Annotated in this window: 53 protein-coding genes and 1 tRNA gene (1 of these 54 running past the window's edge); 39 read left to right on the top strand and 15 right to left on the bottom strand. The window is 32.7% G+C overall.

Annotated features, from left to right (window positions below):
- The 12 genes from ABD935_RS15270 to ABD935_RS15215 form a co-directional block, all read left to right on the top strand.
- Positions 1-302, top strand: the 3' end of a protein-coding gene (locus ABD935_RS15270) for a phosphotransferase enzyme family protein (protein WP_345193513.1). Its footprint begins 781 nt before the window's first position; 302 of the gene's 1,083 nt are visible here — the last part of the coding sequence; the start codon falls outside the window, past its left edge; it ends in the stop codon at positions 300-302.
- Positions 299-1,225, top strand: coding sequence for an NAD-dependent epimerase/dehydratase family protein (locus ABD935_RS15265; protein WP_345193511.1), 927 nt, complete (start codon positions 299-301; stop codon positions 1,223-1,225). Before ABD935_RS15270 ends, ABD935_RS15265 begins: the two co-directional genes overlap by 4 nt.
- A gap of 20 nt (positions 1,226-1,245) precedes the next feature.
- Entirely contained in the window at positions 1,246-2,559 is a 1,314-nt protein-coding gene (locus ABD935_RS15260; RefSeq protein WP_345193508.1) for a sugar MFS transporter, read from the top strand.
- A 29-nt stretch (positions 2,560-2,588) separates the two neighbouring features.
- Positions 2,589-4,517: a glucosamine-6-phosphate deaminase gene (gene nagB / locus ABD935_RS15255; protein WP_345193506.1), complete on the top strand. Its 1,929-nt coding sequence runs from the start codon at positions 2,589-2,591 to the stop codon at positions 4,515-4,517.
- A 17-nt stretch (positions 4,518-4,534) separates the two neighbouring features.
- Positions 4,535-4,975 (top strand): hypothetical protein, encoded by a 441-nt coding sequence (locus ABD935_RS15250; RefSeq protein ID WP_345193504.1) that lies wholly within the window; start codon positions 4,535-4,537, stop codon positions 4,973-4,975.
- Complete coding sequence (gene glmM / locus ABD935_RS15245; RefSeq protein WP_345193502.1) at positions 4,917-6,308, top strand: phosphoglucosamine mutase; 1,392 nt, start codon at positions 4,917-4,919, stop codon at positions 6,306-6,308. The genes ABD935_RS15250 and glmM overlap by 59 nt, the downstream gene beginning before the upstream one ends.
- A 136-nt stretch (positions 6,309-6,444) precedes the next feature.
- Entirely contained in the window at positions 6,445-10,503 is a 4,059-nt protein-coding gene (locus ABD935_RS15240; RefSeq protein ID WP_345193500.1) for a two-component regulator propeller domain-containing protein, read from the top strand.
- Between the two features lie 163 nt (positions 10,504-10,666).
- A complete protein-coding gene (locus ABD935_RS15235) occupies positions 10,667-12,226 on the top strand; it encodes a GEVED domain-containing protein (protein ID WP_345193498.1) in 1,560 nt (519 codons plus the stop codon).
- A gap of 28 nt (positions 12,227-12,254) precedes the next feature.
- Positions 12,255-15,254: a SusC/RagA family TonB-linked outer membrane protein gene (locus ABD935_RS15230; RefSeq protein WP_345193496.1), complete on the top strand. Its 3,000-nt coding sequence runs from the start codon at positions 12,255-12,257 to the stop codon at positions 15,252-15,254.
- Positions 15,255-15,269: 15 nt separating this feature from the next.
- On the top strand, positions 15,270-16,718 hold the full coding sequence (locus ABD935_RS15225; protein ID WP_345193494.1) for a RagB/SusD family nutrient uptake outer membrane protein: 1,449 nt from the start codon (positions 15,270-15,272) through the stop codon (positions 16,716-16,718).
- A gap of 337 nt (positions 16,719-17,055) precedes the next feature.
- Positions 17,056-18,963 (top strand): acetate--CoA ligase, encoded by a 1,908-nt coding sequence (gene acs, locus ABD935_RS15220; RefSeq protein WP_345193492.1) that lies wholly within the window; start codon positions 17,056-17,058, stop codon positions 18,961-18,963.
- Positions 18,964-18,979: 16 nt separating this feature from the next.
- Entirely contained in the window at positions 18,980-19,408 is a 429-nt protein-coding gene (locus ABD935_RS15215) for a GNAT family N-acetyltransferase (protein WP_345193490.1), read from the top strand.
- 61 nt (positions 19,409-19,469) lie between these two features.
- Here the strand turns inward: ABD935_RS15215 and ABD935_RS15210 are convergent, their stop codons facing one another.
- A complete protein-coding gene (locus ABD935_RS15210) occupies positions 19,470-20,459 on the bottom strand; it encodes a 1-aminocyclopropane-1-carboxylate deaminase/D-cysteine desulfhydrase (protein ID WP_345193908.1) in 990 nt (329 codons plus the stop codon).
- Between the two features lie 625 nt (positions 20,460-21,084).
- Here ABD935_RS15210 and ABD935_RS15205 point away from each other — a divergent pair.
- The 7 genes from ABD935_RS15205 (at position 21,085) to ABD935_RS15175 (ending at position 26,084) form a co-directional block, all read left to right on the top strand.
- Entirely contained in the window at positions 21,085-21,447 is a 363-nt protein-coding gene (locus ABD935_RS15205) for a response regulator transcription factor (protein WP_345193488.1), read from the top strand.
- A 156-nt stretch (positions 21,448-21,603) separates the two neighbouring features.
- Positions 21,604-22,431: an RteC domain-containing protein gene (locus ABD935_RS15200; RefSeq protein WP_345193485.1), complete on the top strand. Its 828-nt coding sequence runs from the start codon at positions 21,604-21,606 to the stop codon at positions 22,429-22,431.
- A 297-nt stretch (positions 22,432-22,728) separates the two neighbouring features.
- Entirely contained in the window at positions 22,729-23,007 is a 279-nt protein-coding gene (locus tag ABD935_RS15195; protein WP_345193483.1) for a helix-turn-helix domain-containing protein, read from the top strand.
- A gap of 168 nt (positions 23,008-23,175) precedes the next feature.
- Entirely contained in the window at positions 23,176-23,553 is a 378-nt protein-coding gene (locus ABD935_RS15190; RefSeq protein ID WP_345193482.1) for a hypothetical protein, read from the top strand.
- Entirely contained in the window at positions 23,550-24,212 is a 663-nt protein-coding gene (locus ABD935_RS15185; protein ID WP_345193480.1) for an ATPase, read from the top strand. Before ABD935_RS15190 ends, ABD935_RS15185 begins: the two co-directional genes overlap by 4 nt.
- 54 nt (positions 24,213-24,266) lie before the next feature.
- Entirely contained in the window at positions 24,267-25,016 is a 750-nt protein-coding gene (locus tag ABD935_RS15180; protein WP_345193478.1) for a DUF6577 family protein, read from the top strand.
- Positions 25,017-25,037: 21 nt separating this feature from the next.
- The gene (locus ABD935_RS15175) at positions 25,038-26,084 is read left to right on the top strand and encodes a nucleotidyl transferase AbiEii/AbiGii toxin family protein (protein WP_345193476.1); all 1,047 of its coding nucleotides are present in this window, start codon (positions 25,038-25,040) and stop codon (positions 26,082-26,084) included.
- A 41-nt stretch (positions 26,085-26,125) separates the two neighbouring features.
- Here the strand turns inward: ABD935_RS15175 and ABD935_RS15170 are convergent, their stop codons facing one another.
- From ABD935_RS15170 to ABD935_RS15160, 3 genes are read right to left on the bottom strand one after another with little or no spacing between them, the layout of a single operon-like run.
- Complete coding sequence (locus tag ABD935_RS15170) at positions 26,126-26,914, bottom strand: ImmA/IrrE family metallo-endopeptidase (RefSeq protein ID WP_345193473.1); 789 nt, start codon at positions 26,912-26,914, stop codon at positions 26,126-26,128.
- Entirely contained in the window at positions 26,901-27,245 is a 345-nt protein-coding gene (locus ABD935_RS15165) for a hypothetical protein (protein WP_345193472.1), read from the bottom strand. Before ABD935_RS15165 ends, ABD935_RS15170 begins: the two co-directional genes overlap by 14 nt.
- Complete coding sequence (locus ABD935_RS15160; RefSeq protein WP_345193470.1) at positions 27,232-27,918, bottom strand: RNA polymerase sigma factor; 687 nt, start codon at positions 27,916-27,918, stop codon at positions 27,232-27,234. Before ABD935_RS15160 ends, ABD935_RS15165 begins: the two co-directional genes overlap by 14 nt.
- Before the next feature lie 144 nt (positions 27,919-28,062).
- On the opposite strand from ABD935_RS15160, the gene ABD935_RS15155 reads away from it, so the two are divergent.
- The 4 genes from ABD935_RS15155 to ABD935_RS15140 all read left to right on the top strand — a co-directional run bounded on the left by ABD935_RS15155 (position 28,063) and on the right by ABD935_RS15140 (position 32,565).
- Entirely contained in the window at positions 28,063-28,188 is a 126-nt protein-coding gene (locus ABD935_RS15155) for a hypothetical protein (RefSeq protein ID WP_345193468.1), read from the top strand.
- Between the two features lie 343 nt (positions 28,189-28,531).
- On the top strand, positions 28,532-29,671 hold the full coding sequence (gene mblB, locus ABD935_RS15150; protein WP_345193466.1) for an anti-phage 6A-MBL system MBL-fold protein: 1,140 nt from the start codon (positions 28,532-28,534) through the stop codon (positions 29,669-29,671).
- Positions 29,672-29,673: 2 nt separating this feature from the next.
- Positions 29,674-31,851 (top strand): anti-phage 6A-MBL system cap2_3 protein, encoded by a 2,178-nt coding sequence (gene cap2-3 / locus ABD935_RS15145; protein ID WP_345193464.1) that lies wholly within the window; start codon positions 29,674-29,676, stop codon positions 31,849-31,851.
- Between the two features lie 18 nt (positions 31,852-31,869).
- Entirely contained in the window at positions 31,870-32,565 is a 696-nt protein-coding gene (locus ABD935_RS15140) for a hypothetical protein (RefSeq protein ID WP_345193462.1), read from the top strand.
- Between the two features lie 110 nt (positions 32,566-32,675).
- Here ABD935_RS15140 and ABD935_RS15135 read toward each other — a convergent pair whose 3' ends face one another.
- On the bottom strand, positions 32,676-33,317 hold the full coding sequence (locus ABD935_RS15135; RefSeq protein WP_345193460.1) for an N-acetylmuramoyl-L-alanine amidase family protein: 642 nt from the start codon (positions 33,315-33,317) through the stop codon (positions 32,676-32,678).
- Positions 33,318-33,499: 182 nt separating this feature from the next.
- On the opposite strand from ABD935_RS15135, the gene ABD935_RS15130 reads away from it, so the two are divergent.
- The 7 genes from ABD935_RS15130 (at position 33,500) to ABD935_RS15100 (ending at position 40,347) form a co-directional block, all read left to right on the top strand.
- Positions 33,500-33,787, top strand: coding sequence for a hypothetical protein (locus ABD935_RS15130; protein ID WP_345193458.1), 288 nt, complete (start codon positions 33,500-33,502; stop codon positions 33,785-33,787).
- Between the two features lie 347 nt (positions 33,788-34,134).
- Positions 34,135-36,534: a TraG family conjugative transposon ATPase gene (locus ABD935_RS15125; protein WP_345193456.1), complete on the top strand. Its 2,400-nt coding sequence runs from the start codon at positions 34,135-34,137 to the stop codon at positions 36,532-36,534.
- 10 nt (positions 36,535-36,544) lie between these two features.
- On the top strand, positions 36,545-37,126 hold the full coding sequence (locus tag ABD935_RS15120; protein WP_345193454.1) for a TrbJ/VirB5 family protein: 582 nt from the start codon (positions 36,545-36,547) through the stop codon (positions 37,124-37,126).
- On the top strand, positions 37,126-37,968 hold the full coding sequence (locus ABD935_RS15115; protein WP_345193453.1) for a hypothetical protein: 843 nt from the start codon (positions 37,126-37,128) through the stop codon (positions 37,966-37,968). Before ABD935_RS15120 ends, ABD935_RS15115 begins: the two co-directional genes overlap by 1 nt.
- Before the next feature lie 21 nt (positions 37,969-37,989).
- On the top strand, positions 37,990-38,613 hold the full coding sequence (locus tag ABD935_RS15110; protein WP_345193451.1) for a conjugal transfer protein TraK: 624 nt from the start codon (positions 37,990-37,992) through the stop codon (positions 38,611-38,613).
- The gene (gene traM, locus ABD935_RS15105; RefSeq protein ID WP_345193449.1) at positions 38,594-39,529 is read left to right on the top strand and encodes a conjugative transposon protein TraM; all 936 of its coding nucleotides are present in this window, start codon (positions 38,594-38,596) and stop codon (positions 39,527-39,529) included. The genes ABD935_RS15110 and traM overlap by 20 nt, the downstream gene beginning before the upstream one ends.
- A gap of 17 nt (positions 39,530-39,546) precedes the next feature.
- Positions 39,547-40,347, top strand: coding sequence for a DUF4138 domain-containing protein (locus tag ABD935_RS15100; protein WP_345193447.1), 801 nt, complete (start codon positions 39,547-39,549; stop codon positions 40,345-40,347).
- A gap of 64 nt (positions 40,348-40,411) precedes the next feature.
- On the opposite strand, the gene ABD935_RS15095 is transcribed toward ABD935_RS15100, so the two are convergent.
- On the bottom strand, positions 40,412-41,635 hold the full coding sequence (locus ABD935_RS15095; protein WP_345193445.1) for a site-specific integrase: 1,224 nt from the start codon (positions 41,633-41,635) through the stop codon (positions 40,412-40,414).
- Between the two features lie 243 nt (positions 41,636-41,878).
- Positions 41,879-41,951: transfer RNA gene (locus ABD935_RS15090), tRNA-Lys, on the bottom strand.
- 150 nt (positions 41,952-42,101) lie between these two features.
- Here ABD935_RS15090 and ABD935_RS15085 point away from each other — a divergent pair.
- Positions 42,102-42,623, top strand: coding sequence for a shikimate kinase (locus ABD935_RS15085; RefSeq protein ID WP_345193443.1), 522 nt, complete (start codon positions 42,102-42,104; stop codon positions 42,621-42,623).
- Here ABD935_RS15085 and ABD935_RS15080 read toward each other — a convergent pair.
- Together ABD935_RS15080 and ABD935_RS15075 are read right to left on the bottom strand one after the other, a co-directional pair.
- A complete protein-coding gene (locus tag ABD935_RS15080; protein ID WP_345193906.1) occupies positions 42,615-43,118 on the bottom strand; it encodes a phosphoribosyltransferase domain-containing protein in 504 nt (167 codons plus the stop codon). The genes ABD935_RS15085 and ABD935_RS15080 overlap by 9 nt on opposite strands.
- A 29-nt stretch (positions 43,119-43,147) precedes the next feature.
- Positions 43,148-43,519 carry an RNA-binding S4 domain-containing protein gene (locus tag ABD935_RS15075; protein WP_345193441.1) on the bottom strand — a complete coding sequence of 124 codons (372 nt, stop codon included), beginning with the start codon at positions 43,517-43,519 and terminating at the stop codon, positions 43,148-43,150.
- 82 nt (positions 43,520-43,601) lie between these two features.
- Between ABD935_RS15075 and ABD935_RS15070 the strand changes: the two genes are divergently transcribed.
- A complete protein-coding gene (locus ABD935_RS15070; protein ID WP_345193438.1) occupies positions 43,602-44,582 on the top strand; it encodes an FKBP-type peptidyl-prolyl cis-trans isomerase in 981 nt (326 codons plus the stop codon).
- Between the two features lie 44 nt (positions 44,583-44,626).
- Here the strand turns inward: ABD935_RS15070 and ABD935_RS15065 are convergent, their stop codons facing one another.
- Positions 44,627-45,211, bottom strand: coding sequence for an outer membrane beta-barrel protein (locus tag ABD935_RS15065; RefSeq protein ID WP_345193436.1), 585 nt, complete (start codon positions 45,209-45,211; stop codon positions 44,627-44,629).
- Between the two features lie 124 nt (positions 45,212-45,335).
- Here ABD935_RS15065 and tgt point away from each other — a divergent pair, with 124 nt between their 5' ends.
- The 7 genes from tgt (at position 45,336) to ABD935_RS15030 (ending at position 53,240) form a co-directional block, all read left to right on the top strand.
- Positions 45,336-46,466: a tRNA guanosine(34) transglycosylase Tgt gene (gene tgt, locus ABD935_RS15060; RefSeq protein ID WP_345193434.1), complete on the top strand. Its 1,131-nt coding sequence runs from the start codon at positions 45,336-45,338 to the stop codon at positions 46,464-46,466.
- 6 nt (positions 46,467-46,472) lie between these two features.
- A complete protein-coding gene (locus tag ABD935_RS15055; protein WP_345193431.1) occupies positions 46,473-47,549 on the top strand; it encodes an LptF/LptG family permease in 1,077 nt (358 codons plus the stop codon).
- Positions 47,536-48,444: a DMT family transporter gene (locus ABD935_RS15050; protein ID WP_345193429.1), complete on the top strand. Its 909-nt coding sequence runs from the start codon at positions 47,536-47,538 to the stop codon at positions 48,442-48,444. Before ABD935_RS15055 ends, ABD935_RS15050 begins: the two co-directional genes overlap by 14 nt.
- 70 nt (positions 48,445-48,514) lie before the next feature.
- The gene (locus ABD935_RS15045) at positions 48,515-49,468 is read left to right on the top strand and encodes an acetyl-CoA carboxylase carboxyltransferase subunit alpha (protein ID WP_345193427.1); all 954 of its coding nucleotides are present in this window, start codon (positions 48,515-48,517) and stop codon (positions 49,466-49,468) included.
- 168 nt (positions 49,469-49,636) lie between these two features.
- Positions 49,637-51,175, top strand: a complete 1,539-nt coding sequence (gene dnaB / locus ABD935_RS15040; RefSeq protein WP_345193426.1) for a replicative DNA helicase — start codon at positions 49,637-49,639, stop codon at positions 51,173-51,175.
- Positions 51,176-51,602: 427 nt separating this feature from the next.
- On the top strand, positions 51,603-52,787 hold the full coding sequence (locus tag ABD935_RS15035) for an asparagine synthetase B (protein WP_345193904.1): 1,185 nt from the start codon (positions 51,603-51,605) through the stop codon (positions 52,785-52,787).
- Between the two features lie 30 nt (positions 52,788-52,817).
- Positions 52,818-53,240, top strand: a complete 423-nt coding sequence (locus ABD935_RS15030) for a secondary thiamine-phosphate synthase enzyme YjbQ (protein WP_345193424.1) — start codon at positions 52,818-52,820, stop codon at positions 53,238-53,240.
- A gap of 1 nt (position 53,241) precedes the next feature.
- On the opposite strand, the gene ABD935_RS15025 is transcribed toward ABD935_RS15030, so the two are convergent.
- From ABD935_RS15025 to thrS, 5 genes are all read right to left on the bottom strand, one after another.
- Positions 53,242-54,051 (bottom strand): HAD family hydrolase, encoded by an 810-nt coding sequence (locus ABD935_RS15025; protein ID WP_345193422.1) that lies wholly within the window; start codon positions 54,049-54,051, stop codon positions 53,242-53,244.
- A 148-nt stretch (positions 54,052-54,199) separates the two neighbouring features.
- Positions 54,200-54,544 (bottom strand): 50S ribosomal protein L20, encoded by a 345-nt coding sequence (gene rplT, locus ABD935_RS15020; protein WP_345193420.1) that lies wholly within the window; start codon positions 54,542-54,544, stop codon positions 54,200-54,202.
- Between the two features lie 141 nt (positions 54,545-54,685).
- Complete coding sequence (gene rpmI / locus ABD935_RS15015; RefSeq protein ID WP_215925145.1) at positions 54,686-54,883, bottom strand: 50S ribosomal protein L35; 198 nt, start codon at positions 54,881-54,883, stop codon at positions 54,686-54,688.
- A 139-nt stretch (positions 54,884-55,022) separates the two neighbouring features.
- Positions 55,023-55,568: a translation initiation factor IF-3 gene (gene infC / locus ABD935_RS15010; protein WP_345193902.1), complete on the bottom strand. Its 546-nt coding sequence runs from the start codon at positions 55,566-55,568 to the stop codon at positions 55,023-55,025.
- 33 nt (positions 55,569-55,601) lie between these two features.
- Positions 55,602-57,536 carry a threonine--tRNA ligase gene (thrS, locus tag ABD935_RS15005; RefSeq protein ID WP_345193418.1) on the bottom strand — a complete coding sequence of 645 codons (1,935 nt, stop codon included), beginning with the start codon at positions 57,534-57,536 and terminating at the stop codon, positions 55,602-55,604.
- Between the last annotated feature and the right edge of the window lie 135 nt (positions 57,537-57,671).

The raw sequence follows: 57,671 nt of genomic DNA, 5'->3' as shown, positions 1-57,671 counted from the left end.
CCGAAGATGAAACAAACTTAGAGTTGGTTGAGTTTAATACAACATATTTTAAGGCATATACGAAAGGTTTTCTGAAACACATGAAATCATCGATAACACCTTTGGAATTAAAGTATCTGCCACTAGGTGCCAAAACAATGATATTCATTATGGCCTTACGATTTCTAACAGATTATTTAAACGGAGACATTTATTACAAAATAAAATATCCTGAACATAATTTAGATAGAGCAAAGAATCAATTTAAACTGTTGGAGAGTTTATCACAACAACTATCAAAAATCGAAAATTACAAGGGATGAAAAAGTACATAGTTACAGGGGGAGCAGGATTTATAGGAAGTCATATTTCAGAATACCTTCTGCAAGCGGGGCATCAGGTCACGGTAATTGATAGCCTAAGAACAGGTTTTGAGAAAAATCTAAAAGGTATGAATGTAAGGTTCTTTGAAGAGGATATTAGAAACAAAAAACTCGTTGATAAAATAATTACGGATACAGATTGTGTTTTCCATTTGGCTGCCTTAGTTAGTGTCCCAGAGTCACTTTTAAAAATTAAAGAATGTATTGAAATAAATACAATAGGTACTATCAATATTTTGGAAGCCGCTAGAAAAAACTCAAATTGTAAAGTTGTGTTGTCTACTTCTGCGGCAAATTATGGTAATAACCCAATATTACCTAAGGTTGAAACCATGTTTCCAGAACCTATGACGCCCTACGCCATTACAAAGCTAGATGGTGAGTATTATTTGAAAATGTATTTTAATCATTATAATTTACAAACGGCTTCATTGAGATACTTTAATGTTTTTGGTCCTCGACAAAACCCAAAGTCGGCATATGCTGCTGCAGTACCAATTTTCATAAACAAAGCTTTAAAAAATGAATCCATTACTATTTATGGAGATGGTTTACAGACTAGAGATTTTATTTATGTGAAAGATGTGGTAAGAGCAAATATTTTGGCTTCAGAAAAAGGTAATGAAACCTATAACGTGGCTTTAGGCCATAGTACTTCTATATTGGAACTCGCTCAAAAAATAATTGAAATAACTAATTCTAAATCCGAAATTCAATTTTTGGAAGAAAGAGCAGGAGATATTAAACATTCCCAAGCAAACCCAAGTAAGTTTAACCTATTAGGGTTTAAACCTCAGTATACAATTGATCAAGCTTTGATTGAAACCATAGCGTTTTATGAAAATGAATTATTAGTGAATTAGTATTAAAACATTAAAACAATATGCAAAAGTCAAGTAAAACCAATCTAGTCCCCATAGCTATAATAGCAGGTGTGTTTTTTATATTCGGGTTTGTAACCTGGATTAATGGGGCGTTGATACCCTTTATGAAAACCATAAACGAGTTAACAGATGCACAGTCTTATTTAGTAGCTTCGGCATCCTACATTTCATTTGTTTTAATGGCGTTGCCAGCTTCTTATATATTAAATAAAATTGGCTATAGAAAAGGGATGTCTTTAGGGCTTATGATTATGGCAATAGGTGCCTTGGTTTTTATCCCAGCAGCAGAAGCCAGAACCTATTGGGTTTTTTTATCTGGAATATTTATTCAAGGTATTGGGATGACGCTTTTACAAACAGCTGCCAATCCGTATATCACCATTTTAGGCCCTATAGAGAGTGGAGCTAAGCGAATAGCTATCATGGGAATTGCAAATAAAACTGCGGGAGCACTAGGGTCATTAATTTTTGGTGCGTTATTATTGTCTGGAATTGATCAAGTTAAAGAAAAACTGGGAAATGCTACATTAGAAGAAAAAAATGTGCTTTTAGATACTATGGCTGATAGTGTTTTTGTGCCATATGTAGTTATGGCTATTGTTCTTTTCGTCTTAGGAGTCTTAATTAGAAAAGCACCTCTTCCACATGTTGAAGCAGCAGCAGAAGACGAAACAGAAGCAGGTAAAAGCACAAAAACAAACATTTTTCAGTTTCCACATCTATGGCTAGGTGTATTGACGTTGTTTGTATATGTTGGAGCAGAAGTTATTGCCGGAGATACTATTATAGCTTATGGCATATCATTGGGATTTACTGGAGAAGAAGCAAAATTCTTTACTACCTATACCTTATTAGCCATGGTAGCCACCTATGCTTTAGGCGTGTTTTTAATTCCTAAGTATGTTACACAAACCACAGCTTTAAAAGTTAGTGCCGTTTTAGGAATTATATTTAGTTTATGTATTTTGAATACCTCAGGATTTACTTCGGTATTATTTGTAGCCGCATTAGGTATAGCAAACGCCTTGGTGTGGCCTGCTATTTGGCCATTAACACTACAAGGCTTAGGGGAATTTACAAAAACAGCATCAGCCTTATTGATTATGGCTATTTCAGGAGGGGCTATTATCCCACCTTTATATGGCAGGATAGTAGATGCCAATAAGCATGAATTATTGAATAAAGGGCTGCAAGAAGCAGATGCTATGGCAACAGCTGCAACAAGTAGTTATTGGATTTTAATTCCTTGCTATGCTATGATTCTCTTTTTTGCTGTTTGGGGACACAAATTCAAAAGTTGGACCAAAAATTAAAATAATCTCATAATAATAAATAATACATTATGTTAAAGAGTAGTATAGACAAAGCAACTGGATTCGAAAAACGATTTGAAAACATAGGCACGTTAGTTTATGAAAACGCAACAACAGCATCTAAGGCAGTTGCTAAAGAAATATCAGCATTAATCAGGGTGAAACAATCACAAAAGCAACCTTGTATATTGGGATTGGCAACAGGGTCTTCCCCTAAAGGTTTGTATGCAGAATTAGTACGCTTACATAAAGAAGAAGGCTTAAGTTTTAAAAACGTAGTGTCATTCAATTTGGATGAATATTATCCTATGGAACCAGATTCTGTAAATAGCTATGTGCGATTTATGAAAGAACAGTTGTTTAATCATGTGGATATATTACCTGAAAACTATTACGTTCCTGATGGACTTTTAACTAAAGAAGCTATAGCCGATTATTGTGATGCCTATGAAACCAAAATAGAAGCTTTGGGTGGAATAGATTTACAAATCTTAGGAATTGGAGGGAATGGACATATCGGGTTTAATGAATCAGGATCATTACAAAATTCAAAAACTAGATTAGTAGCGCTAGACCATATAACCAGAGTTGCCGCAAGTGGTGACTTTGGTGGTTTAGATAATACACCAAGAACCGCCATTACCTTAGGTGTCAAAAAAATAATGGAAGCAAAAAGAGTCATACTTATGGCTTGGGGAGAAGGGAAGTCTAATATTATAAAAACGTCCACAGAAGGGGGAGTGACGAGTCTTGTTCCAGCATCTTATTTACAGGAGCACAATAACGCCACTTTTATTTTAGATAAAGCAGCAGCTTCAAAATTAACAAGAATAAACACACCTTGGTTAGTTGAAAAAATTGTTTGGACAGATAAGTTAATAAGAAAGGCCGTATTAAGTTTAGCACTTCATTTAAAGAAACCTATCTTAATGTTAACCGATGCCGATTATATTGAAAACGGAATGAGTGATTTACTGGCAGATTCTGGACCTGCTTATAATATTAATATTAAAATATTTAATAAACTACAAAACACCATTACAGGTTGGCCAGGAGGAAAACCAAATGCTGATGATAGTAAACGACCAGAACGTTCAGAACCTGCTAAAAAGAGAGTAGTAATATTTAGTCCACATCCAGATGATGACATTATTAGTATGGGTGGTACTTTTAAAAGGTTACAGGAACAAGGGCATGAGGTACATGTGGCTTACCAAACTTCAGGGAACATTGCAGTTGCAGATGATGAAGCTTTAAGGTTTGCTAGTTTTGTTTGCGATTACAATGACAAATTTGGAATAGAAAGTAAGGATGCTAATACTATTTACGAAAAAGCATCTACCTTTCTTAAGGCCAAAAAATCTAGTGAGATAGATACTGCGGAAGTGAGGTATATAAAAGGGTTGATAAGAAAAGGAGAAGCACGGGCTACAAGTCATTTTATAGGCTTACCAGATAGTCAAATTCATTTCATGAATCTTCCTTTTTATGAAACTGGAACTATTGAAAAAAATCCAATTGGAGAAGAAGACATCCAATTAACTATGGATTTGATAGAAAAAATCAAACCGCATCAAATCTATGCTGCTGGTGATTTAGCAGATCCACACGGAACTCATAAAGTGTGTTTAGACGCTATTTTTGCAGCCGTAAAAAAATTGAAACCTAAAAAGTTCATGAAAGATTGTTGGGTTTGGTTGTACAGAGGGGCATGGCAAGAATGGGGTATTGATGAAATCGAGATGGCGGTGCCTATGGGGCCAGATCAAGTCTTAGAAAAAAGAAAGGGTATTTTTAAACATCAATCACAAAAGGATGGTGTTGTATTTCAAGGGGCAGATAGTAGAGAGTTTTGGCAACGTGCGGAAGATAGAAATAAAGAAACTGCAGATTTATATGATGAATTAGGTTTATCGCATTACGCCGCTATGGAAGCGTTTGTGAGATGGCATTATTAATAAACTGGACGTAGTTAATGGATTCATTGAAAAATAAATTAGAAAAGAATATAAAGGTTTTTAATGCTAAACCAGATTATTTCAATCTTAAAAAAGAGGAAATCATTAAAACGAATGGTGTTTATGAAAGGTTTGTTAATTGGGTTACTGGCGAATTTGATTTAAACCTTAAGCACGAATCAGAAATATTAAAAGTTTATTTTCCAAATGGATGGTTTAGTATCGTAAGTCATAAGAATGAAAATGAACAGGAGGTTATTAAAATTAACGTTAAAGGGAAATCCAAAATAGCTTGTGTGAAGATTATGAGTCAATTGGAGCATATTTATAATCATGTTGTTTATTTTCAACAAGTAAAAATAATTACTGCATTAAATAAATTAAAGAATAAAAAATTAAATGACATTAATAAAATCAATTTCAGGAATAAGAGGGACTATAGGCGGAACGGTAAATGATAATTTAACACCAATAGATGCTGTTAAATTTGGAGCAGCCTATGGGATGTGGTTAAAGCAGCAAAGCTCAAAAAAGGACTTAACAGTTGTTATGGGAAGAGATGCCAGAATTTCTGGAGATATGATAAGCTGCTTAGTTAGTAAAACACTTATAGGTTTAGGAATTGATGTTAAAGATATTGGTTTATCTACAACTCCTACGGTAGAAATTGCTGTTCCGTTGGAATCTGCTGATGGTGGTATTATTATTACTGCCAGTCATAACCCGAAGCAATGGAATGCTTTAAAATTACTGAATGGAAAAGGTGAGTTTTTAAATGGCGAAGAAGGAGAGAAAATTCTAGAAATAGCAGAAAACGATGAGTTTAGTTTTGCTGAAGTTGATGATTTAGGATCTTATAGTGAAGTTGAAGGCTATATAGATAGGCATATAGAAGAAGTTTTGAAATTAGAACTAGTGGATGTTATTGCTATAAAAGAAGCTGGTTTTAAAGTTGTAGTTGATGCTGTAAACTCCACAGGAGGAATAGCTATTCCTGCATTATTGAAAAAATTGAATGTAGAGTGTGTTGAGCTATACTGTGATCCTAACGGACATTTTCCTCATAATCCAGAACCGTTAAAAGAACATTTAACAGATATATCAGAATTGGTAGTAAAAGAAAAAGCAGATTTTGGAATTGTAGTAGATCCAGATGTTGATAGATTAGCTATTGTTTGTGAAGATGGTTCGATGTTTGGAGAGGAATACACTCTTGTAGCTTGTGCAGATTATGTACTAGGGCAATTAAAGGGAGGTGATACAGTTTCTAATTTATCATCGTCAAGGGCTTTAAAAGACATTACAAATAAACACAACGGAAACTACACAGCTAGCGCTGTGGGAGAAGTAAACGTGGTTATTGAAATGAAAAACTCAAAAGCGGTTATAGGAGGAGAAGGAAATGGAGGGATTATTTATCCCAATTCTCATTACGGCAGAGATTCTTTGGTTGGTGTTGTCTTATTCTTATCACATTTAGCTAATTCTGAAACAACTTGCAAAGAGCTACGAGAATCTTATCCTAGTTATTTTATGAGTAAAAATAAAATAGAACTTACTCCTAAAACCAATGTTGATTCAATTTTAAATACAATTGCTGTAAATTATAAAAACGAAGAAATTAATACAATTGATGGTGTGAAAATTGATTTTGACTCCGAATGGGTTCATTTGAGAAAATCCAATACAGAACCTATCATTAGGGTTTATACAGAAAGTGTATCTCAAGAAAAAGCAGATGGTTTAGCAGATAGAATTATTCGAGAAATTAATGAAATTGCGGTAATATAAAATGTTAGCGAAGTTTTGCATAGGTAATCAGGAGTTTATCGTATTTATAAAATATATTTAACCCATTGTTTTTAAACAAATCTTCTTAGTATCTTTAGAATATGGTTAAAAAAACTATCTGAGTTAATTCTAAAAGATGAACATAAGAAGAACATATTTATTTATTAGTTTGGTTTTGATTTTCTGTTTCCTAAATATTAATGGGCAGAATCAAGATATCCTTAAACAAATATCAACCGAACACGGATTGTCGAATAATAGAATTACTTCTATGATTCAAGATGGACTAGGGTTTATATGGGTAGGAACAAAGAATGGACTTAATAAGTATGATGGAGTCAATTTTAAAAAGTACAATCAAAAAAATAGTGGCATTAGCTCAAATGATATCTCTTCACTTCTAATTGATAAAAAAGGTAGAATTTGGATTGGAACAATAGGAGGTGGTGTAAATATTTATAACCCTTCAAAAGATAAATTCCAAGTTTATAAGAATTCTAATGTAAATCAAGATATTATATCATCCAATGATATACATGCTATTATTGAGGATAACCATGGAAACATTTGGTTAGGAAGTGAAATGGGCATTGATCTTTATGTAGAAAAATCAAAAGATTTTAAAACATTTAGGCATCAGGCAGAAAATAAAGGCTCATTAAATTTTATAAGTGTTTGGACTATAATAGAAACTGTTGATAGAAACCTTTTTTTAGGAACATATGGAGACGGTTTGTACACATTTGATATAATATCGGAAAAATTCACTCCAATAGTTCCCAGTTTTGAGAAGGAAGATAATTTGTCTTTAGAATTTATCAATACTTTATTATACGGTAAAGAGGATGAATTGTTAATAGGGACAAATGGTAGTGGTTTGTTGAGTTTAGATTTAAAAACCAATAATTTAACAGGCTTTTTTTCTAGTAATAATAAAGTTGACGCTCCTATTATTAGAACACTTTACAAGGATAGAAATCAAAATATTTGGATTGGAACCGATGGAGATGGAATCATAAGATTAAGCAAAGACAATATTTCAAATCTTAGTATAAAGCAATATGTATATGACAATAGATTAAGAACATCATTATCAAATAATACGGTAAATAATATTTTTGAAGACAATCAATCAAATATTTGGATTGGAACCGCGTGGAAAGGTTTGAATGTCATTAAAAAAAGAGTAAATAATAGTTCGTTTTATTTTAGTGACGGTATGGGTTATAATGCCTCGCCAGTATTATCCGTTTTCAAAGAAGAAAGTATATTATGGATGGGTACTGATGGAAATGGACTTAATAAATATGATTTAGAAACAAAAGAAGTCACAAACTACCACACTTCAATAAAAGCACCGTTAGGAGGAGATTATATTCAACTGGTTAAAAAGAAATCCAATGGGCAATATTGGATTGGGACATTTGCTAATGGATTAATATTATTTGATTCTCAAAAAGGAAAAATAAAGCAGTTTAAACGAGATAATTTAAATGAAACATCACTTCCTTATAATGATGTTAGGGATATTATAGAACTGCCTACTGGAGATTTATGGGTAGGAACTTGGGGAGGAGGTCTAAGCTTTTTAGATTTTAAAACGGAGGTTTTTAAGAATTTTAGGTTTTCAAAAAACAATAAAAACTCGTTAAGTAACGACAATGTTATTTCACTATTGCTAGACAAAGAAGGAGGTTTGTGGATAGGGACACATGGTGGAGGTTTAAATCGATTTGATACTAAAACAAATCAATTTTCAAGTTATAAGGTGTCAGAGCAGGGAGAAAAATCTATAGGGAGCAATTATATTTTTGATTTATTGCTAGATAAAGCTGGTATTTTATGGCTAGCAACCAAGGAAGGCTTAAATAGATTTGATACAAGAACACAGGTTTTTAAGAAATTTGCAGTTGGAAACTCGGCCATTACAAATACTGTCGTGTCACTAATAGATGATTCTTATGGAAATATTTGGATGGGAACTAAAGAAGGCCTTTTTAAATATAATATTAAAACAAATACTATTGAGGAATTTGAGACTGATTTTAATGAGTTTCACGTTAATTCTGTTTGCAAAGATTCTCAAGGTGTATTATATTTTGGAGGAGTTGATGGTGTAATATCGTTCAATCCTAATACCATATTCGCTAACACCGTTAATCCTAAGGTACTTTTTACAGACTTAAAATTATTTGATAAAAGCGTACCAGTTGGAGATCATGAAATTTTGAAAAGAAATATATCAATTGCTGATGAAGTTACTATTAACTATAATCAATCTGTAATTACTTTTGAGTTTTCAGCATTAGAATACCCTTTTAGTGATGCAAACTATCTTGTGAAAATGGAAGGGTTTGAGGATAACTGGAGGGCAATAGGAAACCAACAAACTGCTACTTATACAAATTTGTCGTCAGGAGATTATGTGTTTAAAGTAAAAACACAAAAGAAGAATAATAGCTTGGACGAAGTTGGTTTTTCGGAATTGAAAATAAAAGTACTACCTCCGTTTTGGAAAACCTGGTGGGCATATTTAACTTATTTAGTATTATTCATAATCCTTTTATGGGTTATTAAACATTATACTCTAGCCTGGATAGAAGTTAAAAATAATTTGAGACTTGAAAAACTACAACGAGAACAAGAAGATAAATTACACGAATTAAAGCAACGATTTTTTACTAATATTTCTCATGAAATCAGAACGCCATTAACGCTTATCATTGGTACAATAAATAGTTTAATGAGAAGCAATGTGGATGCTAAGGAGCAAAAACAATTAACTAATTTAAGAAGAAGTACCGGGCGACTGATGAATTTAGTTAGCGAATTGTTAAATATTAGAAAACTGGAAACAGGTAATATTAACTTACACGTAAGTGAAAATGATATGGTGTTTTTTATTCACGAAATTTTCTTAGCCTTTTCACAGCATGCCATTGCTAATAATATTGATTACAAATTTGATAAGCCTGAAAATAAAATATATGTTTGGTTTGATAAGATTCAATTAGAAAAAACCATTTATAATCTTTTAACAAATGCGTTTAAGTTTACATCTAGTGGAGATAAAATATTACTTAGTGTCTTTGAAGATCGAGGGGCTGTTAAAATAGTAGTTAATGATACTGGACAAGGAATACCTAAAGATAAGTTGCCACAAATTTTTGAGAGGTTTTATCAAAATGAGGACGCAATATCTGAAAACTTAGGTTTTGGAATCGGCCTTTCTATAGCTAAGGATATAGTAGAACTTCATTCGGGTCAAATAAAAGTGGAAAGTGTATTAGAAAAGGGTAGTCGTTTTATTATAACATTACCATTGGGAAAAGCACATTTTAACCAAGAACAAATAGCTTCAGAAATAAATGAAGAAGACATTATCTCTAATTATAGTAAAACCACAGCTAATAACTTTGGAGTAAACGAATTTGAAAAGTCCTTGGTTTTAATAGTTGAAGACAATCCTCACTTGTTAGATTATTTAGCAGGGTTAATGTCTCAAAATTTTCAAGTAATTGTCGCTGAAAATGGTAAAATAGGATTGGAGCTGGCAAAAGAAAAAAGTCCAGATATCATTGTTAGTGATGTTATGATGCCAGTTATGGATGGTATTACGCTATGTTCTGAAGTAAAAACAAATATTTTAACAAGCCATATTCCTGTGATTCTCTTAACAGCAAGAACTATGGTGGAGAATATTATGGAGGGATTCGAGATGGGTGCAGACGATTATTTAGTAAAACCTTTTAATGAAGACGTATTAAAAGTTAGAATTAAAAATTTGTTGGCAAGTAGAAAACATTTAAGAGAAAAATATATAAATGAGATTTTACTTAGCCCAAAGGAGATGGCTTTTACGTCTCCAGATCAAGAGTTTTTAACAAAACTTAATGGTATTATTGAAGCTCAGATTGATAATTCAGAATTTAGTATAGAAGAGTTGGCAGCTGAAATGGCTATGAGCCATTCTAATTTGTATAAAAAAATAAAGGCCTTAACAGCTATGACAACGGTTGCATTTGTTAGAGATTTCCGTTTAAAAAGAGCAGCACAACTTTTAAAGCAAGGCAATATGTCTGTAATTGATGTTTGTTTTAAAGTAGGTTATACTGATAGACGCCACTTTAGTCAAGAATTTAAAAAGAAATTTAGCATTACACCCTCTGCGTATGCTAAAGAAAATTTAATCTAAAATAGATATCCAATAGTCATTAAATAACTAATTCCTCTGTAATAGTCTATATTCATTGCGTTTTACGAAAATACCACCCTTTTTTGGAGAGTTCTCAACGTTTATTATTATGATGTTAGATATAAGTTTGTAGTTAAACACCTGAAACATAAACTAATTAATTATGAAGAAAAACAAACTTAAATTAATAATATCAATGCTTGCCTTAAGCATGTTATTGTTTTCTTCTTGTGAAGATGATAGCATTACTGAAGTAGCTTTGAGTGATATAACACTGAGTCAGTCAGAAATGCAATTAAGTATAGAGGAAGTTCAAGCTATTATAGTTGAGGCTGCTCCTGGGAATACTACTGAAAAGGTAACATGGACTTCAAGTGACGAATCGGTGGCTGAAATACAATTTAATGAAGCTGGTTTAGTCGCAGGGATAAGGGGTGTTTCATTAGGGACTGCTATACTAACAGCAACATCTCAAGATGGAAGTATTTCCAAAACTATAGAGGTGGAAGTTATTATTAAAGTAGAGTCTATTGAACTTGAAGAAGAAGCCATTGAAAACAATCCCGCCCAAACTAAGTATAAAGTTATTTTCACTCCTGAGGATGCAACCTATCAAACTGTTATATGGAGTTCTAGTGATTCTGGAGTTGCATCTGTAATAGACGGTGTGATTACAGCTGTAAGTGAAGGTGTGAGCATTATTACAGCAACAACTACCCAAGGAGAGAAAACAGCTTCTGTTGAAATAGTTACTAGTGGAGATCCTCCTATTTTAGGATTACAATATTGTAGTGTGTCTGGTACTGGGAGTTATAACGCAGATACTATTGTGACAATAGGTGCTGATGCCGATATAAATCATTCAGAAGGACAACCAGCAAATAATTATGGATATTATGAAAATGAAATATTAATTGTGCAACCTGGTAATTCGTTTGATTTATCTTTAGTACATTCTAATACTTGGTCTATGTCTTTAGTTTATGTTGATTGGAATGGAGATAAGGATTTTTTAGATGAAGGGGAAATAGTTCAACAATTTGGATTACCCTCACAATTAAATGATGGCCCTTTTGATGCAACTATTAATGTTCCATTAGATGCTGCAATTGGTAAAATTAGAATGAGAATCCTTACAGGAGATGCATGGACTACAGACTCAACAGGAGAACCATGTGGTGAATATGCCAATAGTACAACTAAAGATTTCGATATTGAAATTGGAGGAGTTGCCTATTGTTCGGCAATTGGATCAAAGTCTTATAATGCAGATGAAGTTATAACTACTGGAGGGAATACAAATATTAATCATTCGGGAGGACAGCCAGCTAATAATTACGGTATTTACCCAGAGGAAGTGTTAAGTATCTCCGGAGGAGGAACCTTCAATTTATCAGTAACAAATTCTAATGGGTGGTCACGGTCAATAGTGTGGATTGATTGGAATGCAGATGGAGATTTTGAGGATGTTGGAGAACAATTAACTCCACTTAGTGAACAAAAATTATATTCAGGAGATGATGCCATTGCATATGCTATGGATGTCACTGTTCCAAATAATGCGACTCTTGGAATTACAAGAATGCGAATATTAACTGGAGATGCTTGGGTTTATAATGATGATATAAGCGGATTGGATCCAGATGGTCCAGGGATTCCAATGGCTCCGTGTGGGGAGTTAAATAACAGCACAATCAAAGATTTTATTGTTAAAATATTATAAAAAACAATTAACTAAATAAACAAAGTATATGATGAATCATAAATTAATAACTTTAATACTGTCTTTGTGTATATCATTCTTTGCATTTGCACAAGAAACAATAACGGGCACTATTAAAGCTACAGATAGCCAACCCTTGCCAGGAGTTAATATTTTGCTTAAAGGAACAGGAACTGGAGCAAGTACAGACTTCGATGGGAATTTTTCTATTAATGCACCAGCTAATGGCACTTTAGTTGTCAGCTTTATAGGTTTTAAAACTCAAGAAATAGCTATTAATAGCCAAACAGTTATTGATGTTGTATTAGAAGAAGATTTTGCTCAATTAGATCAAGTCGTTGTAGTAGGATATGGTACACAGAAAAAGAGTGATGTTACGGGTGCTGTTTCTTCTGTAAAGATGTCAGAGTTGCAAAATATTCCTTCTGCAAGGGCAGATCAGGCACTGCAAGGGCAAGTAGCAGGAGTTAATATTGTTAATAATGATGCCTCTCCAGATGCCAATGTATCAATAAGAGTTAGAGGTGTTACTTCTATTAGTGGAGGAAGTAATCCGTTAATAATTATTGATGGTGTACAAGGAGCCAGTTTAAAGGATATACACCCAAATGATATTGCCTCAATGGAAGTGCTAAAAGACGCATCTGCTACGGCTATTTATGGTTCTAGAGGTGCAGCTGGAGTGATATTGATAACGTCTAAAAAGGGTAAGAATAAAAAACCACAGATTACCTTTAACTCTTATACTACAATGCATCAGGTACGTGATGAATTAGATTTAATGGATGCCTATCAATATGCGGTTTATAATAATGATAATAGAGCTGCCAGAGGATTACCATTGCCTTTTACCAATCAAGAAATTGAAGGTTTCAAAGTTAATGGAGGAACCGATTGGCAAAAGGAGATATTTAGAATGGGTATTTCTCATAACCAACACTTAAATGTTAGTGGGGGTAATGATGATATTGTTTATAGTATTTCTGGAGATTTTTTGCAAAATGACGGGATTATCATAAATTCATCCTATAAAAAATATTCAGTTCGTCCAAACATAGGTTTTAATTTCCTTGACAAGAAATTGAAATTTAATTTAAATAGTTTTATATCATTATCTAAAAATAATCCAGTACCCTTAAACACGAGAGACCGTGAAGGAAGCCCAGTGTATTCTGCTACGTTCTTTCCTCCTACAAAACCTGTATATCTTGGTGATGGTACATATTCGCAACCTGGAGGAGGTGTAGGTTCTAATACTGAATATAATCCTGTAGCCTTAGCCTTGGAACCTGCAAGAGATAACTATTCTAATCGTATTAATTTTAATCCAAGTATAGAGTACTCCATAATTGAAGGGTTAAAACTTTATGTTTCCGGAGCATACTTGGTTGTTGATGATGAAAATAATTTTTATTATAATGAAAAAGTTGTTAATGGAGTAAATGCAGATAGAAAAGCATCTATTACTGATAGTAAGTTTACAAGCTTCCAAAACACAAACCTTTTAACTTACGAAAAGGATCTTAACGACAAACACAGTATTAAGCTTACAGGGCTTTTTGAGCAACAAAAACTTAAAACAAGCATCAATTCAGCCAGTGCTAGTGACTTTTTATCAAATTCAACAACTTATAATAATTTAAGTTTAGGAGCTGTTCCCGGTATTCCTTGGTCAAATCTTACTGAACGTTCTTTACAGTCGTTTATGGGTAGAGTCAATTATTCATATGATGGTAAATATGCTATTAATCTAACAGGAAGGCAAGATGCATCATCGGTTTTTGCGGAAAATAATAAAACAGCATTTTTCCCTTCAGTAGGAATAGCTTGGAATGTTTCAAAAGAAAATTTCCTAATTGATTCTAAGCTTATTAATAATTTAAAATTACGTGGGAGTTATGGGGAAGTTGGAAATCAAGGAATAAGTCCATATGAATCGCTTGCGCAACTTACAACTGGAGCCTTTTTTACTTTCAATGGAAATGATTTAGCACCCGGTGTAGCATTATCAACTAGTGCACCAAATCCTGATTTACGCTGGGAAACAACAGTACAGTTAAATGTTGGTTTAGACGTAAGTATGTTTAATGGGCGTTTATCATTATCAGCAGACTACTACAAAAAGAATACTACAGACTTACTGCAAACCAGAGCATTATTCCAAGCATCAGGGTTTGCAACACAGTTAATAAATGCAGGCGAAGTAGAAAATAAAGGGGTTGAATTTGTGTTGTCAGGAAAACCTATAGTTTCAGATAAATTTAAATGGGATACAACCGTTACGTTTTCTATGAATGAAAATAAAGTAATCGCTTTAGATGAAGGTGTTAATGAAATTAGATTAGGGAATGCTGGTTTACCTGGTTTTGATGATGCTGTTTGGCTACAGGTTGGAGAACCTATAGGCCTAATAAGAGGAATAGAATATAATGGCGTATGGAAAAGTGATGAGGCCGTTTTAGCCGCAGTTTATAATCAAACACCAGGATCTCCAAAATATGTAGATCAAAATAATGATGGGATAATTAATGGAGACGACTGGACAAATATTGCCAATACGCTTCCAGATTTCACATATAGTTGGATTAACAATTTTAGTTATAACAACTTTAGCTTAAATCTATTGATAATTGGGTCTCAAGGTAACGATATATACAATTTAGGTAGTTCTAGGATAAATAGTGTGAATAATTTGAATGTATGGACACCAACGAATGAAAACACTAATATTCCTGCTCATAATCAACTTGGTAGTATTGCTAACTCAAGTCGTTGGGTAGAAGACGGATCTTATTTGCGTTTAAAAAATATTACTTTGGGTTATAATCTTCCTGAGAAAACAATTCAATCTTTAGGTATTGGTTCGTTACGCTTTTATTTAACAGGAACTAATTTAATTACTTTAACGGATTATACAGGTTATGATCCAGAATCAAATTCAAGTAGCAGTGATACCTTTAGAGGTATAGATCACTCATCATATCCATCACAGAAACAATTTACTTTAGGGTTAGATATAACATTTTAATAAAAAATTAGAACAATGAAAAAAGCATATTATTTTTTAGTCGTTATAACTGCATTTATATTTGGATGCGCTAATGTAGAATTGGATGAAAACCCACCATCCTTATTAAGTCCTGATACTTTTTATACTACCGAAAGTGAGTTTCAGGCAGCTTTAGTTGGGTCTTTTAAAGCCTTGTATTCTGATTGGGTTGGATTCGATTATGGAGATCCTTTAATATTAACATCTGGAGCCGAAGATGTAAGATCTGATGCTGGAATATTCATAAATTTTGACAGATTAAGCCCTAATGGGAATGACCGTGGTGTTAAAATAGTTTGGGAGCAATTATATAAATGTATAGCAAATACCAATGCTTTAATTGGTAATTTGGATAACGCTAAAGATATAACAGATCAGAGATTAGGAGAAATTGAGGGTCAGGCCAAGTTTTTAAGAGCTTTTTCCTTTTTTCACCTGGTAAGATGGTGGGGGGAAGTGCAATTAACTACTTTCGAGAATCAAACGGATATTAAAAATTTAAAACAAGCTTCAGTAGCTGAGATTTATGAGTCAATTATACAAGATTTAAAGCGTGCCGAACAAACATTACCTACTTCTTTTTCTGGGGAACCAGGTAGGCCTACCCAAGGAGCAGCTAAAGCTCTTTTAGCAAAGGTGTATTTAACAATGGCAGGTTGGCCTATAGAGGATGCGGCAAATTACGCTCTAGCCAGAGATAAGGCAAAAGAAGTAATGGGGATGTATAGTTTAGAACCCAATTTTGCAGACTTATGGAAGAATGAAAACAAATTTAATAACGAATTTATTTTCACATTTTATGCTTCGATTGATAATGGTGGTGGTTTTACTGGAAGCCACATGCATACTGCTTCAAGACATTGGGGCAATGGAGAAGACGGTTGGGGTGATTTTTATAGTGAAGATCGTTTTTTTGAAGCTTTTCCAGAGAGTCCAAGAAAAGAGGCCACATTTACATCAACCTATGCTGATGGTACTTATTGGGAAGATGCCGGAACACAACCACACATGGCAAAATATAGAGATGCAGGCAACACCGTTGGGAATAATGGAGAAGGATTTGTTGTAATGTTGCGCTATGCGGATGTATTATTAACCTTTGCAGAAGCTTCTAATATGGCTGAAGGAAGTCCGTCTACAGAAGCTTTAGAGGCAGTTAATCAAATTCGAAGAAGAGCAATGGGATTAGATATAAATACTCCTGATGGAGGCGTAGATCTGCCTTCTGGAATGTCGCAAACAGATTTTGATAGTGCCGTATTGGACGAAAGAAATTGGGAGTTGGCTTTTGAATTTAATCGCTGGTTTGATTTAGTAAGGAAGAAAATGGTGGTAGAAGTTAATAAGGATTTACATCCTAATGTAACTGAAAATAACAGGTTATTACCAAAACCAAATGCACAATTAATTCCTGGTTTTTTAGAACAAAATGAAGGGTATTAATTGACTTTAATTTCTTAATATTAGATTAATAGTAAAAAAGGGTTGCTGGGATATCGGTGGCCCTTTTTTTAGACATTTAGATTATTTTTTGCTAAGACAAATAAAGTGGTTTAAATTATAGAATCATGAGAAGTTTTAAAAATATTTTTTGAATTAAGAGAGGTTTTAAATACTAATAAATTGGCTTAAAACAGAGTTTATCCTATATCGAATAGAGATATGAATGGGATTAATAGTTTGTTTTTATAATTATTATTTTAATGGAATTTCTAAATTCAAAACCCGAAAGTCATGAAGAAAATAGTAACGAGTAAATTGAATTTTAGATTCCTTAAGTATGAGTAATTATCACATAAAGCATTTAGAAGAGTATTATCAAGTTTACAGAAAATCAGTAAGAGAACCAGAAAACTTTTGGGAGGAAATAGCTGAAGAGCATTTTATGTGGCAAAAAAAATGGGACAAAGTGCTAAGTTGGGATTTTTCAAAACCCGAAGTAAAATGGTTTGAAGGCGCACAATTAAATATTACTGAAAACTGTATAGACCGGCATTTATCTACTCGTGGTGATAAAACAGCCATTCTTTTTGAGCCCAATAACCCTGAAGAAGGGGCTCAACATATTACATATAAGCAATTGCACGAACGGGTTAATCAATTTGCGAATGTTTTAAAAAGCCAAGGTGTAAAAAAAGGGGACAGAATATGTGTCTATTTACCTATGATTCCAGAATTAGCCATTTCAATTTTGGCTTGTGCTAGAATTGGCGTTATTCACTCAGTGGTATTTGCAGGGTTTTCTTCCACAGCATTATCAACACGAATTAACGACTCCGATTGTAAAATGGTTTTAACTAGTGATGGGTCTTATCGTGGTGGAAAAACTATCGATTTAAAAGGTATTGTGGATGAGGCCTTAGAAAGTTGTCCAGGTGTTAAATCCGTATTAGTTGCAAAACGAATCCATACCGATATTAATATGAAAGATGGACGAGACCAATGGTTACAACCCTTGTTAGATGGTGCTTCAACGGTATGTGAGGCAGAAGTTATGAATGCTGAAGATCCACTATTTATATTATATACTTCTGGTTCTACAGGAAAACCAAAAGGTATGGTGCATTCTACCGCAGGTTTTATGGTTTATACTGCCTATACGTTTAAAAATGTATTTCAATACAGAGAAAATGATGTCTATTGGTGTACTGCAGATATTGGATGGATAACTGGTCATAGCTATATTGTTTACGGACCATTAGCAAATGGTGCAACTAGTGTTATGTTTGAAGGTGTGCCTAGTTACCCAGATTTTGGTCGCTTTTGGGAAATAATAGAAAAGCATAAAGTGAACCAGTTCTATACCGCACCAACAGCCATTAGAGCATTAGCAAAACAGGGAACAGAACTGGTTGAAAGATATGATTTATCCTCTTTAAAAGTACTTGGCTCAGTAGGTGAACCTATAAATGAAGAAGCATGGCATTGGTATAATGATAATGTTGGGAAGAAGAATAGCCCTATTGTAGATACTTGGTGGCAAACCGAAACAGGAGGTATCATGATAAGTCCAATTCCTTTTGTAACTCCAACAAAACCAACATATGCCACCTTGCCATTTATAGGCATTCAACCAGCGCTGATGGATGAAAAAGGTAATGAACTAAAAGGAAATCAAGTAGATGGTCGTTTATGTGTAAAATTCCCATGGCCAAGTATGGCAAGAACCATTTGGGGAACCCATCAGCGTTACAAAGACACCTATTTTTCAGCCTATGAAAATAAATATTTCACTGGCGATGGTGCTTTACGAGATGAGGTAGGGTATTATAGAATAACGGGTAGAGTGGATGATGTGATAATAGTATCTGGTCATAATTTAGGAACAGCCCCTATTGAAGATGCTATAAATGAGCATCCAGCCGTGGCCGAATCAGCTATTGTAGGCTATCCACATGAAGTAAAAGGAAATGCATTATACGGTTATGTTACTTTAAAAGATACAGGTGAAAGCAGAGACCAAAATAATTTACGTAAAGAAATCAATCAAATTATAGCTGAACACATTGGACCCATTGCAAAATTGGACAAAATACAGTTTACAAGAGGACTGCCAAAAACACGTTCAGGAAAAATAATGAGACGTATCCTTAGAAAAATATCATGTAAGGATATATCAAACTTGGGAGACACTTCTACTTTGCTTAACCCAGAAGTAGTCAAAGAAATTATTGATAATAGTCTGTAAAAGTTAATTTTGCTTAATGAATATTTATAAATTAGAAATAGTTACAGAAACTATAATAAGTGCATTACAGAGATTGATTACTCAACTTTCGAATGAATGCAATCCACCATCTAAAGAAGATATTATAAGTATAATCAATTCTGATAATATAACACTTTTTCTGGCTGAGGTAAACGATGAGATTATTGGAACATTATCGCTTGTGTTTAATAAAATTCCATCAGGCGATAAGGTTTGGATTGAAGATGTGGTTATAGATAAGTCGGTTAGGGGCAAGGGTCTTGGGAAAAGATTAATTCTATTTGCTATTGATTATATCAAAAGTAAAAATATAGATAAAATCAATTTAACATCCAGTCCAGAAAGAGTGGCAGCTAATAATCTATACCAAAACCTAGGCTTTGGTAAAAGGGATACCAACGTTTATCGATTGACAATAAAATAAATAAGTAAAATTACATAGAGGATTAAACGGTATAATAAAACAATTTAGAAAACGTAGTTTATTAAACTGGATAGAGGTCTTTAGAATAATAGAAATTTGCAGGCAAACCACCAGTATGCCAAAACAAAATGGTTGAACCTTTAGGGATTTTGTTTTTTTCGATGTGGTCAATCATGCCGTAAAAAGCTCTTCCAGAATAAACTGGATCTAGTAAAATACCTTCATGGTGGGCAAGCATTTTAATGGCTTTTTTTTCATTTTCTGAAATTATACCATATCCTAATTTGTCGTAGCCTTTAATTAATTTAGCATCATCAATTGAATACCTAGTATTCAATTTGAGCGTGTTTTTTCCTGCCAATAATAATTCTAATACTGCTTTGTCAAGTGAGATTCCATTACTCCCTTCCTTATCAATACTGATGGGCATCAGTTTAGTATTCATTTCAAATAAATCCACACCAAGAATAAGTCCAGACTGAGTCCCGCCAGAACTTGAAGCAAAAAAAATATAATCCATCTGAAGTTTCATTTCTTCAAGCTGAGTCTTTAGTTCCTTCACGGCATTTACAAATCCAAGTGCCCCAATAAAATTAGAACCGCCATAAGGAATTTTATATAACTTTTTTCCGTTTGACTCTAAAATTTTTACCACATTTTCAATATCTTCTCCTTTTCTGTTATCTCCAGTAAAGTGGATTGTCGCGCCCAACAAGTTGGATAGAAGTAGGTTGCCGTTAAACTCTTTCGGTTCATCACCGCCTAAAAGTAAATGACATTCCAATCCAAGTTGCGCACAAGCGGCTGCGGTTTGCCTACAATGGTTAGACTGTTGTGCCCCTGCAGTAATTATCGTATCACAACCTTTTCGTACAGCGTCATACATCAAATATTCAAGTTTTCTTACCTTATTCCCACCAGATGCCAGCCCAGAATTATCATCTCTTTTGATGTATAGATTATAGCTTGAATAATAGTTAGACAAGTTGCGTAATTCATGTAGCGGAGTAGGGAAAAAACCAAGGTCTATTTTTAGATTTAAAATACTCATAATCAATGAAAAAAATGTTATCTTTAAGTATATCAAATCTAATCTAATATTTTCAATATCAGATATTTAAATTCCAATAATTTTGCAGGATTATCATTATGTGCCGGAATTTGTATATACCTCTTCCATGCATTGGATTGTTTTATTCATATGCATTGTAATAAGTATCGTTATTATATATCAATCATTCAATATTGCCTTAAGCAAACAGAAAGGCAAAAGTTCCAAATTCAGGTATTTGCTTCTAGCTATATTGTTTTTGCTTTACAATGTATTTAATGGGTTTTTGCCAGACGAAAACTTTCCAACTTCAGAAATAGTTCAATACATCATAACCTATTCAATTTCAATAATTACCTGTATTTATCTCATCTGGTATCTTTATAAGGAATTCGACATAAAAACACCTAATACATTCTTTAAGATTAAAAGTCTGATTATCATTCTTTCCACTTGCTTTATTTTTCTCTTCGTTTTGCCATACTACATATCCAGTTCATTGGATTTTGCAAGAAGTTTGTTCTTAGTATTCCCGACGATTTTGTCAATTTTCTTTATCATCTATTTTTTTAGGATTATTAATGAGAAAACAAATCGTCAGCGCTATTTTAAAATTCAAACATATTTGGGACTTTATGCGATTTTCTCAATTATCCTATTACCCATTTTGACTTACTTTGGAGATTTTCAACCAATTACACAAAGTATAGTTTCATCTTCGTTCTTCTCGGTTACTGTAATGGAAATTAATAGTTATTTATACAAGTTAAAGAATACATATAGGTTAAGATCGAATATTGTTGATATGTATAATCTGACTAATCGTGAAAATGAAATTGCTTTGCAAATTATAAAAGGACACAGCTATAAAGAAATAGCAGAAAACATGTTTATCGCCTATGGTACCGTAAGGAAACATGCGTCAAATATCTATGTAAAATCTAATTCTTCTAATAGAGTAGAATTCATAAACAATATATCTCGATAAATACTTTTGCGTATAAAAGTACGCACTATAAATACACATAATTTACACATCAAATTAGTTGTTTTTTCAATAAATAAGAACATATTTGTTTATACCCAACCAAATTTCAGTATACAATATTACTATTTAAAATTCTCTCCTGAAAGAGGTTTAAAAATGTGTACCGATATTATGGATTTAGATAAATTAAATAACACCTATAACATTGAACTCAAGAAGATTGAAAATGCTAATACTAACACACTCAAAAGGTGCCAGGATGCAATAGCATTGTGTAGACATCAATTGAGCTTACTAAAAGATGCGGTTAAAGCTAAAGTTTTTCAATCACGGGACGATGAAATTCACTTTTTCAAAAAGATCAAACAGATACCGTTTAATTGCCTTATCTATTATCTAGAAGTATATGCCTTTGAGAGTCAATGTTCCAAAATTAATGAAGACCATCGTCAAAAATTTACTGATAGAGTAAAAAATAAAACGTATCAATTTCTGATGGATCATTTGGATTTTGTGAACTATATGGAACAAGGGCAAACGCATTTGGATATGTGCTTTTTTACCAGAAGCAATGCTGTTCAAATTATGATGATGCATAAAGACGATTACTTCTATGACTTGGATTTTAACACCTCGCATGATTTATTACTAGCTAAAGTTACCGCCTACAGAAAGTTTATTGACTATCTAGAATCCCGATCCCACCATGGTTTCAATCTGATCCAACATTCAAAATTAAAATGGACTTCAAGTAAGGTAGCATTAACTGAATTAATATATGCTTTATATCATAGCCGAGTCATTAATAACGGTAAGTTAGAAATAAAGGAAATTGCTGTAGAACTTCAGAAATTATTCAATATTGAACTTGGAGATTTCTATAAAATATACTCTGAAATAAGATTGCGTAAACATAGTAGAACCAAGTTTTTGGATGAGATGTCTTATAGTTTGATTAATGAAATTGAGAAAAATGATTCATAATGATAGATTCTGAAATGTTAAAAATTAACAGTACTCGGTTCTCCTCCTGTATTCTGATATTTTTAGAAATAATCATTTGTTTTAGCTAAAATTGAACACTAAAACTTCCTTTGAAACAATCATGTACTCCTAAAATCAATCAAAATTCAAAATGTTAAATTTTACCAGAGTACGGTCAACTGATGAATAAAACTAAATATATCACTTCAACTTTGTCAAACGAAAGTCAAATCAAAGCAAAGTCGCCTTCAAAAAAATGAAACTATGGCGGCTTTGTTTATAAAAACAAATTAACGTATGGCAGCAACAATTATTACTACTGAAGATCTTAGGGAATTCAAAATGGAATTACTCGATGATATCAAACAATTATTAAACAATCAATCGGGACAGATAAATAAAAAATGGTTAAAATCTCCTGAAGTTCGAGAGCTTTTAGGAATCTCTCCTGGGACATTACAAAACCTAAGAATCAATGGTACATTACCATATACAAAAGTAGGCGGGGTGCTGTACTATGATTATCAGGAAATTATGCAAGTTCTTGAAAAGAATAGAATTCATAACAAGTATTAATCTGTTTTGAACGATATAAATTATATCAAGCACCTAAACGGTGTTTTTCTCCAATTTTCTATAGATACGCGCCTAAATCCAACTCATATAAGTCTTTATGTGGCCTTGTTTCAATTTTGGAATGCTAATTTTTTTAAGGATGAGTTTTATATCAATCGAGACGAAGTCATGTCATATTCCAAGATTGGTTCTAAAACAACTTACCATCGCAGTATTAAGGAATTAAGTCATTGGAGTTATATTCTGTACACGCCCTCACATAACCCATTTAAAGGGAGTCGCGTTAAGATGTTCGATTTTGGGACAAGTAGTGGACAAGCTCTGTACCTAAGTCGTACCAATATCGAGACAAGCAATGGACAAGCGCTGGTATCTATAAACAAACATATACAAACTATAAAAAACAAAAAAAACATTAATAAACAGAAAAATTTAGAAAATTTAAATTCTAAGAATTTTGAAACTGATAACAAACAGAATTCAACTGTGCCATATAGGGACAACTTGAAGACGAGTTCAGATAAAAATTATAATGAACCTTTATGAGTAAGCCCCAACCACATATTATCCAAGAGGGAAGTAAGCAGTATAGTTTAGGCGAATTAAAAGGAAGTGAACTCATTTACGATTTTGATAAGATGCTTGTTTATCTCAATGCTAAGGGGAAGCTACTCTTTGGCGAAACATTTAAAACATTTGAAGAAGACCGAGATATTCTGTTTAAGCTATGTAATTACTTTATTGGAGATGAAGCAAACTGTAAAAAGTTTGGTATTGATGTAAAGAAGGGCATTTTGCTTTCTGGTCCTGTAGGATGTGGTAAAACCAGTTTAATGAAATTATTGAGACACATAGTGCCACACCAAAAACCTTATAAAATTATTCCAGCAAGAAACATCGTTTTTGGTTTTAACCATGTAGGTTATAAAACTTTAGAGGACTATGGTAATGGGCACTACTTTTGTTTTGATGATTTAGGAGTAGAGCCCATAGGAAGGCATTATGGTAAAGACTGTAATGTTATGGGAGAAATTATACTTTCAAGGCATGATTTGTTTTTAGAGTACCATATTAAAACACATGCTACAACTAACCTTAATGCTCAAGAATTAGAAAAACGCTATGGTAATCGCGTGCGGTCTCGGATGCGTGAGCTGTTTAATTTGATTGCTTTTGATAAGGGGAGTGGGGATAAAAGAAAATAATTATCATAAAAGCGATTAAACTTCGGCAAATATTATGTAATTTGCCAAAGTTTAATGAAACAGACCCATACCTTGTTTAGCGCTTTAGAGAGTAAAATACAATCATATTTTAATGAACAATCAACCATTTCAAAAGATAAGTTGGTTAAATGTATTGTATTAGATTTTCCCGAACTAAAACTAAGTACTATTAACGTTTATTTATCACGATTAAAAAAGGAAGGAGTTATTAAAAATCCGGCAAGAGGTATATATGCGCTAAAAGAGAAAAAATCATATACTCCAATTATAGATGGCAATTTAAAGCGTTTATTCAATAAAGTTAAAAAAGATTACCCATTTGCAGATTTTTGTATTTGGGATACAAAATGGTTAAACGAATTTATGAGGCATCAACCATTTAAATTCTATACGATTTTAGAATTAGATAAAGATGTTACAGAATCTGTATTTCATGCTTTAAAGGAACAAGGAAAGCAGGTCTATATAGAGCCAGATGCAGAAACATTCAATTTGTATATTAGCAATAGTGAAGATGTCATTATTTTAAAGCATTTAATATCTGAGGCACCACTTCAAGAAATTGACAAAATAACTGTGCCTACCCTGGAGAAATTATTGGTCGATATGACTATTGATACTAAAGTATACGCAGCACAACAAGGAGAAATTAAGTCTATTTATCTCAATATGTTTGAGAAGTATGAAGTAAATAAAAATAAAATGAAGCGTTATGCATATAGGCGAAATAGAGAAAAAGAAGTAGAAGATTTAACAAATTTAACTTTGGCAAAAATTAAATAATTTGCCAAAACTTAATTAATAATGATAGAACCAATAACATATCATCCAGATTGGATTTATGAAGTCAAAAGAAATTTAGGAAAAAAGAAATTTGATCCTAAATTGATAGAAAAAGTCATATATGCATTGGCCTTTCTAGAGCAATTAAAGTTGAACGGATTAGAGTTTATTTTTAAAGGAGGCACAGCATTATTATTAGCAACCAAAGAACCAAAACGGTTTTCAATTGATATAGATATTATCACAGAACAAACACAAAGTGAGATAGAAACTATTCTAGAAAAAATAAATAAAAATTCTGTGTTTACGCATTGGGAAGATGACAACAATAGAAAGCACACATCAGATGCACCAATAGGGCATTTTAAGAAGTACTATACAAGTAATGTAGATGGAAGTATTGAACCAATACTATTAGATATATTATACACGCCAAATCCATATCCAGAACTAATGGAAATTCCAATAGCACATGATTGGATTCAAACAACAGGAGAAATTACCACGGTACAGATGCCAACATTTGATGCTATTTTAGGGGACAAATTAACAGCTTTTGCACCAAAAACAACAGGAATACTATATAGCAAAAACAGACCTGTAGAAATAATAAAGCAATTGTTTGATGTGTCTTTTTTAATGGATAATATCGCAGATTTAAGAGTCGTACAAAATAGTTACTACAAAGTCGTTCAAGAAGAAATTAAGTTTAGAAAGTTAGAGGTGTCCGCTACCGAGGTATTGGAAGATACTCAAGAAGCTTGCTATGTATTATCAACTAGAGATGTCAAATCAGATGAATTTAAGCATTTGCAATTAGGTATTAGCAATTTTGTGAATTTTACTATTTCAAAATTTAATATAGAAGAGGCTATTATGGCGGCAGCTAAGGTAGCTTATTTAGCAGAGGTTTTAAAAAATGAAGCACTTACCAAGTTAGATACCTTTAAAAATCCTTTACAAGTTAAAGATTGGTTGATTGAGAACCCTCAATTCAATAGGCTAAATAAATTGAAAAAGAGTAATCCGGAAGCTTTCTTTTATTGGTATAAGACAATTAATTTTTAATATTGTTGCATTCGTTAAATCGGTGACTGTGACATAGGCAACTATTCTTCCCAAATAATGCTCAGAGCTTTATCCCTATATGTAATGCAATGTTCAAAAAACTTTCTAGGGGTATCATCTTCCTTGACATAGTTAAAAATATCAACGGCCCAAATCTCTTCTTTTTTAAATAGGTCATCTGTAACATTTTTAAAATACTCGCCCATAACTGTATTTGGTGCTACCTTATTTTCATATAACAAATATTTATAAGGAAAATGCTCACTACAATACTTCCAACCAACTTTTCCGCTTACGCCATAGACAATCATAATATCATGATTTCCTATATCAGCAAACCTGAATGCGCACGCAGTTCTGCTAACACCGTATTCATCTTTTAAAAAATCTATTAACTCAATACTGAAGGTTTTACGATAAAAGTCTTTTGAGAATCTTTCCTCTGGCATCAGCAAGCAGGACGCAAAAAAATCAGCCTCTCTTTCAATTTGGTTGAACTGCTTCTGGTTAGTTCTAGATGGGTGTGGCTCTAAAAGCCCTTTTTTCAATCCAATTCTATGAGAATCTATATAGTAATGTCCGAGCTCGTGAGCCAAAGTAAATCGTCCTCTTGCAGAATCAGGTCTGTTCCCTAAGTCAGTATTTATATGAATGTAAAACTTCCCCTTATCATACAGAGTCATTCCATCAAAAGAGTTCTTGCCATAGCTGTCGTAGTACACCGACAAACCTTCATCATCTAATATTTTGTCAAGAGGTGTTATTTTTTCTTGATATTCTAAAGCGATACTTTCTGCTAATTGCTTTATGCTCTGTTTATTCCGAATCACTAGAATCTTGATTGTGTTTTCTCAGCATTTTATCTATAATATGTTGAGGCAAATCTTTTTTGCCTTTTCTTGCGACCATTCTTAGGCTTTCAATTTCCTCAACTACATTTTCTTCAAACATTGTAATTACTTTTGGCTCTCTATGAAATGTATTATTGATTATAGCAATTGGGTCGATTGGTTTATCATCCAATTTATAGTCATAATCTTCATATAGCTTATTGAACCTATCTAATTCAAGTTCATTGCTAGGAAAGAGAAAACCTGTTGAACCCAACCAACTGTCCAACTGAGCTACTTCAATTAGTTCTATTTTTTTAGGCTTGGCCATTCATAATGTCTAAATAGTTAGTAACGTGTCTATGTGCATCTCCGTAATAGGTGTTCACAGATTTTTGAGTTAGAGAAAGTTTTTCCCTGAGCAATTTCGTAATCGTTCTCGGTACTTTTTTTCCTTCCTTTTGATAGGCTCTGTAGGTAAAATATATAATTCGATGTTTTTCTGATAATTGCGTAAGTGCTCGTTCAATGGTTTTAAGTTTCGCAACAACTACCCTTTTTGCCTCAGCATCGTCTGGCACATCAAACTTAGACAACAATTCATCTGAATTTGTGACCAGACTTAAATCTTCTTCTTCAGTAGGCTCTGCACAAGTGTTTTTTTCGCCATATTTAATTATCTGGGTGTATAAAATTCGATACATCCAAATAAGTATGCCTTTGTCAAAATCTTTAGCCTTGGACTTATCTTTATCAAAAGTGGGATATTTCCATACCCTTGCAAAAGTACAATGTGTTATTTCTAAAGCTACCACTTCGTTATATCCATACTTATTGCAATAAATTTCGGACTTACGTTTCAAATCTTTCTCAAATCTATAACAGAACTGCACAAAAGCGGCTTCTGCCTCTTTAGGAAATTCATCCTTAAAAGAAATGTAGTCCAGCAGGTCAACGCTAGGTAGTTTTTCAAAATCTATGTCTTGATTAGTGTTTGTATTCATTTATATACCAAAACGGATATATCTATAATGGTATATGAGTGGACGACACCCACAAAACCTCTGTTTAAACAATAAAATGCTAGTAAATAATTAATAGGGAGGGTCAAATATAATGAAAAGTAAATTCAACATAAAAATAAAATTATGGCAAAAGATTCATCTGGTAAAAAATTCAACAGAATTCCAGAACACAAAAAGAGAGTAAATGGAAAAACTATTACTGTTAAAGAACATATTAGAAGTAATAGAAAGGATAGTAAAGGAAAGTAACGAGCGGAACTCCACAGCTCTAAATGGAGAATGTAAAACCTTAAAATTCATTATATGAATAGTATTAATTTCTCTAAAGGGAAACTTAGTCTATGCCACAAGAATAATTGTGTAAATGTTAAAGGTGATGTAGCTAAAGCTATTGTCTTTGGTATTGCAACTCTTGTTATTATAAGTGGCATTGCTTCTATGTTAGAGCAATCTAATTAGAGGCTTAATTATGGTAGTCTTTTTAAGAAAAGACTACCATAATTAAAATTGAAAAAACAGCCAATTTGTCATAATTGATATTTATACCAGATTGGCGCAAAATTTGTAAATAAAATGTTAAAAAAATAAAAATATGGGAAAGAACAAAGTAAAATATTATCCTGTTGGTAACGGTGACACCTCACTTTTCAAGACAAGCAATGCAAACATTATAACAGATTGCAATATACGAGAGGTTAAAGATGGCATTTATGATGTAAAAAAGAACCTTATAGAAGAACTGGACACAAGAGATGACAAGCCTTACACGGATTTATTCATCTTGACACACCACGACAACGACCATTGCTTAAATTTCAAAAACCACTTTCATACTGGAAAAATCAGTTCCTATGATGATAACGATGATAAAATAATCATTGACGAATTGTGGGTCAACGAGTATATACTTGGCGACAACAATATATCTGATGATTCAGATGCTGGTGTAATAAGAAAAGAGGTAAGGCGAAGAAGAAATCTATACAAAAGTAATGACAGCTCTAAAGATGAGCGTGGAAACAGGTTAGTCCTAATTGGGTATGACGACAATAACGAGTTTACCAATGTTCCACAACATATACCAGGCAGCACAGTAACACAAATTAACGATACTAGTCTAAAGAATTTTGAGTTTTTTATACACGCACCATTCAAAGCAGACGTAATTGACTGCAATGCAAAAGAGGACAGAAATATGTCCAGTATTGTTTATCAAGCACGGTTCTACAAAAGCAACGGAAGTGATTTTTCGTGTAGAATATTACACGGTGGTGATGCAGACCACTATCGCTGGGCAACGATTAAAGAAAAATCAGAAAAAAATGACAACAAAGATGCTTTGGAATGGGATATTTTCCAAACACCACATCATTGCTCTTGGACATTTTTCAACGATACACCTTATAAGGACGATGACAAGGGTATTGACAATTCTGAACCAAAACAAACCTCGATTGACATTTTAAACTATAGTCTCACAGGGGCTAAGGTTGTGGCTACTTCAAAGAAAGTTGTAAATGACAAAGACAATCCGCCTCACTACCCTGCAAAAACAGAATACACCAATGTTGTAGGTATTAGCAATTTTAAAAACACACAAAAATTCTATGATGATTTTAAAAAACCTATTGTTTTTGAAATAGATGATTATGGCGCAACACTAATTAAAGCTTCAGCAGCTGCAATAAGTTCTGGTCTAAGTAAACCATCAAGGGCAGGAAGAGCAGGATAAGTATGAAGCAAGATTACACAAACCCATCAACCGAAAAAGTAAAGATTGAAGAGCTTAAAAATGAGAAATCAAAACAAATAACATCTTCAATCGATGCTTTTGGCGGGACTGTAAAACTTTTTGAGGTGTTACAGGGCAGCGATAATGATGAGTTTTTATTTTTGAATTTTCTACCTGATATTCCTAATAACCCAATAAATGATATTAGGCAGGAAGAAGCAATAGTTATAATAACTACTGAGAACATTCAGGAATTACCCAAGGTTTTTGCATTAAGGGATAATTTTCCAATTGGATTACCTCACACAAACATAACTAAAGACAAAAGACCTGTAAGTCTTTGCATATTTGAAGATAATTTTGAAGAGCTAAAACACCATTGGTCTGGCTCTTATTTTCTACAATCCATTAAAAACTGGTTAGAACTTACTGCAAGAGATGAGCTACACCAAGAAGACCAACCTTTAGAACCTTTTGTCATTGGTAGTAATGGAATTATAGTTGACCCAAACAATAATTACATCAAGCAATTGCCAAGTGGTTTTTACAAAACCACAAACAGTTCTCTTGGTACGCCAATCCATAGGTTGTTTATTGCTACACCGCCTTTGGATAATGGTGTTGTACACCAAAGAGTCGATAACCTATATACCTTGAGCGAATTGTTTAAATCAAAAGATATTGACTTACTTAATCTTTTAAAACCAAAAATCAATGAATTGATCAATAGTGGGTTATCGCATAAAATCAATGGGGATTTTTGGAAAGGAATAGTTTTTTTAATTGTGGAAATTCCCGTTTTAAGGGATACCAAGAATTCTGAGCCAACTTTAGCCGGATTTAAAATTAATGCTACGATCAGTGAGTTGTCAACCATTTTTGGTAGAACAGTTGTTAATCTTAATAATGTATTCGAAATAGAACAAAACCTAAGTGAAAGCAAACTTTCATCAATTAGTATTGAAATATTAAGCCCACACTTGTGCTTAAACAAAACATTGGCTAAAAATTATAGCGGAATCGATAAAAAGTGGTCAGAATCCAAGTTCTCGCTGATTGGCCTTGGTGCTTTAGGCTCTCAGTTTTTTATGAACCTTGCTCGAAGTGGTTTTGGTCAATGGAACCTCATAGATAAAGACATTTTACTTCCACACAATTTTATAAGACACGCTTCCACAGATATTGAAAACCAAATTACAGTAAACAAGGCAGAAGCCATTTCAAAACAAGCGAACAGCCTTTTAAATGACTGTAATTTTTCTAAGCCTCTTCTACAAAATATTTATGATGTCGAGAAATCAACACTTCTTAAATCAGATGTTATCCTCGATATGTCAACATCTATCGGTGTAGAAAGATACTTGGCAAACGAAATAAAGACGGTAAGAAAGTTTTCTTCGTTCCTAAATCCTATGGGCAACGATTTAGTTATGCTTACAGAAGATAGCGAAAGTTATTATCCTTTAGATTTGTTGGAAATCCAGTATTATAAAGAGTTACTAGCAGATACCAGCTTGTCCCAACACTTGGCCTTTGAGCAAGATAAAAAAATTAGATATGCACGTGGTTGTAGAGATATTACCTCAAAAATCCCTCAAGAGAACCTTGCTATTTTTTCAGGTATCGCATCCAAAGCATTCAAGAAAAACTTAAATAATGATAATGCCTCAATTGATATTTGGAAAATGGACAAGTCCAGTTCTATTAATCACTATACTTTTTTGATAGATGATTGGTTTGAAGACAAAATTAACGGCTGGACGATATTTTTCAACGAGAGCACTCTAAACAAAATATCAAAATTCAGAATTGACAAGTTGCCTAATGAAACGGGTGGTATTTTAATAGGTGCTATTGATAACTTCTACAAGAAGGTCTATGTGACCAATACAATTCTAGCACCAGAAGATAGCATCAAAAAACCAACGTTATTTATACGAGGCATAAAAGGTGTAAGTGAAAAGCTTGAAATTATAGGTAATACAACCAATGAAAACCTCAAATATTTAGGCGAATGGCACAGTCATCCTAAAAACTGTGGATTGTCAATGAGCGGTGACGATAAGGTCCAATTTAGTGAACTTATGAATGAAGCCAAGCTTAATGGACAACCAGCAATAATGTCTATTTTCGGTGATAATAAAAAACACAAGACATACTTTGGTAATTATGAAATATAAAATTAACGCACATTAAAGATGATAAAACCAACAGAATATTATATTAAAGCAAGACTATTTCCTACGATAATTTGTGCAGTTCCATTATTGATATTATACTATTTTGGCTTCAGCGAAAAAATTATTGATTTCATAGAATTTCTCAAAGGGTATAAATGGGTTAGTGATATAACAATATCTATTGCCATAATTTACTTTATGACCCAAATCAACAGGTTCATCGCTAAAGAGATTTTTCAAAATATTTTCTTTAAAGAAGAAAAGAATATGCCAACAACCAATTTCCTGCTTCATTCAAGCACATTCTTTGCTCAGAGTACAAAAAAACGTATCCGTGAAAAAATCAAAGAAAGATTTGGAATAGAGCTTCTTAATGCGTCTCAAGAAAATGAAGATGAATTAGAAGCAAGAAAAACAATTGTTGATTCAGTAGCACAAGTTAGAAATGTGACAAGGGACAATCGCCTTTTGTTACAACACAATATTGAATATGGCTTTACTAGAAATCTTATCGGTGGTTGTGTTATTGCAGTTTTAGTTACTGTGTTTAATCTTTATTTCTTTAAGACTATAACCACAAATGCACAGGCTGTAAACATCAGTATTATAGTTGGTGTTCTATATCTAATACCGATACTTCTAAGTAAATATTTAGTAAATCGATATGGAAAAAACTATGCGAAAGTTTTGTTTGAGCAATTTTTAAAAACTTAAGTATAAAAAAGCATTTAATTATTTTTTTATTTTGACCCATAAAATGACTTCTTGAATGATCGTTGCTAAAAGCTTTTCTATATTTTGGATAACTTTATTGAAAAAGACTGTCATAGTTCAGTATTTAAATAATTAGTGATTCCCATGAAAATGGACAATGTCATTCCCTTAATATTTTTAGTTTTTAAAAAGTAATCGGCTTCATCAGGATTAGTAATAAACCCCATTTCAATAAGTAAAGCAGGAAAAAAAGCAGTTGTTTCTCGTAACACTTGAAAATCAGCAAACTTAACACCACGTTTTTTAAAACCCAGTTTTTGAGTACTCTCATTCAATACAGATAATCCAAGTGCAATAGATGCTTTAGTATTTTGATTATGCGAATGATATACATAAACCTCCATGCCTTTTGAATGAGTTTGAGAAGCATTACAATGCAAGGACACAAAAACATCTGCATTCAAACTATTAGCCAAACGACTTCTATCTGATAAAGAAATTAAAGTGTCCTTATATCTGGTTAAATATATATCAAATTCATTACTGAAGAGACTTTTATTTAACTTCAAAATCTCTTTAGAGATATTCAAAACCACATCCTTTTCTAGAATACCATTTATACCAACAGCGCCAGAATCTTTTCCGCCATGTCCAGGATCAATTACAATGATTGTTTTCTGACTAAAAACAAAACACATTTTCAGTATCAAAATCATAAAACTGACGTTTTTGAGCGTTTTTTTCCAATTCATTTTTAGCGTTGCGTTAATTTTTTACTTCAAAATGCATAAGATTTATAGTCTTTTAATTTCAATTAAAATCAAATTAAAACAAATAAAATTATTTTATAAATTACTAATAATCAATTAATTATATTCAAATATAATGTATTTTTCATATATCAAAAATGAAGTAAAACTTAAACCATTTTAGTATGAAAAAATCACTTTATCTAACCGCTTTATTATTCACTATTTCAAATACCATTTTTGCACAAATTGGAGGTATTGAAGATTCTGTAAATGATGTTTCCGATACCATCAGAAGCATTTTTCCAATTATTCTAGGAGTTATCTTCCTTATTGGTTTCCTATTTAATGCAGGTCATTTCTTTGGAGAAAATGCCGATTTGAAAAAAGGAATCACACGTGTATTGGTATTCGTCCTTATTGCTGGTGCAGTTGTAGGCATCTTTACGTATCTCATAAGCATCGTAGTCTAGGCCGTTAAACGGCATTTGGTAATTAAATGATAGATACCAATGAAGAAGTTTGAGGTTTATAAAAACATAAGAAAGCGAGCAGTAATTATGGGTTTACCCATATCATTGTTCGCACTTATGATGACATGTGTTATTGGTTCGTTATTATTCATCATTTTTTCTTTTAGTTTATCGGTTATTATAAGTGTATTTGTAATAAATGCTTCACTATACATAGGTTTAACAAACTTCACTAAAAACCCCGGGCTATTGCATTTTAAAAAGGTATTTCCACAAACTATCAGTAATAAAAAAGAAACTCAGTTAAATTATGAAGGCCCATAATGGGCATTTAATTAATAATAAAAATGAACAAAATAAACCTATCTGCGTACCATCCCATTTTAGATATTCAAGACCATATTGTATTTGCCAATAATGGCAATGTAGTACTATGTTTTAAAGTAGATTTCCCTGAAATCTACAGCTTATCGGAAAAGGATTTTGAGGACATGCATGGATCGTGGTTTCAGGCTTTTAAATCATTACCTGTAAGCACCATTATCCACAAGCAAGATGTTTATAAAAAAGCATCTTATGATGCTAAAAATATTCCTAATTCAAGTTTTTTAGAAAAGGCAACGAATGATTATTTCAAAGGAAGGGAATATATAAAACATGCGTCTTATTTGTTCTTTGTTTTACCAATTAATAATGCTTTGAATGCTTCAAAGTTTACGAATCCATTTCGTAAGGTTGAAAAAAGCATTCATAAGAAATTAGACCATAATGTAAAGGAGTTCATTACTTCGGTTAACGATACGGTTTCATTTGTGAATAATAGTCAAAAGGTGTCATTGAAGGAATTAAATCAGAATGAAATCATAATGCTTACCAATAAATATTTCAATGGTTTCAATGAAGGTTTTGATACAGATATACAACTCAAAAAATCAAATATAGAAATAGGAGAAAACCATTTTGATGTGTTGGCTGTAAATAGCGAACTCTGTTTTGGAGATGTGGTACAGAGTAGTAAAACTAATGATAAATTCACTTCAGATGATTTTGTATTCCATCAGGGTTTTATTGATGGATTAGGCTTGAATCTCAATGAAAACCATATTGTCAATCAAATTATCTATTTAGATGATAAGCATAAATGGCGAAAATTATTAGATAAGAAAATTGAAGAACTCAATAAGAGTTCCAATTTCGGAACCCAAAATAAAGTCATCTTAAAAAAGATTGAGGACATTGTTGCTAAGATTAATCAGGACGATTCGTCCCGGATTATTCGTGGTCATTTAAATATTGTTTTTTGGTCTAAAGAAGAAAAGGAATTAGGTAGGATAGCATCTAAAATTAAAACTGAATTTAAAGAGCTGGATATTGTGCCTTATTACCCAAAAGGTGAAGAGCGAAAGCATTATTTCTTGAATTCATATTGTTGTTTTACATCCAATTTCTCAAATGAAGATTTGTACGTTACCGATTTAAAACATGCATTGTGTTTGTATATCAATAACACAAATTACAAATCGGATGCAACTGGGATTATTTTTAATGACAGGGAACATAACATCCCTGTACTAAAAGATGTTTGGGATGAACGCAAAAAACGAATCAAAGCTAGAAACTTTGCCATTTTTGCTCCAACAGGCGAAGGGAAATCCTTTTTGGCCAACAATATACTCCGTCAGTATTTTGAACAGCAAGTAAGGCTGGTTATTATTGATTTGGGAGGTTCATATTCTAAGTTTGCTAAGCTCTATCCTGACGATCATATTATTTTGCGTTATGAGCAAGGAAAGAATCTTGGTATTAATCCATTCTATATTTCTTCTTTAAAGGATTTAACTCCAGATCACTTAGAAAGTTTAGGTGTATTTATTATGGAACTCATGGCTTCAGGAAAACAAGCAACAAAAGCCGAAGAAGTAGCTGTTAAGAAAGTGCTCCATTACTATTATAATTCCATAGCATCAAATCATTCCTTGGCATCTTTATATCAGTTTGTAGATGATAAGAAAGAAACGCTCATCCAAGAACTCAAAATTCAAGAAGCGTATTTCAGTATATATAACTTTTTGCATATTCTTTCTGAATATGTTGATGATGGATTGTACAGTTTTCTTTTTAATGTGAGTGAAGATCAAACCTACAAGATTGAAGACAAGAGATTAATTGTTTTTGAACTTGATGAAGTCAAGGATAACAAGGAAATCCTTTCCGTTATGCTGAAGCTTATTAAATCTGCAATTCAACGAACCATCTGGAAAAACAAAGCCGAAAAAGGCATCATTCTTTTTGATGAGTTTGCCAAACAACTCAAATTCGAGAATGTATTGGAAAGTGTGGAGTTCTATTACCAAGCCATTAGAAAACAAAATGGCGCCATTGGTATTATTTTACAATCCATTAATCAACTGCCTAATAATTCAACATCTGCAAGTATTCTAGAAAACACTCAGATCATTTACAGCTTAAATAACGAGAAAGGTTACGAAGAACTTAAAAAGCGATTGAATCTGTCTAGCCATGATTTAAATCAACTAAAATCCATTCGAAACAATCTTACTGGAGAAAGAAAATATACAGAGATGTTTATTAAAATCGGTAAGGAAAGTAACATTTTTAGATTGGAAGTTCCTAAAGAAGTATTTGCTGCGTATCTCACAGATGGTAAAGAGAGCGAAGATATCATGCAACTCTTTGAAGATCACCAAAACATGGAAAAAGCTATTAAAATATTTATTAATTCTTAAAACAACAATTATGAAAACCACAATTAAAACAGTAATCATCGCACTTACATTTACCATTTTATTGCCTGCACGTGCTACGTGCCAGGGTATGCCAGTTTATGACAATACCAATTTTATAAGCTTCACAAAATCCTTAATAGAATCGGCAAAACAGACGTCACAATTATTAAAAACGGTTCAATTCTTAAAAACCCAAAAAGATAATATAGAGAAGGTTAATAACGCTATAAAACAGCTTAAGGCAGTAAGGGAATTGGCCAAAAACAATAAACGTCTTTTTGATTTAGTACAGGATGATTTAAGAGAGATTTTGAATTCGCCTTACATAAAGCCCCATGAAGTGAATCGCATATCTGATTCTTTCAATGAAATTGTTGAAAATTCATTGGAGGGATTGGAATTTATAGATAAGATACTTTCTAGTAATAATCTAAAAATGACAGATGCAGAACGAGCAGAAGTTCTGAAGGCAAAAGAAAGAGAGTCTAAAGAGATGGTTGCAGAAATTGAAGCCAAGACAAAGCGTTACCGAGAGATTATTGCTTTTAGAGAAATACAAGATAAAATCAATAACAGAGAAACGAATTATTAATGGCAGGCTTCTTTTTGAGCATAGGATTGGAATATGTTGATGCCGTTTTTACGACTATCAAGAATAGCAATTTTTCACAGTACACCATTACTGGAATGAAAACGCTTGCCATCCTATTTTTCCTTATCAACATTCTAAAAAAATATAATGAAGGTGTTGCTAATAATGAGGGTTATACTTGGGGGTTAACACCTTCTGAATTAGCTAAAAACTTTGCAGTAGTCATTTTGGTAATTTTTTCAACTCAGGTTTTGAGTGTTTTTGATACGCTATTAGTAGCTATTGAAACTCAATATAGAGATACGGCTCCAGCGCTCCTCCCGTTACAAATGCAAGATATAGATTTGGAACAGGATGTGGGTGCCTTGGAAGCCGCCAAAAAAGCATTTGCCTTACTGTATGAAGCTTTAGTAACCCCTTTATATGGGTTAAAACTTATCGCTTTTATAGTGGGTATATTCTTGTGGCTTTTGGATTTATTTATCTATCCATTGTTTTTGGCAGAACGTTATTTTTTACTAGGTATTATGCAAGCTTTTTTTCCTTTAGTAATCAGTTTAGCGGTATTTGAAAAATTTAGAGCATTAGCCTATAATTTCTTTAAACTTTATGCAGGAGTTTATATGCTAGTTCCTGCCTTTTTCTTGGTCAATGTCTTTGTTAATAAACTTTATACCCAAATCAATACCAATTTTTGGTCTGACCTATTTGGAACAAATTGGGGGAGCAATTTTTTCGCACCATTATTACAATTTGGTTCTATAGGATTTATTGTGTTACTCAAATTCAAACTGTATCGTCGTGCTACTTCTTTTGTATTTAAACTATTTAGTGGCGGATAGCCCCAACTTAAAAATCAATAAATGAAAACACCTTATAAAAATATTTACAACGTATTGAAGCTAAACCGTTTCATCGTATCAGCAGTAATAATAGGAGCAGTACTTACTTGTATTGTTTCAGTAGTCTTAGTAGTTAAGCTTCATAAGGAAACAGTCAATAATGCTTTTGTCGTTAATACCGATGGAAACGTCATTCCTTTGAAATTAGTTTCGCAACAAGAAAACTTAGAAGTAGAAACTTTGGCGCATTTAGAACTTTTCCATTCATACTTCTACAATATTGACGCAAGTAATTATGAAAAGAATTTGAAAAAAGCATTATGGCTGGGCAATAGTTCGGTAGATGCCTTGTATAGACAGAAAAAAGCAGATGGCGTTTATAATCGCTTACTGCAATACTCATTGGTTCAGAAAGTGATAAGCATAGCATCTAAAATTGATATACAAAATGAACCTTATGGTTTTGAAACGACAACAGTTTTTGAAATTAATCGAGGATCGATAATCGATACTTATGAATTAGTAACAACTGGAAACTTAATTCATGTGGACAGGAACTTTCCAAATAATACACATGGGCTTTTGATTACCAATTTTTTTGAAAATAAATTAAAACGCATACATAATGAAGATAGAAAAAAATAAAATCGTTTTCGCTTCCGTACTGGTTTGTGTCATCCTTTTTATTGGAGCATATACCGTATTGGTTCTTGGAGATGATGAAGAACCAACTATTGAAAACAACCAAATTCCCCTTCCAGAATTAGAGAAAGGTCAAAAGGAATACAAGTCAAAATTAGAGGCATTAGATGATTTGAAAGAAATTCGAGAAACCAATGCACCTAGTATTTATGACGAACGCCTATTGGATTCTACTGGAGTTTATGATCCTGATTTATTGGATAAGGAAAAGATGCGTATAGTGGATAGCATTTATAATGAAGGGAGAATTAGTTATTCAGATAGAAGCTTTAGGTCCCCAGATATAAAAATTCAACCTAAAACAGTCAAAAGGGATTCTATACCTGAAAAAAGTATAAAAGAAAATCAAATTGAAACCAAGGAATTGGCTCTGGAGCATCAATTATTTTTTGCTTCAAATCCATTAGAAAATAAGAAATTAAATTCCCAAAATACGGATAGCTTAATCTATGCTAGAGTAGATGGGGTGCAAACTGTACTCACTAATTATCGTTTACAGATGCGGTTGATTAAATCAGCGAAAATTGACAATCATATTTTACCAAAAAACACGCCTGTTTATGGTTTTATCAGTTTTAAACCCAATAGAACTCTTATAAAAATTGAAAATATTAATCATCAACCAGTTAAACTAAAAGCCTTTGATTTTCAGGATGGGAGTGAAGGTATTTATATAGAGAATAGTTTTCGAGCTGAAGCAAGTCGAGAAGTAATAGGAGATGTTGTAGATGATATTAATATAGCTGGAGTACCTCAAGTTAATGGTGTAAAAAAGATATTCCAACGCAATAACCTAAACGTTAAGGTTACAATCACAGATAATTACAAACTTATATTAAAAGCCGATAATCGGCAATAATTTAAAAACACATGAAAATGAAAGCATATATCATCATAATACTCTTAATTTTCTCAAATTATATAACAGCGCAAAAACAGCTAGACACTATTTATGCCAATGAAAGCAAAAATGTAGCGTTGTTTTTTCCAGAAGCCATTCGTCAAGGAGTTACAGGGGCAAATAATTTTGTGTTCACTTACAACAGAGAAAAGGAACAGTACTTTGGATTATTACAGGCAACTCCAGGAATGGAAAGCAATCTGTTAGCTGTAACTAAAAGTGGTCAGGTTTATTCCTATATTTTAAAGTATAAGAATCATTTGCACAAGCTTAATTATTTTATCAATGAAAAAGAAAGTATTGGAAGTGAGCTGCCCAAAAAAATAGAGCAAAAACCAATTCTTAAAATAAAGAATGTAGATAAAAGTAGGATTAGATACTTTCAAAAATTTAGTGATTTTTTGCTGAAATTAAAATATGAATCTATTAGGACCAAACGTCAAAATGGGATTAAGTTACAATTGCAGAAAATGGCTTATAATAATTTTCAAGTTTACTTGGTTTTTGAAGTAAAGAATAACTCTGAGATTGATTTTGAGATTGATTACCTTAAGGTATATCGAGCAAGCGGAAATAGAAGGAGAAAAGCTTCTTTCCAAAGATTAGAGCAAGAAGTTATTTTTAAATATAAAATGGCTGATTTTATTAAAACAGGAAAGAAAAAGCGATTTGTTTATGTGTTGCCAAAGTTTGTTCTTGGAGAAAACGAAAAATTAATGTTAGAACTAAAGGAATTTAATGGAAATAGAAGATTAATTTTAGAAACGAATTATTAAACCCTTAAATTAAAAACATCAAACCATAAAGTTTGATGTTTTTAATTGCAAAAATGTAATTAACCTAAGAAGTTAATTGATTTCTTAATTTTTCCATATCCTCACTCACTTTTCGTTCTATTACTCTTGCATAAATTTGTGTAGTAGCAATTTTAGTATGACCTAATAATTTTGATACCGTTTCAATGGGAACACCATTACTTAAAGTAACCGTAGTAGCAAATGTATGACGTGCCATATGAAATGTTAAATTCTTTCTTATATTACATAAATCAGCTATTTCTTTTAAATAACTATTTAATCGTTGATTAGATATACTAGGCATCAAGTTTCCGGAAAATTGAGTTCTTGGATGGTTTTTATACTTTTTTATTAATAGTTCTGTTGCTGGTAATAAGGGTATTTTGAAAGGTACTTTGGTTTTATTTCTTTTAGACATAATCCAACTATTACCATCAATACCTTGTATTATGCTTTTATTTGAAAGGTTCATAATATCTCCATATGATATTCCTGTATAACAACTAAAAATAAATAAATCTTTAACTACTGAAAGTCTTTCAATGGTGGGCAATAAGTTTTCTATATTCTTAAGTTCTATATCCGTAAGAAACTCTCGCTCTCTCTTTTCTAAAATTGGTTTAAACTTCACAAAGGGGTCTCGGTCAATCCATTCCATATGATAGGCTAGTGTTGTCATCTTTCGAAGCCTTTGTATATGTTTCATTACAGCGTTATTTCCAATTTTACCTTGATAATGTCTTGGTTGATAACAACGTAGAAAGTTCTCAAAACCCAGAACAAAAGCGTAATCTAAGTCTTGAAGGTAAATATCAGATGATTTATATTTCTTTTCAAGATATTCCAGCACATATTTTTGACTTGTTCTATAGTGACACATAGTTTTGGAACATAGCTTACTGGTCATTGTTTCATTATGATAATTTATAATGTCTTGAAGAGAATGAATTATTTTGTCTTCACCCAAAAATCTTGCTTTGATTAGTTTTGGAGATAATACTCTATTTTCTAATTTTAAATCTCGATAGCATTGAAAAAGAGTGGAACTTATTTCATTAAGATAATGGTTGATTTCTCTAGCCGTTTTACCATTACCTTTAACTTTTTGGGATTTCACATCCCAAGAATCTACATCAATTTTTTTCTTTAAACTAATGTTAACTCGTTTTCCATTTACAGTTATTCGAACATAAATGTCAGTTTGATTGTTTTTTGCACGTGCGGCATATATCCAAAAAAGGATAGAAAATGTTGAAGAAGTACGCATAGTTGTCGTCTTTAATTGTTAAACAATATTTGAGACGAAAGTCAAATCAACTATATAAAATTAAATTTAGTTCTGTTCAATCCATCCATATGTTGACAGTTATGTTGACAATTTTAAAAGATGTTGACAATTTGTGACCTTTTAAAACTAAATAACATCAAATTAAATGATTGACTAAAAACTATAAAACCTTGTTAATCATAAGATTAACAAGGTTTTGATTTCGGATGATATCCGATTTAGTGACCGGGCTGGGGCTCGAACCCAGGACCCTCTCCTTAAAAGGGAGATGCTCTACCAACTGAGCTACCAGGTCATTAATTTAATAACTAACATATAACATATTGCTGTTAGCGGGTGCAAATATAAAATGTTTAATTAATAAAACAATACTTTTTTTAAAGAAATTTTCGTTTTTTTGCATCACTTAAACGTATGTTTTTAATAATCAATTTATAGCGTAAAAATGATCATTGTATTAATTGGATATATGGCCTCTGGAAAGACGTCTTTAGGAAAGAAATTAGCTGAAAAACTGAATTACGATTTTATTGATTTAGATGATTTTATTGAAGAGAAAGAAAAATCATCTGTTTCTGAGGTTTTTAAAACTAAAGGCGAAATCTATTTCAGAAAACAAGAATCCTTCTATTTAAAAGAATTGTTAAAAGACAATAGCAACATTATTTTATCAGTTGGAGGAGGTACTCCTTGTTATAGTAACAATATGGAACTAATTTTAAATGCTGATGACGTAACGAGCATTTATTTAAAAGCTTCAATTTCTACATTGGCAAGCAAGTTAATAAAGAAAAAGGCGAAACGCCCTTTAATTGCTCATATTGAAACCGAAGAAGCTATGGAGGAGTTTATTGGTAAGCACTTATTTGAACGCATACCCTTTTATAGCCAAGCAGAAATAAAAGTTATTGTTGATAATAAAACAAAAGATGATATCGTTGAAGATATTATTTTAGAACTATTCTAAAACCACTTCAAATGCTTTGCCTTCAAGAACAACATGGATATGTTCATGTAATGATGTAGATAGCGAAATACCTTTAAAATCTGCTTTTACAGGATATTTTTTATGATTTCTATTAACTAAAACAGCCGTTTTAAATTGCTTTAATGGCGCGTTTAAAAAATGTTTAACCCCATAAATCAATGTGGTGCCCGAATTTAATACATCATCAACCAAAACTAATGACTTGTTTTTGTAATCTGCTTCGGGAATTGAAGTCTTTATTTCTGAAGAAGGATTTTTTTTGTCAATAGTAACTTTGCAAAGTACTACGTTTATATCCGATATTTTTTGAAGTATAGTTTTTAGTTTTTTAGCAAAAACATAACCATTCTTATCTATCCCAGCTAGTATAACCTCTTTTTCATTAACATTAGTTTCATATATCTGAAAAGCAATACGTCTTATTTTATGATTAATTTCATCATGATTAAGTATTACATTATTCTTAGCAGTCATCATTAGTATTTCTAAATTAAAGGTTAAAATTACTCATTTTCATCTGTAAAATCGTCAATATCCCGTCTATCTTTTTTTGTAGGCCTTCCAACGCCCTTTTTTCTGTAATAATCTTTTGAGTATTTTAAAAGTTCTTGAGCTTCAAACTGTTCTTTTGGTGTCATGTCTGTTCTATAAAGATCAACTAATTTAGCGCCAATTCTACTTTCAGGTATATCATTAACTTTTAGTTTGTAGTTTATTTGGTTCTTTCTAAGTCCAATAACATCTAGCGGATATACTTCCCTGCTCGGTTTTACAATATCACCATTAATTCGTACTTGGCCTTTTTTACAAGCGGCAGTTGCAATCGATCGGGTTTTATAATACCTAACACACCATAAATACTTGTCTATTCGCATACAATTATTACTAAAACTACGTTAATGTTGTTGTGCAAGATTCTTTTTAAATTGTATCTTGCACCCTCAAAAATAAACAATAATGCGATTAAGAAAAGTTACTTTATTCATTTTAATTTTAACTCTTGGTTTTATATCTTGTAAGAAAGACGATAATGCTGCTGAAGACATAGTAGTCGTACCACCTAGAGACAGAGGTGAACAACAAATTGCTGATAAAGCTTTACTGTTAGATTATTTATCAAAGCATTACTATAATTCTAGTGCTTTTACAGATCCTAATACTATAAGTACTCAAGATTTGGTTATAACTAAGTTGGGAGATGATGAAACTGACGCTCCAGATGGTCATACACTATTGAGTGATCCAGGTGTTGTGGAAACTAAAATTGTAGATTTTGCTGATACGCCTTATGAATATTATATTTTAAGACTAAACCAAGGAGAAGGGGGAGATTCTCCAACCTTTGCCGATAATGTTGATGTATTATATGAAGGCTTTACTTTAGATAATGAAGTTTTTGACAGTAGAGTAAACTTAGAAAAAGCACCCTTTGATTTAGTGTCCTTGATTCCTGGATGGAGAAAAGTGTTGCCTCAGTTTAATACAGCTCAATCTTTTGTAGAAAATGGTGATGGCACTGTAGATTATATAAATCATGGAGCCGGAGTTATGTTTTTACCATCTGGTTTAGCTTATTTTTCCAGTTCAATAGCTGGTATTGGCGCTTATGAGCCTATTATTTTCAAATTTGATTTAATAAGAACTACTGAAAATGATCATGATGGTGATGGTATCCCGTCATTTCAAGAAGATTTACCTGATGAAAATGGTGTTAAAGATGGTGAGTTTATAGTTAATTTTGAGGATCTAACTGATGAGTATGATGATGATACAGATGGTGATGGCGTTCCAAATTATTTTGACGCAGATGATGATGGAGACGGTATACCAACTATAAATGAAGATTTAAATGAAGATGGTGATCCAACTAACGATATTGGAAAAAACGGTATGCCCAATTATTTAGACCCTGAAGAAACGGAATTTGTAATTAAATAAAATTAAACCCTCGCATGGCGAGGGTTTTTTATTACTAAAATTGCTTAAAGAATAAGCGATAAACTTAAAATCAATTGGTCTGGTCTAGTATCTAATCTACTGTTTCCAATACCGTTGTTCTCTAAAAAAGTAGCTTCATTATCACTAAAGCCACGTTCGTATCTTAAATCAATTCCGAGTTTATTAAAGTTAAGCCCAACACCAAAATTTAGGCCTAATGAAAATTCACTTTCAATATCATTTATAGAAACACCATCAAACTCAGTATCTAATATATATTGAAGTGATGGACCTCCAAACACACTTATTGGACCTAATACTTTTATGCCAACCAATAGCGGTGCATCAATTTTTTGCATTTTAAAGCTGTCGTTATCATAATCACTTTTTGTACTGGTATAAACAACTTCGGGTTTAAAATATAGATCTTTTCCAATTTTTCCGAATAACCCAAAATGGTAACCAACATTTCTGTCTGGATTTTGCGAGTTATTGCTAATAGATTCAAAATACTTGCCGTTACCATTGTAATTTAACCCAGCTTTAAAACCAATACCTTGTGCCGTTTGTGCTATTGATATTGATGGGGTAATAATAGCAACCAATAAAATAAAAAATAGATTTCTCATAATGTGCGTTTTAAGATTTGAATTATAGTATCAAAAACGCTGCCAAAAGGATATTATTTTCTTTTCATAACAATCATTATCATTTTTCAGTTATTTATCTTTGCCGACTTATAGTATCGTATAGATGAAATTTGAACTAAAAGCAAAAGACCCGAAAAGTAAAGCTAGAGCTGGTAAAATAACTACAGACCATGGTGTAATAGAAACACCTATTTTTATGCCTGTAGGCACTGTAGCTACTGTAAAAGGCGTGCACCAGCGCGAGTTAAAAGATGATATAAATCCTGATGTAATATTGGGCAATACCTATCATTTGTATTTACGACCACAAACCAATATTATTGAAAAAGCAGGAGGGCTCCATAAGTTCATGAATTGGGATAGAAATATCCTAACAGATTCTGGAGGCTATCAAGTATATTCACTGTCGGCTAACAGAAAAATTAAAGAAGAAGGCGTTAAGTTTAAATCTCATATAGACGGTAGCTACCATACGTTTACTCCAGAAAATGTTATGGAAATTCAAAGAACCATTGGTGCAGATATTATCATGGCTTTTGATGAATGTACACCATATCCTTGCGATTATAACTATGCAAAACGTTCTATGCACATGACGCATCGTTGGTTAGATAGATGCATAAATCATTTAGAAAAAACACCCTTAAAATACAATTACAACCAAGCTTTTTTTCCTATAGTTCAAGGAAGTACATATAAAGACTTACGTAAGCAATCTGCGGAATACATAGCAAATGCTGGAGCGGTAGGTAATGCTATTGGTGGATTATCTGTTGGTGAACCTGCTGAAGAAATGTATGCTATGACCGATGTGGTTTGCTCTATTTTACCAGAAGACAAACCACGTTATTTAATGGGAGTTGGCACACCAATCAATATTTTAGAAAATATAGCGTTAGGTGTAGATATGTTTGACTGTGTTATGCCAACAAGAAATGCCAGAAACGGTATGCTGTTTACAGCACATGGCACCATAAATATTAAAAATTTGAAATGGGCTGATGATTTTTCTCCTGTAGATGACATGGGGATTACATTTGTAGATACGGAGTATAGCAAAGCCTATTTAAGACATTTGTTCACCGTTAATGAATTGTTGGGCAAGCAAATAGCAACTATTCATAATTTAGGATTCTATTTATGGTTGGTTCGCGAAGCTAGAAAACATATATTAGCGGGAGATTTTAATGCCTGGAAAAATAAAATGGTAAAACAAATGGATAATCGTTTGTAATTGTAAATGAAGATACTTGACTGGTACATATTAAAGCGTTACTTATTTACATTTTTTATGATGTTGCTATTGTTTATTCCCATAGGAATAACAGTGCACTTAGCTGAGAAAATTGGAAAAATTCTAGAGAATGAAGTTCCTGTAAACGAAGTTTTGGTGTATCTTTTGGATTTTACTATCTATTTTGCCCATTTATTATTCCCTTTGTTTTTATTTTTATCTGTTATTTGGTTTACTTCCAAGTTAGCTAATAATACAGAGATTATTGCTTTTTTAAGTTCAGGAGTTTCATTTACTCGTTTTTTAAGACCTTACTTAATTGGCGCAACTATAGTTGGTCTTATATCAATTTTACTGGGTTTGTTTTTAGCGCCAAAAGCAAGTGAAGGGTTTAATGATTTTCATTATAAATACTTTAAGAGAGGTAAAAGCGCTGTTGATAACACCGATGTATTTAGGCAAATTAATGATAACGATATTATATACGTGAGTAATTTTCACTCTAAAAACAAAACAGGAAGTAATTTTACTTTAGAGCATTTTGAGGATAATGAGCTTAAGTATAAAATTTCGGCTAGTAGTATAAAATATATAGAAGAGGATACACTATACAGGTTAACAAATTACGTAAAAAGGGATATAGGTGTTTATGAAGATGTTTTGCAAAAAGAAAGAAGAAAAGATACGCTTTTTGCATTTCATGTTGATGATTTGATTCCAGTAATTTATGCAGCAGAGACTAAAATGTATGGCGATTTAAAACAGTTTATAGCAAAAGAAGAAGCACGTGGGTCATCAAATGTGGGGCGTTTTAAATTGGTGTTATACAGAAAATGGAGTTTGCCTGTTTCTGTATTTATATTAACCATTATAGCCGTTGCGGTTTCGTCAATAAAGCGGCGTGGAGGTATGGGGGTTAATCTAGCCGTTGGTATTAGTATTGCTATGGTTTTTGTGTTTTTCGACAAAATTTTTGGAGTTATGGCAGAACAATCGGATTTCCCTCCCATAATTGCGGTGTGGTTTCCTAACATCATTTTTGGTATTTTAGCAGCATATCTGTTATATAATGCCAAACGCTAAAAACAAAGTCCAACTTAAAAATCAGCTTCATCTTCATTTTTTAGTTTTCATTGCTGGTTTTACAGCTATTTTAGGGGAATTAATTTCTATTAAAGCGGTATCTTTAGTTTGGTATAGAATGGTTATTGCGGCTATTATAATGGTTTTTTATATAAAAATTGCAAAGGTTAAATTAAAAGTAAAACCCATAGCAATAGTCAGGCTTTCAATAGCTGGAATTATTATAGCATTACATTGGATTACTTTTTTTGGAGCCATAGATGAATCTAATGTATCCATTACTTTAGCCATGTTTTCAACTGGTGCGTTTTTTGCATCTTTTATAGAGCCTATATTTTATAATCGACATATAATATGGTATGAAATTCTATTTGGAATCATCATCATTATAGGTGTTTTTATAATAACGCAAAGCGAAATAAAATATCTTACAGGAATCCTTTTAGGGATTTCATCAGCCTTTTTTTCATCTTTATTTGCCGTGTTAAATGGAACTTTTTTAAAGCAACATACCGCTACGGTAATTTCATTTTATGAATTTTTAAGTGGTGTTTTCTTCGTTTCAATTTATATTTTATTATTTGGTGAAGGATTTTCAGTAGATTTTTTTAATTTAAGTTCATCAGATTTCATATACCTTTTCATATTAGCATCTATCTGTACGGCCTATGCTTTTATCGCATCGGTATATGTTATGAAAATTATCAGTCCATATACAGTCGTGTTAACCTATAATTTAGAACCTGTTTATGGTATCATTTTGGCTATGGTTTTATTTCCTGATAAAGAAAAAATGAGTTCATCGTTTTATTATGGAGCCTTGGTCATTATTGGTGTTGTGATTTTAAATGCCGTAATGAAAAACAACAGAAAATTAAAAAGAAACGGTTCATAGTACTCTAAGAAGATTAAAGTTTTTTATATTTGTGAACTAACTAAATTATAACTAGCTAAACGAAATTCTTATGGAATATTTAGAATTTGAACTTCCCATAAAAGAACTTGAAGACCAATTACAAAAGTGTAAAGTGATTGGTGAAGAAAGTGAAGTCGATGTTACTGAAACATGTACACAAATCGAAAAAAAATTAGCAGCAGCTCAAAAAGAGATATATAAAAATTTGACGCCATGGCAACGTGTTCAATTATCTCGTCATCCAAATAGACCATATACACTAGATCATATTAGAGCTATTTGTGGCGACTCTTTTTTAGAATTACATGGCGATAGAAGCTTTAAAGATGATAAAGCAATGATTGGCGGATTAGGTAAAATAGGCGATCAAAGTTTTATGTTTATTGGCCAGCAAAAAGGGTACAATACAAAAACAAGACAATACAGAAACTTCGGAATGGCAAATCCAGAAGGTTACAGAAAGGCATTACGCTTAATGAAGTCTGCCGAAAAATTTGGAATCCCAGTAGTAACGCTTATAGATACTCCTGGAGCATATCCTGGTTTAGAGGCAGAAGAAAGAGGGCAAGGCGAAGCAATTGCTAGAAATTTATTAGAAATGACGCGTTTAAAAGTGCCAATTATTTCTGTTATAATAGGAGAAGGAGCTTCTGGTGGTGCTTTAGGTATTGGCGTTGGAGATAAAGTTTTAATGCTAGAAAATACTTGGTATTCTGTTATTTCTCCAGAATCATGTTCATCTATTTTATGGCGCAGTTGGGAATATAAAGAACAAGCTGCCGAAGCCTTAAAATTAACGGCTACAGATATGAAGAAGCTTAAATTGGTTGACGAAATCATAAAAGAACCACTTGGAGGAGCACATAGAGATAGAGAAAAGACTTTTAAATCGGTTAGTGGTGCGATTGTGAAATCTTATGAGGGGCTAAAAAACTTATCACCAAAAGATTTAGTAGCTCAGCGCATGGATAAATATGCTCAAATGGGCGTGTATAAAGGTTAAGTCTTTTAAAACCATAACATAGTAAAATCTGAAGTTTAGCGCTTCAGGTTTTTTTTATGCTTGTTCACAATATTTGCAAGTTATTAACAGTTAAATTGTTAAGTATTAGTGAACAACCAAAAAGCCAATTAGCGTTAAACAACTTTCTTTTTAATTACTTTCGCAGTCATGAAACAACCCAATCAAATAACCGGATATAAAGTTGATAAGAGTACTTTAATCAGTCTTGAAAAAGGAAAAATACCACCTCAAGCACTTGATTTAGAGGAGGTTGTTCTCGGGGCAATGATGATTGATAAAAAAGGTGTTGATGAGGTTATCGATATTTTAAGTGCAGAATCATTTTATAAAGAAGCGCATCAGCACATTTTTGAAGCCATTTTCCATTTGTTTGAAAACAGTGAGCCGGTCGACTTATTAACCGTTTCTACACAGTTAAAGAAAAATTCAAAATTAGAATTAGCCGGTGGCGATTTTTACCTCATTTCTTTAACTCAAAAAGTATCATCTTCAGCACATATAGAGTTTCATGCACGTATTATTTTACAGAAATTTATTCAGCGTAGTTTGATTAAAATTTCAAATGAAATTATCGAAGATTCGTATGATGAAACCAAAGATGTATTTGATTTACTAGATACTGCCGAATCTAAATTATATGAAGTTACTCAAGGGAATATCAAAAAATCAAGTGAAACCGCCCAAGATTTAGTTATCCAAGCGAAAAAGAAAATTGAAGAAATTTCTAATAAAGAAGGGCTTAGTGGTATTCCAACAGGGTTTAATAAACTTGATAAATTAACGTCGGGTTGGCAACCTTCCGATTTAATTATTGTGGCTGCACGTCCAGGTATGGGTAAAACGGCATTAACCTTGTCTATGGCAAGAAACATTGCTGTAGACCAAAACATACCCGTTGCGTTTTTCTCTTTAGAGATGGCATCGGTACAATTAATTACACGTTTAATTTCTAGTGAAACAGGTTTATCTTCCGAAAAATTAAGAACTGGAAAACTTGAAAAACACGAATGGGAACAGCTTAACGTAAAAGTAAAAGGCCTAGAAAAAGCACCTTTGTTTATTGATGACACACCATCACTTTCTATTTTCGATTTAAGAGCCAAAGCTCGTCGTTTATCATCGCAACACGGTATTAAACTCATCATGATTGATTATTTACAATTAATGACGGGTGGGAGTAACCACGGCGGAAATCGTGAACAAGAAATCTCGATGATTTCTAGAAACCTAAAGGCATTAGCTAAAGAACTTATGGTTCCTGTAATAGCCTTATCGCAGTTATCACGTGCCGTAGAAACCCGTGGTGGGAGTAAACGTCCGCTTTTGTCTGATTTACGTGAATCTGGAGCTATCGAGCAAGATGCCGATATTGTAAGTTTTATTTACAGACCTGAATATTATAAAATTGATGAATGGGATGATGATGAGCGTTCACCAACAGAAGGGCAAGCTGAGTTCATTATTGCAAAACACCGTAATGGTGGTTTAGAAAATATACGTTTAAAATTTATTGGAAACTTAGGAAAGTTCGATAATTTAGATGATTTTGATTCTCCATTTGAGTTTCATTCTAAAATGAATGCAGCGGCAAACGATGATACATTTAAAGCCGATAATTTTAAAGCAAGCCCAGACCAAGCCTTTGGTAGTTCCTTTAATGATGATGATAATGATGTGCCGTTTTAAGAACTAATTTTTCATTCCTGCGTAGGCGGGAATCCACTTCTATCAAATCTTTTAAAAATGAAATACGAATATTCGATTTTAACTTTCAAGTTACTTAATGTTAAAGAAACTGAAACATAGATAAATAAAAAGGGAGAAAGTGGTTTTAAAGTAATCAATATACATTATCATCAAATTGATGGAGAAGAATATATAAGACTTACATTAGAAAGAGAAATTTAACTTTATTAGAACAAAACGTTAAATCATTTTAAAAGGAATATTTTTTAAGTATCTTTCGGTATAAATAATAGAGTTTACATGTCATTTCGAAGAAGGAACGACTGAGAAATCCCATAACATTTGCCTCATATTGAAAAAGATAGTTTCAATTATATTCATATTTTTATTTACTGCGCAAGCATTCGCATCCTACATCCTAATACCAATGGATGCCGAAAGTCAAAAAAACCATTTAAAAGCTTATGGTATAACCTATTGGACACTCAATAAGGAGCTGAAAGTAAAATGGTTGCTTAATTATAGAGGTGGTTCGTTCTTATTACCAGATTCAGACAATATTCAACGCGAATGTCAAATTCGTGGGATTTCATTTGAAATTATTTCCAATTCTAAAGCTGAAAGTATTTTAGAAGAAATAAGCAGTCCAAGTAAAAACATGGAGGCCGTAGTTTTAGAAAAGGCGCCTAAAATTGCAGTTTATACACCTAATGGAAAACAGCCTTGGGACGATGCTGTTACCATGGTGCTGCAATATGCAGAGATTCCTTACGAAACAATTTATGATGAAGAAGTATTAAACGATGGTTTGTTGCTTTTTGACTGGTTACACTTGCATCATGAGGATTTTACAGGACAATTCGGTAAATTTTATGCGCAATATAGGGCGTCATCATGGTACATTCAAGAGAAAAAAGAAGCTGAAAAACTAGCAGAAAAACTTGGTTATAATAAGGTTTCAGAAGAAAAATTAGCAGTAGCTTTAAAAATTCGTGATTATGTTATTGGTGGCGGATTTATGTTTGCTATGTGTAGTGCCACCGATAGTTTTGATATTGCATTATCTGCGGAAGGTGTTGATATTTGTGAGCCTATGTTTGATGGTGATGGTAGCGACGCTGGCTATCAAAACAAAATTGATTACAATAAAACTTTTGCTTTTACCAATTATATATTAGAACGAAGCCCAACAGTATATGAGTTCTCTTCTATTGATATGACAAGAAAACGGATGATTTCTAAAACGGCTGATTATTTTTCGCTTATGGAGTTTTCTGCAAAGTGGGACCCTGTTCCAACCATGCTCTGCCAAAACCATACAGCACTTTTAAAGGGTTTTATGGGGCAAACAACATCGTTTACAAGAGATGAAATAAAATCGAATGTATTGGTAATGGGAGAAACCAAATCCAATGGTGAGGCAAAATATATACACGGTATAAAAGGAAAAGGGTTTTTTACGTTTTATGGAGGTCATGATCCTGAAGATTACCAACATAGAGTAGGGGATTCGAAAACAGAACTTGATTTGCATCCAACATCACCAGGTTACCGATTAATTTTAAACAATGTTTTGTTCCCTGCGGCTAGAAAAAAGAAACAGAAAACATAACAAATACTTTTTGCAGTTGTATTTTTAAAAATGAAATTTTTCCAAAAAGAAATAAAGTTGAAACCGTATTCCAGAGGTTTTCATTTAATTACTGATTCAGTTTTAGATGCTATTCCTGAAATAACTCAAATTGATATTGGTCAATTACAAGTCTTTATAAAACATACTTCGGCTAGTTTAACCATTAATGAAAATGCTGACTATACAGTAAGATTAGATTTTGAAAGCCATTTCAATGTTATGGTTCCGGAAAAGGCATCGTATTACAAACATACTTATGAAGGTTCTGATGATATGCCGGCGCATATTAAATCCTCTTTATTAGGTGCTTCGGTTCAAATACCAATAACTAAGGGTAAATTAAATTTAGGTATTTGGCAGGGTATTTATTTGTGTGAGCATAGAAACCATGGTGGTTCCCGAAAAATAGTCATAACCATTTTTGGGGTATAGTTTATAACTCACCTTTAGCATTCAATAAGGTTTCTAAAATACATTCAACTCCAAACTCATCATTTGTTTTAGTTTCAAAACGAGCAATATCTTTAACATTTGGGTGTGCATTTTCCATGGCATAGCTAAAATATCCAAGTTTCAGCATTTCTAAATCATTGTTATAATCACCAAAAACCATAGTTTCATCTACAGAAATATTATATAAATCTTGTAAAAGCTTTATGGCATGGCCTTTATTTGCTAGATTATCAGAGATATCTACCCAATTATTTCCAGATATTTTTATTTTAAATTGGGTTTCTAAATGTTTAACAAAAGGGTAAACATATTTTTCTGAACTTTCTTCATGGTATAGTGCAACTTTGTAAATTGCTTCATCTATTTCGGATTTATTCTGAATAATTTTATAATTAGGATAATATTCCGGTAACAACTTCAAAAAGCTTTCAGAGTTGCTTTTTACGTAAGCTTTGGTATGTCCACAAAACACAGGATGTGTCGCTTTTAATGAATCAACATGTGTGAAAATTTCTGTTATTTCAGACTTCTTAAGTGGGGTAGATAGAAGTGTTTTCGTTTTATTAGAAACAAGTCCACCATTTTCAGATACTATAATAATATCATCTTTTATAATATCAAGCTTTTCGATAATACTATAATGAGGTCTTCCACTAGCGGCAACAAATAGGATATTGTGTGCAGTCATTTTATGAAACAATTCAAAAAAGCGAGAACTTACTTCATGATTTGAATTTAGTAGCGTACCATCCATGTCTGAAATCACTAACTTAACTTTGGAAAAATTCATATATTACAGGTTCATTAAAGTTGAAAAATACTATTACTTTTTGTAAGACATCTTACTGAATCACTAAATTAAAAAATAAAAAAATCCGATTCTTTCGAATCGGATTTTTTATTAAGCGAATAATATGTTTTACAATAGGCTAAGCGCCTTATTTTACTTTCTCTACTACGGCTTTAAAAGCCTCAGGGTTATTCATAGCTAAATCTGCTAAAACCTTACGGTTTAATTCAATATCATTAGCTTTTAATGCACCCATAAATTGAGAATAAGATAAACCATGTTCTCTGGCTCCAGCGTTAATACGCGTAATCCATAATGCACGGAATGTTCTCTTTTTTGCTCTACGGTCTCTGTACGAATATTGCATCGCTTTGTCAACCGCATTTTTTGCTACTGTCCAAACGTTTTTACGTCTTCCAAAGTAACCTTTTGCTTGTTTAAGCACCTTTTTTCTTCTGGCTCTTTTGGCAACAGAATTTACTGATCTTGGCATAATTTTAATGTGTTTTGTAGTAGGCGGTCGATAATCGACACTTTTTTATTTTTTTTAATCATAAATCAAAAATCTACAATCGTTAATCAATAAGGCCTAACTCCAGGGTTTATAAATTGTTTTAACCGATTAAAACTTTTGTTACTTTAAACGTAACATGGTTTTAATATTGTCCTCATCTGCTTTATGTACTAAACCATCATGAGTTAATTTAAGCTTACGCTTTTTAGACTTCTTTGTTAAGATGTGACTCTTAAAAGCGTGCTTTCTTTTAATCTTACCAGTACCTGTAAGCTTAAAACGCTTTTTGGCACTAGATTTTGTTTTCATTTTAGGCATTTTCTTTTCCTAGTTTTAATTATTTCGCTTAATTACTTTAGTGCTGTCCTCCCGATAACTATCGAGATTGTTTCAGCATCTTATCATCATTCCTAAAATAATACCCAAATAAATTTGAACAAACATTTTAGTAATTATTTTATTTTCTTGGAGCAATAAACATAGTCATACGTTTACCTTCTAAACGAGGCATCTGCTCAACTTTTCCGTATTCTTCAAGGTCTTGCGCTAATCTTAACAACAAAATCTGACCTTGTTCTTTAAATATGATTGATCGTCCTTTAAAGAATACAAAAGCTTTTAATTTTGCACCTTCTTTTAAAAACTTCTCAGCATGTTTCTTTTTAAATTCGTAATCATGGTCGTCTGTATTAGGACCAAAACGAATTTCTTTAATAATAACTTTAGTAGCCTTAGACTTTAATGCTTTATCACGTTTCTTTTGCTCATAAAGAAACTTTTTATAATCCATAACCTTACAAACAGGAGGATCAGCATTTGGCGAAATCTCTACAAGATCTAATTCTTGCTCGTTAGCTATTCTCATAGCATCACCTTTAGTATAAATACCAATTTCTATATTATCTCCAACAAGACGTACTTGTTGAGCGGTAATCTTAGAGTTAATTTTGTGTTTATCCTCTTGTGAAACCCTTCTAGGTTGATGTCTTCTTCTAATTGCTATGGCGTTATGGTTTTAAATTAAACTTATTATTTGTTAAAACGATTTTAACGTTTTTTTGATGTCTTCTTTTACTATTTCAGAGAAAGCTTCCACAGAAATCATACCTAAATCCGTACCTCCGTGTTGTCTTACAGTAATTTTACCTTCCTGCTCTTCTTGCTCTCCAATGATAATCATATACGGGTGTTTCTGCATTTCGGCTTCCCGAATTTTCTTCCCTATAGTCTCATTTCTATGGTCTACAAGGGCGCGAATTTCGTCATTTTCTAGCAAATTTAAAACTTTTTCAGAGTATTTTTCATATTTCTCACTAATAGATAATATAATAGCCTGAGTTGGCATCAACCAAAGTGGAAAGTTTCCACCTGTATGTTCCAACAATAATGCCACAAAACGCTCCATACTTCCAAACGGTGCACGATGTATCATAACAGGTCTATGCGATTCATTATCACTACCTTTATATGTTAAATCAAAACGTTCTGGTAGGTTGTAATCTACCTGAATGGTACCTAGTTGCCAACGTCTACCTAAGGCATCCTTCACCATAAAATCTAGCTTTGGGCCGTAAAACGCAGCTTCACCAGTTTCAATAACAAAATCTAAACCTTTATCAGTCGCAGCATTAATAATAGCTTGCTCTGCTTTTTCCCAATTTGCAACATCACCTATATATTTGTCTGGATTTTCAGGATCCCTTACAGAAACCTGAGCCGTAAAGTTTTCAAACCCTAAAGAACCAAATACATAAAGCACCAAATCAATAACATCCTTAAACTCTTTATCCAATTGCTCTGGCATGCAAAACAAGTGTGCGTCATCTTGGGTAAACCCTCTAACACGTGTTAAACCGTGTAACTCACCACTTTGCTCATATCTATAAACCGTACCAAACTCAGCATAACGCTTAGGTAAATCTTTATAACTCCATTGTGCACTATTGTAAATCTCACAATGGTGTGGGCAGTTCATTGGCTTCAATAAAAACTCCTCGTCTTCTTTTGGTGTAAGTATCGGCTGAAAACTATCTTCGCCATATTTGGCATAATGTCCAGAAGTCACATAAAGTTCCTTTTGACCAATGTGAGGCGTAATTACCATTTCGTAACCCGCTTTTTTCTGAGCTGCCTTTAAGAAGTTTTCTAAGCGTTCACGCAAAGCAGCACCTTTAGGCAGCCATAACGGTAGACCTTGTCCTACTTTTTTAGAAAACGTAAAAAGTTCCAATTCTTTGCCTAGTTTTCTATGATCACGCTTTTTTGCTTCCTCAAGCATTTCTAAATACTCGGTGAGCTCCTTTTGTTTAGGGAAAGAAATACCGTAAACACGAGTTAACTGCGGTTTGTTTTCATCGCCACGCCAGTAAGCACCAGCAACACTTAACACTTTAACGGCTTTTATAATGCCCGTATTCGGGATATGTCCGCCACGACATAAATCTGTAAACGTAGAATGGTCACAAAACGTAATCGTACCATCTTCTAAATTTTCAATCAATTCGGTTTTGAATTCATTATCCTTATATAAGGACAAAGCATCAGCTTTAGAAACCGCTCTTAAACTAAAATCATGTTTCCCCCTTGCAATCTCCAATATTTTAGTTTCAATAGCCTTAAAATCTTTTTCAGAAACTGTGTGCTTACCAAAATCTACATCATAATAAAACCCATTCTCAATAGCGGGACCAATTGTAAGCTTAGCGCCAGAATATAATTCCTCAATAGCCTGAGCCAAAACGTGCGCTGAACTATGCCAAAAAGCTGTTTTACCTTCGTCATTTCTCCACGTATATAAAACCAACGAACCATCAGTAGTCAAAGGTGTTACAGTTTCAACCGTTAAGCCATTAAAACTTGCCGAAATCACATTTCTCGCAAATCCTTCACTAATGCTTTTAGCAACATCCATTGGTGTAACGCCTTCGTTAAACGTTTTTACACTGCCATCAGGTAATGTTATATGTATCATTAAAATAATTTGAATTAAGGATGCAAAGATAATAGTATAAACAAACCCACACAATATATATATAAGTATAATTTTCATTTGGGCGTTCCCCCGAAAAAGGGTCGGGCTTTCCACTATATCTTTTTTTTTAACGTC

The organism is Algibacter agarivorans (genome assembly GCF_039543245.1).
Lineage (GTDB): Bacteria > Bacteroidota > Bacteroidia > Flavobacteriales > Flavobacteriaceae > Algibacter_G > Algibacter_G agarivorans.
This window is presented reverse-complemented; position numbering and strand designations above follow the sequence as displayed.

Coding starts and splice junctions, on each gene's coding strand:
- ABD935_RS15265 (WP_345193511.1), top strand. CDS start 299: ATGAAAAAGTACATAGTTACAGGGGGAGCAGGATTTATAGGAAGTCAT.
- ABD935_RS15260 (WP_345193508.1), top strand. CDS start 1,246: ATGCAAAAGTCAAGTAAAACCAATCTAGTCCCCATAGCTATAATAGCA.
- nagB (WP_345193506.1), top strand. CDS start 2,589: ATGTTAAAGAGTAGTATAGACAAAGCAACTGGATTCGAAAAACGATTT.
- ABD935_RS15250 (WP_345193504.1), top strand. CDS start 4,535: ATGGATTCATTGAAAAATAAATTAGAAAAGAATATAAAGGTTTTTAAT.
- glmM (WP_345193502.1), top strand. CDS start 4,917: ATGACATTAATAAAATCAATTTCAGGAATAAGAGGGACTATAGGCGGA.
- ABD935_RS15240 (WP_345193500.1), top strand. CDS start 6,445: ATGAACATAAGAAGAACATATTTATTTATTAGTTTGGTTTTGATTTTC.
- ABD935_RS15235 (WP_345193498.1), top strand. CDS start 10,667: ATGAAGAAAAACAAACTTAAATTAATAATATCAATGCTTGCCTTAAGC.
- ABD935_RS15230 (WP_345193496.1), top strand. CDS start 12,255: ATGATGAATCATAAATTAATAACTTTAATACTGTCTTTGTGTATATCA.
- ABD935_RS15225 (WP_345193494.1), top strand. CDS start 15,270: ATGAAAAAAGCATATTATTTTTTAGTCGTTATAACTGCATTTATATTT.
- acs (WP_345193492.1), top strand. CDS start 17,056: ATGAGTAATTATCACATAAAGCATTTAGAAGAGTATTATCAAGTTTAC.
- ABD935_RS15215 (WP_345193490.1), top strand. CDS start 18,980: ATGAATATTTATAAATTAGAAATAGTTACAGAAACTATAATAAGTGCA.
- ABD935_RS15210 (WP_345193908.1), bottom strand. CDS start 20,459: ATGAGTATTTTAAATCTAAAAATAGACCTTGGTTTTTTCCCTACTCCG.
- ABD935_RS15200 (WP_345193485.1), top strand. CDS start 21,604: ATGTGTACCGATATTATGGATTTAGATAAATTAAATAACACCTATAAC.
- ABD935_RS15195 (WP_345193483.1), top strand. CDS start 22,729: ATGGCAGCAACAATTATTACTACTGAAGATCTTAGGGAATTCAAAATG.
- ABD935_RS15190 (WP_345193482.1), top strand. CDS start 23,176: ATGTCATATTCCAAGATTGGTTCTAAAACAACTTACCATCGCAGTATT.
- ABD935_RS15185 (WP_345193480.1), top strand. CDS start 23,550: ATGAGTAAGCCCCAACCACATATTATCCAAGAGGGAAGTAAGCAGTAT.
- ABD935_RS15180 (WP_345193478.1), top strand. CDS start 24,267: ATGAAACAGACCCATACCTTGTTTAGCGCTTTAGAGAGTAAAATACAA.
- ABD935_RS15175 (WP_345193476.1), top strand. CDS start 25,038: ATGATAGAACCAATAACATATCATCCAGATTGGATTTATGAAGTCAAA.
- ABD935_RS15165 (WP_345193472.1), bottom strand. CDS start 27,245: ATGGCCAAGCCTAAAAAAATAGAACTAATTGAAGTAGCTCAGTTGGAC.
- ABD935_RS15160 (WP_345193470.1), bottom strand. CDS start 27,918: ATGAATACAAACACTAATCAAGACATAGATTTTGAAAAACTACCTAGC.
- ABD935_RS15155 (WP_345193468.1), top strand. CDS start 28,063: ATGGCAAAAGATTCATCTGGTAAAAAATTCAACAGAATTCCAGAACAC.
- mblB (WP_345193466.1), top strand. CDS start 28,532: ATGGGAAAGAACAAAGTAAAATATTATCCTGTTGGTAACGGTGACACC.
- cap2-3 (WP_345193464.1), top strand. CDS start 29,674: ATGAAGCAAGATTACACAAACCCATCAACCGAAAAAGTAAAGATTGAA.
- ABD935_RS15140 (WP_345193462.1), top strand. CDS start 31,870: ATGATAAAACCAACAGAATATTATATTAAAGCAAGACTATTTCCTACG.
- ABD935_RS15135 (WP_345193460.1), bottom strand. CDS start 33,317: ATGAATTGGAAAAAAACGCTCAAAAACGTCAGTTTTATGATTTTGATA.
- ABD935_RS15130 (WP_345193458.1), top strand. CDS start 33,500: ATGAAAAAATCACTTTATCTAACCGCTTTATTATTCACTATTTCAAAT.
- ABD935_RS15125 (WP_345193456.1), top strand. CDS start 34,135: ATGAACAAAATAAACCTATCTGCGTACCATCCCATTTTAGATATTCAA.
- ABD935_RS15120 (WP_345193454.1), top strand. CDS start 36,545: ATGAAAACCACAATTAAAACAGTAATCATCGCACTTACATTTACCATT.
- ABD935_RS15115 (WP_345193453.1), top strand. CDS start 37,126: ATGGCAGGCTTCTTTTTGAGCATAGGATTGGAATATGTTGATGCCGTT.
- ABD935_RS15110 (WP_345193451.1), top strand. CDS start 37,990: ATGAAAACACCTTATAAAAATATTTACAACGTATTGAAGCTAAACCGT.
- traM (WP_345193449.1), top strand. CDS start 38,594: ATGAAGATAGAAAAAAATAAAATCGTTTTCGCTTCCGTACTGGTTTGT.
- ABD935_RS15100 (WP_345193447.1), top strand. CDS start 39,547: ATGAAAGCATATATCATCATAATACTCTTAATTTTCTCAAATTATATA.
- ABD935_RS15095 (WP_345193445.1), bottom strand. CDS start 41,635: ATGCGTACTTCTTCAACATTTTCTATCCTTTTTTGGATATATGCCGCA.
- ABD935_RS15085 (WP_345193443.1), top strand. CDS start 42,102: ATGATCATTGTATTAATTGGATATATGGCCTCTGGAAAGACGTCTTTA.
- ABD935_RS15080 (WP_345193906.1), bottom strand. CDS start 43,118: ATGACTGCTAAGAATAATGTAATACTTAATCATGATGAAATTAATCAT.
- ABD935_RS15075 (WP_345193441.1), bottom strand. CDS start 43,519: ATGCGAATAGACAAGTATTTATGGTGTGTTAGGTATTATAAAACCCGA.
- ABD935_RS15070 (WP_345193438.1), top strand. CDS start 43,602: ATGCGATTAAGAAAAGTTACTTTATTCATTTTAATTTTAACTCTTGGT.
- ABD935_RS15065 (WP_345193436.1), bottom strand. CDS start 45,211: ATGAGAAATCTATTTTTTATTTTATTGGTTGCTATTATTACCCCATCA.
- tgt (WP_345193434.1), top strand. CDS start 45,336: ATGAAATTTGAACTAAAAGCAAAAGACCCGAAAAGTAAAGCTAGAGCT.
- ABD935_RS15055 (WP_345193431.1), top strand. CDS start 46,473: ATGAAGATACTTGACTGGTACATATTAAAGCGTTACTTATTTACATTT.
- ABD935_RS15050 (WP_345193429.1), top strand. CDS start 47,536: ATGCCAAACGCTAAAAACAAAGTCCAACTTAAAAATCAGCTTCATCTT.
- ABD935_RS15045 (WP_345193427.1), top strand. CDS start 48,515: ATGGAATATTTAGAATTTGAACTTCCCATAAAAGAACTTGAAGACCAA.
- dnaB (WP_345193426.1), top strand. CDS start 49,637: ATGAAACAACCCAATCAAATAACCGGATATAAAGTTGATAAGAGTACT.
- ABD935_RS15035 (WP_345193904.1), top strand. CDS start 51,603: ATGGATGCCGAAAGTCAAAAAAACCATTTAAAAGCTTATGGTATAACC.
- ABD935_RS15030 (WP_345193424.1), top strand. CDS start 52,818: ATGAAATTTTTCCAAAAAGAAATAAAGTTGAAACCGTATTCCAGAGGT.
- ABD935_RS15025 (WP_345193422.1), bottom strand. CDS start 54,051: ATGAATTTTTCCAAAGTTAAGTTAGTGATTTCAGACATGGATGGTACG.
- rplT (WP_345193420.1), bottom strand. CDS start 54,544: ATGCCAAGATCAGTAAATTCTGTTGCCAAAAGAGCCAGAAGAAAAAAG.
- rpmI (WP_215925145.1), bottom strand. CDS start 54,883: ATGCCTAAAATGAAAACAAAATCTAGTGCCAAAAAGCGTTTTAAGCTT.
- thrS (WP_345193418.1), bottom strand. CDS start 57,536: ATGATACATATAACATTACCTGATGGCAGTGTAAAAACGTTTAACGAA.